This is a genomic window from Nonomuraea glycinis (assembly GCF_014646515.1).
Lineage (GTDB): Bacteria > Actinomycetota > Actinomycetes > Streptosporangiales > Streptosporangiaceae > Nonomuraea > Nonomuraea glycinis.
On record NZ_BMNK01000014.1, the window covers coordinates 57,672 to 113,918 of the forward strand.

The following is a 56,247-nucleotide window of genomic DNA, read 5'->3' on the forward strand; positions in this document are numbered from 1 at the left end:
GGCTCCGGCCGACGGTCGACAAGGCCCTCGCGAAGACGCCCGAGACGCGGCCGTCCATGGACGAGGTGCTCGCGGTGGTCGCCGACGCGTGGCGCGATCACCACGGCGAGCTGGGGCCCACGACGTCGGATCCCGCGACCGACGTCACGGCCCGCCTGAAACGCGTCTGGACCGTCCAAGGAGTCGATGCCGCCGCCCACCAGTGGGACGGTGCCGCACGTCAGGGGGGTGGCGGTGCCCGCGGAGGAGATGGTGGCGCGCGTCAGCAAGGGGGGATCGCTGTCGGGGACCGGCAGGCGGCGCGCGTTCGGTCGCGGAGGGAGCGATTACGGCGGGTCTCGCCTGTTGTCGCGGTGGTGGCGGCCCTCGGGTGCGCGGGAGTGATCCTGCTCAACGTGCGGCCGGACTCGCCCGGTGCGCAGCGTCCTGAATCATCGGCTGCCACAGCGACCGACGCCCGGTCGTCGCCACTGGCGTCCCCCGTGGCGAGCGTCCCGGAGACCGCGGCGGACCTGGCCGCCGCCCTCGACCTGGCGCTCGACGCCACCCCCGCCGCCACCTTCTCCTCCCAGGGCGCCTTCGCGGAGAGCGCCGTCTCGGCGCAGGCGAGCGGCAGCCTGCTGAGCCGCGTTTCGCCGTCCGAGGACGACTTCGAGATGCGGATCACCCCCTCCGACACACCCGCCGCCGATTACGTCGTCGCAGGCGGAGACCTGTACGTGGACAGGCCAGGAGCTCCCGCCAAGAGCTTGACGGACCAGAAGGCCGGGAGCGCGGACTGGTACGCGCTCATGGTCGCCGGTACGGCCGGGCCGTCCGTCATCCACCAGCTGGTCCAGAACTCCGCCGACGTGCGCCGTACCGACCGGACCTATTCCGGCGGCCTGCCCACGACCAGGACGAGTGGCCCGTTGCGGATGCTGCTGGACTCCTGGCGGGGCGGGAACGTGGGCGAGGAGAACGACAACTCGTACCTCAGTTACAAGCTCACCGTCGACGCGGACAACCGTCCGACGAGCTTCGTCCTGACCTGGAAAGTCCCGGTGAGCGGCAGCGGCACCTACGAGTCCGAGTTCGCCACGACCTACAGCGGGTGGCAGAAGACCGGCAAGATCTCCAAGCCGTGACCGGTGTCCTGATGGGGTCGGCCGGAAGGTTCCGTGGCCGCGGAAGGTCGCGGGCGCGTGTCCCCCGTGCGAGCTACCGGCGAATGTCCACCGTGCGGTGACGCCCCCGATGCCGTCCCGTCCATAGCGTTCTCGGTGTGGTCACGGCGCTTCGGCGCCCCCCGCCGCACCGCCGTGTGAATCTCACTGGAGGACATCATGTTCCGCAAGACGAAGGCATCCCTCGTGACCGCGCTGTGCTGCGCTGTGGTCGGTGCGGGAGTCGCCGGCTGTTCCAGCGAGGAGGTGGAGAACTGGGATCCCTTCGCCGCCCCTTCGCAGGCACCCACGGCCGAAGTGATCTCCGGGGTCAAGAAGATCGAGGTCGAGGGCCGGTCGGTGAACGTGTCCTGCTCGGGCACCCCGGCGAAAGGCGAGCCGGTCGTCGTCCTGCTGGCCGGGGCGGGGGATGGGCTGGACAAGCTGGCCGCCTTCCAGAAGACGGTGAGCGAGAAGAGCCGGGTCTGTTCGTACGATCGGCTCGGCGCGGGCGCGAGCGACCAGCCGGAGGGCCCGCAGGACTTCGCCGCCGCAGGGAAGACGCTGACCGGGGTGCTCGACCAGGTCGCGGGCGGCGAGCCGGTGGTTCTGGTGGGGCATTCGCTGGGCGGGCTGATCGCCGCGAGGTACGCCCCCGACCATCAGGACAAGGTCAAGGGGCTGGTCCTGCTGGACGCGACGCCACCCACGATGGCCGGCGACATCAAGAAGGCGATCCCGGAGTCGGCCAAGGGCCCGGCGGCCGAGTTGCGAGCGCAGAACCTCGCGGTGTTCGAGGGACAGAATCCGGAGAAGCTCGTCGTCCCGGACGGCAAGGTCAGCTCGGCCGGGGACATCCCGGTGGAGGTGATCCAGCACGGTAAGCAGTACCTCGCGGCCCTCCCGCAGTACGGGCCGCTCCTGGAGAAGGCGTGGTCCGCAGGGCAGCGTAAGTGGCTCGCGCTGTCCAGCGGCAGCAAGCTGAGCACGGCCGAGAAGAGCGAGCACTACATCTACGTCGACCAGCCCGACGTCGTGGTCCAGGCGATCCAGCGCGTCACCTCGCAGGCCGCAGGCTGAGCGAACGCCGGGCGACCGGCCGATCGTCGGCTCCGCGCCACGAGGCCGCGGTGTGTCGCGGGATCGCCCAGCCGGACTGGACCGGCTGGGCGGTTCACAGTGGGTGCAGGCCGAAGTAGCGGCGGCCCTTGTAGACGAGCGGTTCCTGGGCGGGCAGGGTCGAGGAGTCCTCGACCGCGCCGATGACGATGACGTGGTCGCCGCCGTCGACGGTCTCCGACACGGCGCACTCGATCACGGCGGAGCTGTGCTCGCGCAGCACGGGCAGGCCGCCGCCCCCCGAGGTCCACGCGGTCGACGCGAACCGGTTGACCCCAGGCGTCGCGAACAGGGCCGCGATGCCGGAAGCCTCGCTGTGCAGCACGTTGATCGCGAATCGACCGGCGGTCAGCACGACCGCCAGCATCCCGGCCCGCCGGTCGAGGGAGACCGCCAGCAGGGGAGGCCGCTTGGACAGCGGGATGACGCTGCCCACCGTCACCCCCTGCGGCAGCCCGTCGTCGTCCACCGTGGTCAGGACCGCGACCCCCTGCGGGAGGCGGGACACCGCGGCGCGGAAGTCGGCCAGCGTGGGGAAGTGGGCGTCGTCCGCCCCGGCGGGCTGGGTCATCGGGCAGGGCCTTTCGTGCGAGACGGTCGTCAGCGGCTTTCGTGCGAGGCGGTCGTCAGCGGAGGGCGGGGGAGAGGGTCGCGGCGGCCTGGGCGAGGGCGACGCGGAGACTGTGCAGTTTCTCGTCGGTCATGCGCTGGGTGGGCCCCGCCGCGCTGATCGTGGCGACGACGGCGCCCGAGCGGTTGCGGACGGGGACGGCGACGGCGCGGACGCCCTCGTTGCGTTCCTGCTCGCTGGTGGCGTAGCCGCTCTCGCGGACCCGGGCCAGCTCCGCCTTGAGCCGGTCCGGGTCCACGATGGTGGCGGCGGTGTATCTGGTCAGGCCACCGGCGATGACCGTGTCCAGGAGCCGCTCGTCGCCGAAGGCGAGCAGGACCTTGCCGCCGGCGCTGGCGTGCGGCTGGCTGAGCGGGGACGGCGCGGCGACCAGCCGTACCGCGATGTCCTGAGGTTCGCGCCGGTCGACGTAGAGCAGGCTGTCCTCGACCAGGATGCCGAGATGGACGGTCTCGCCCCAGTCGCGCACCAGCCGGTCGAGCAGCGGGCCGGCCGCGCTGACCAGCGGGCTGCGCTCCCCGGCGAAGGCGCCGAGCGCGATGATCTTCGGGCCGAGTGAGTAGTCCTTGAACGCGTCCTGCTGGACGTAGGCCCGCCGTTCCAGGATGGCCAGGATGCGGTGCACGGTGGATTTGGGCAGGCCGGTGGCCGCCGCGATGGAGGCCAGGCTCCGGTTGCCCCGGCCGGTCTCCAGCGACTCCAGGATGACCAAAGCCTTGTCGATCGCGGTGTCCATCAGGGGTCAGCCGGTGGCCAGCAGGCGGTTCACCCGGTCCAGCAGCGGCCGCCGGTCCAGGGAGAGGTAGCGGTTGGCGCGCAGCCGCACCGGGTCGCCCGCGTAGAAGCGCTCGTAGAGCAGCTGACGCGAGCCGAAACCGTCCCCGGCCAGGTCCCAGGCCAGGCTGAAGACCCCGAGTCGCCGCTCGGCGTCGGCGGACCTGCCCTGGTAGAACCGGCGCACCGCGTCGCCGATCGGCCCGGTCAGGCTGGTCTCCGCCGGAATGTTGATCAGTCCGCTCCCGCTGACCTGCTGGATGATCTCCACCATCCGGGGATAGAAGAACGGGAACAGCCCGCGTACGGCCAGCAGCCCGTCCCGGTCGGGCACGAACACGCCCGGGTCCCACGCGCTCGGCCGGACGGTGGTCTCCGCGCCGGTGATCGCGCTGGTCATGATCTGGCTGAGGTCCACCAGCTCGCCCAGCTTCTCCTGGACGTTCAGGAAGCCGTCCACGCCGATCGTGTCGGCGGCCGTGGTGGCGATGGCCAGCGCCAGCTCCGCCTTGACCGCCGAGCGGACCGTGGTCTGGTGCGCGGCGAAGGTGGTGGTGTCGGTGGCCCGGTGGGCGGTGTTGACCGCCTCCACGTCCCGGTAGAGGAAGACCCGCTCCCACGGCACCAGCACCTCGTCGAAGATCACGAAGGTGTCCATCTCGTCGTACCTGGTGGCGAGCGGGTGCCGGTCACTGCCGGGGTGGGAGAGGGGCTCGCGGCAGATCAGGCGCAGGCCGGGCGTGGCCACCGGGATGGCGAAGGCCAGCGCGTACGCCTCCTCGTCGGGCTTCAAAGGGGGCCCGGGGTGCAGCGACACCATGATCTCGTCGGCGAACGGCGCCAGGGTGGCCAGCAGGCGCGCGCCGGAGACGACCACGCCCGCGTCGGTCTCCTTGACCGCGTGCAGGGCCACCCCGGGGTCGGCCGCCTCGGAGGCCGCGGCGGAGCGGTCCACCTGCGGGTTGAGCAGCGCGTGGGTGAGGCAGAGATTGCCCGAGCCGACCCGCTGGTAGTAGTCCTCGATGTTCTTGCCCCAGGCGGGCTCGCGTTCGGCGAAGAAGCCCGAGGCCACCCGCATCGCGGTGAGCATGGCGTTCATGAAGTCGGGGGAGCGGCCCATCAGGCCGTGGGTCAGGTCGGCGCCGATCCGGAACGCCAGGCCCCTGCGGCGCACGTCCTCGGGGGTGCGTGGAATGAGCAGGGAGGTGGGCCAGATCGAGCCGTCGTCCTGGGTGAAGGTGAGGCTGGGGGCGAGCTGCTCGTCGGCCTGGGCGTCGTAGTTGGCGGCCATCGACCGGATGGCCCCGGCGAAGGCGGGCTCCGTGGTGACGTCCTCGACCCTGCGGTTGCCGAGCCACACCTCGCGCCCGTCCCTGAGGGCCTCGATGTAGTCCTGTCCCGATCGTCCGCGCATGTTCTCTCTCCAACCGACTGCGGGGGACCCCCGTTCCATATGGTGGAACGCATTCCATTCGGGGTTGAAGGATGTCCAGCGCAGGTCAGTGCTGTCAAGGCCGGCGAAGAGAGGGGAAAGTCACACCCGTTCACGCGTATCGTACGATGTACCGTGCGCGCATGAGTATTGGTTTCGGCACCCTGGCGCGGATCGGGCACCTGTATCCCTCCGGGGGCCTGTGCGACTACGAGATACAGCGGATGGCGCCGGACGGCGTCCAGTTCGTCACCACCCGGATGCCCTTCCGCCGGACCGGGCTCGCGGACGACCTCGCTCTGTTCGACGACCTGGAGGCGCACAGCCGCCTCCTGGCCGACGCCGAGGTGGACCTCATCGCGGTGAACTGCACGGCGGCCACCATGCTGGCCGGGCCCGACGCGGTGAACTCACGCGTGCGCGCCGCCACCGGCATCGCCGCCACCACCACGATCGAGGCGGTGCTCGAAGCTCTCGCCGCCGCCGGGATACGCAGGGTGGCGCTGCTCACGCCGTACGAGGAGGAGGTCACGGCGGCGGAGGTCGCGTTCCTGCGCGGTCAGGGGCTGGAAGTGGCCGGTACGGCCATGCTGCCCTGCCGGACGCCGGTCGAGCAGGCCGAGCGGGACCCCGAGGTCTGGCGGCGGCTGGCCCGCGACCCCGCGCTGCAGCAGGCGGACGGGCTGCTGATCAGTTGCGCGGGCATCCGGGTCGCCCCGGTCCTGGCCGACATCGAGCGGGAGTTCGGCCGCCCGGTGATCGCCAGCAACCAGGCCCTGCTCTGGCGCTGCCTGCGCATGACCGGGGTCCAGGACCGACCGGCCGGATACGGCGCTCTTCTGAACGGAGTCTTCGGATGATCCGCAGATCGTATGTGGACACCAGGTTCGGCCAGCTGCACCTGGCCGAGTGCGGCACGGGGCGGCCGGTGCTGTTCCTGCACCAGACGCCGCGCTCCTGGCGCGAGTACGCCGCCGTCCTGCCGATCGCCGGTCGCGAGGTCCGGGCGATCGCCATGGACACGCTCGGCTTCGGCCAGTCGGCGCGGGTGACGCGGCCGTGGTCGATCGAGTTGTCCGCGGACGGGGTGGAGGCGCTGCTGGACGCGCTCGGCCTGGCCGAGGTCTCCCTGGTCGGGCACCACACCGGCGCGGTCGTCGCCGTGGAGGTGGCCGCCAGGTCGCCGGAGCGGGTGCGCGCGCTGGTGCTCTCCGGCATGCCGTACGTGGACGAGGCCAGGCGGCGGCGGGTGCGGGCCGGCTCGCCGATCGACCACGTGCTCCCGCGTCCGGACGGCGGCCACCTGACCGAGCTGTGGGGCCGGCGCCGGGACTTCTACCGGCAGGGCGAGGAGCCGCTGCTGACCAGGTTCGTGGCCGACGCCCTTGAGGTGGTGGACCGGGTGGAGGAGGGGCACGTCCGGGTCAACGAGTACCGGATGGAGGAGCGGCTGCCGCTGGTGCGCTCGCCCGCCCTGGTGGTCTGCGGCGCGCTCGACGGGCACTCGCTGCCCGACGTGCCGGCGCTGACCGAGCGGCTCGGCTGCCGCTCGCTCGTGGTGGAGGGGGCGGGGGTGCCGCTGCCGGAGCAGCGCCCCGAGGAGTTCGCCCGCGCCGTGCTGGACTTCGTCGGCGAAACTCACGGCTAGCCGCCTCGTACTATGTACGGTACTGTGTTCGCACAGGTGAGGGAGGGATTATGGCCGGAGTCGACGCCGAGCTCGTCTTGCTGGTCCGCGCGATGCGCTGGGAGTCGGAAGGCGTGCTTTCCGTGACGCTCGAGGACCCCGGTGGCGAGCTGCCGGCCTGGGAGCCCGGGGCGCACATCGATGTGGAGCTGCCGGGGCTCACCCGCCAGTTCTCGCTCTGCGGCGACCCGGCGGACCGGACCAGTTACCGGATCGCGGTGCTGCACGAGCCGGAGAGCCGGGGCGGCTCGCAGTATGTGCACACCGGGCTGCGCCCGGGTGACCAGGTGACCGTGCGGGGCCCGCGCAACCACTTCGCGCTCGAACCCGCCGAGCGGTACCTGTTCGTCGCCGGGGGCATCGGGATCACGCCGATCCTGCCGATGGTGGCCGGGGCCGAGGCCCAGGGCGCCGAGTGGGCGCTGGCCTACGGCGGCAGGTCCCGCTCCTCGCTCGCCTTCCTCGGCGAACTGGCCGAGTACGGCGACCGGGTGAGCGTGCTGCCGCAGGACGAGTGCGGTCTGCTCGACCTGGACGGCCTGCTCGCCGACCTGCCCGCGGGCACCGCCGTCTACTGCTGTGGCCCCGGCGGCCTGCTCGACGCGGTCGAGGCGCGTTCGGCCGGATGGCCCGAGGGGGCGCTGCACCTGGAGCGGTTCCGGGCCAAGGAGTTCGTGGCCGAAGGCGATGACCAGCCGTTCGAGCTGGTCTGCGAGAGCTCGGGGGTGACCGTCACGGTGCCGCCCGGGGAGAGCGCCGTGGACGTGCTCGAAGAGGCCGGGGTGTTCGTCTCCAGCGCCTGCCGCGAAGGCATCTGCGGGACCTGCGAGGTCAAGGTGCTGGACGGCGTTCCCGACCACCGCGACTGGGTGCTCTCGCCCGCCGATCAGGAGTCCGGGAACACCGTGCTGCTGTGCGTCTCCCGGGCTCGCGGGGACCGCTTGGTGGTCGACGCGTGACCTGGGCGGTTGACCTTCGTGCAGTAGACCGTACTGTGTACCGGACGATGATGGTTCCGGTGCGACCAGAATCCGAGAGGAAGAGCCGTGACTGATCAGCATGCGGAGAGGCGCGCTCCGGCCAAACCGCCGGCGCGGTCCACGACCCGTCCGAGCCCAGGCGAGGACTGGACCCAGTGGCCCACCTACAACGCGGCCACCCTGGGCTTCCGCAACTACTGGTACCCGGTGGTGTGGGAGCGCGACATCGGCGACAAGCCGCAGGCGGTCACCCTGCTCGGCGAGAAGATCATGGTCGCCCGCGAGGGGGACAAGATCTACGCGCTCAAGGACCGCTGCCCGCACCGGGGCGTCCCGCTGTCCCACGGCCGCCGCGAGTTCCCCGGCACGGTGAGCTGCGCCTACCACGGCTGGACCTTCGACCTGGAGAGCGGCAACCTCTCGGCCGTGCTGACCGACGGCCCCGAGTCGCCGATCTGCGGCCGGCTCTCGGTCAAGACCTACCCGGTCGAGCAGCGGCTCGGACTCGTCTGGATCTACGTCGGCGACGGTGAGCCGCACCCGATCGAGCAGGACATCCCCGCCGAGCTGCTGGACAACGACCACGTGATGGGCGGCAAGATCGACCTGCGGGCGGGCAACTGGCGGTTCGCCGCCGAGAACGGCTTCGACGAGGGCCACGCCAAATACCTGCACAACACCGCGCTGTGGCGGCTGTTCAAGGTGATGCCCGCCTGGAACAAGACCCGGGTGGCCGAGGTCGGTCCCTGGCTGATCCGGGTCCAGGACGAGGTCCACTGGGAGGCCGACTACCCCGGGCTGGGCACCTGGAGCAACAAGCGCTGGTGGAAGCGCATGCCGCTGCCCGACGCGCCGGGCAAGGGCAAGAGCGTCAACCCGGTGATCGCCGGGCTGGACATTCCCGGCTTCGTGTCGATCCGGCTGCCCGGCCTGCTCCGCGTCGCCTACCCGCACTTCATTCACTACGAGTGGTACGTCCCGGTCGACGCGGACACGGTGAGATACGTCCAGATGATGGTCAGGTTCGAGAGCGGCGCGAAGGGGTTGCTGTTCAAGTTCAAGTACCTGAGCGCCATCCGGTGGCTCTTCCACGGCCAGTTCACCGCCCAGGACGCCTGGATGGTGGACGTGATGGACGCCCCGCCGGAGAAGCTCTACCGGCCGGACCTGTCCATCACCGGCTGGCGGCGGCTGATCGAGAAGGCCCGTCCCAAGCCGCAGCCCTACGACCCCGCCTCGGGATCCCCGCGTGCCTGAGCCGCGCCGGGTCGCCGCCGCCGGGCTCGACCTCGCCTACCGGGAGCTCGGCGCGGGACGGCCGACCCTGGTCCTGCACGGCGGTGGTCCCGGCTGCGCGGCCTGGACCGACTTCGCCCCCGTGGCGGAGGCGCTGGCCCCAGGACGCCGGTTGATCTTCCTGGATCTGCCGCAGTTCGGCGAGTCACCGGTGCCGGTGATCGGCGAACCGGTGTTCGGCTACCACGCCGGGCAGGTGCTGGCCGTGCTCGACCGCCTCGGCCTGGCCGAGGTGGACCTGGTCTGCCAGTCCTTCGGCGGTTCCGTGGCGCTGCGCCTGGCGGCGCTCGCCCCGAACCGGGTCGGCCGGATCGTCGCCACCGGGAGCGCGCCCACCCCGCCGGACGGCGGCGTCACCGGCCCGGCCATCAGGGACGCCTACTACGGCGGCGACGGCCCGTCCGAGGCGAAGATGGCCGAGCTGATCGGCGCGCACGAGTTTCACGACCGGGCCCGCGTCCCGGCGGAGACCGTACGGGCCAGGTACCGCGCCAGTGTGCGCCCCGAGTATCTGGCGGTGGCCACCGACACCGCCGCCCGGGGAGCACCGGAGGACCTGGCCGGGCTGCTGCCCCGGGTGGACCGGCCGGTGCTGCTGCTGTGGGGGGCGGGCGACCCGTTCGCCGGGCCGTCGTACGCGCTGGGTCTGACCCGGCTGCTGCCCCGCGCCGACCTGCACGTGCTGGCCCGGACCTCGCACCACCCGCAGCAGGAGCGGCCTCGCGCCTACGCGGCGGCCGTGCGGGCCTTTCTTGACCGATGACCCCTGTGAATGGAGATCTCATGCGCCGTGTTCTGGGCGTTACCGCCACCGTGCTGCTCGCGACGACGGCGGCCCTGCTCATCCCGCCGGTCCGCCGCCGCCTGGACGTGCTGCTGATCCGCACCACCGGCACCACCGTGCGCACGCATCGGAAGGGCTGACATGACCGGCACGACCGACCTGGTGGTCAACGGCGAGCGCGTCACCGTGCGGGCGGACGCGCGCACCTCGCTGGCCCGGGTGCTGCGCGAGCAACTGCGCTGCACCTCGGTGAAGCTCGCCTGCGAGCGCGGCGAATGCGGCGCCTGCACGGTGCTGGTCGGCGGCGTGCCCCGGATGGCGTGCGTCACCCCGGCCCGGCTGGTCGGCCGCGAGGTGGTCACCGCGGAAGGGCTGGGCGAGGAGGCACGCGACCTGCAAGAAGCGTTCGCCGACCACGGGGCCTTCCAGTGCGGTTTCTGCACCGCGGGGCAGCTCGTGCACGCGGTCGCCGTCCTGCGCGGCCCGGTCCCCGGCGGCGCGGAGCTGGAGCCCTACGTCCGGCGGCGGCTGAGCGGCAACATCTGCCGCTGCACCGGCTACAACGGCCTGGTGGACGCGGTGTGCGCGGTCGCGGAGGCACGGGCATGAGCATCGGCGAGCGGGCCAGGCCGATCGACTGGTGGCTGCGCAGCCTCGGCCTGGTGGACTACACCGCCGACCTGTCCGAGCCCGCCCACCTGCACGCCGCCGTGCTGCGCTCGCCGCACCCGTACGCGCTGATCGCCTCGATCGACACCGGCCGGGCCGAGCGGATGCCCGGCGTGCGCGCCGTCATCACCCACGCGGACTTCCCGCCCGGCGCGCTCTACCAGCACCGGGGCGGCCCTCTCTCGGACCGGCCGCCGCTGGCCGGGGACGTGGTGCGAAACGTCGGCCAGGAGGTCGCCGCGGTCGCCGCCGACACGCGCGAGCAGGCCGAGGCCGCCTGCCGGGCGATCCGCGTGCGCTACCGGCCCAGGCGGGCTCCCCTGACGATCGCCGAGGCGCGCGCCCCCGGAGCCCGTGAGCTGCACCGGCGCACCACCGGCCTGCGCAACGTCAGCGTCCGCTGGGCCGCCGACTGGGGCGACGTGCCGGCCGGCCAGGCCGCCGCCGCGCACACCGTGACCGGTGCGTTCGTCTACCCCAGCGTCTCGCACGCGGTGATGGAGCCCAACACGACGCTCGCCGCCTGGGACGCCGAGCGCGAACTGCTCGAACTGTGGACCTCGACCCAGGCGCCCTGGTTCATCGTCAAGGAGGTCGCGGGCCTGCTCGGGCTCTCCCGTGACCAGGTGATCTGCCGGGAGGTCGCGGTCGGCGGCGGGTTCGGCGCCAAGTCCAAGATCTCCGAGCACGAGGTGCTCGCCGCCGCGCTGGCCCGCAAGTCCGGCCGGCCCGTGCTGCTCGAACTCAGCCGCGAGGAGGAGTTCGCCGCGAACAAGCCCCGGCACCGGTTCGAGACCCGGCTGCGCACCTCCGCCGACGCCGACGGGCGCATCAGCCTGTTCGAGGCCGACATCGACGTGGACAACGGCGCCTACAACCACATGGGCTCCTCGGTGCTCCGGGTCGGTGTCATCACTCTCGGCTCGATGTACCGGCCCGACGGGGTGCGCTTCGACGCCCGGCTGGTGGACACCGCCACGCAGGCCGGCGGCCAGTTCCGTGGCTACGGCACCCCTCAGGTCTCGCTCGCGGTGGAGAGTCAGGTGGACGAGCTGGCCGAGCGGCTCGGCGTCGACCCGATCGAGCTGCGGCTGCGCAACCTGGGCGCGGAGTGGAGCACGACGCTCTGCGGATACGAGGTGACCACCAACCGGCTGGGACCCTGCCTGGAGGCGGTCCGCGACGGCCTGGACTGGGATGCCCGCAGGCGCGAGCGGCCCGCGGGCCACGGCCTGGGCGCGGCGGTCGGCATGCACGGCAGCGGCGCGTACGCCTACGAGTTCGCCAACCGCAGCGACGCGGCCATCGACCTGTTCGAGGACGGCAGCGCCCGGGTCCGCTTCGGCGGGGCCGACGCGGGGACCGGGCAGCGCACCATCCTCGCCCAGGTGGCCGCGCACGAGCTGGGCGTCCCGCTGGACCGGGTGGAGGTGCTCTCGATGGACGGCGAGCACACGCCGTTCGAGCTGGGCGCCTGGTCCTCCCGGGGGACCCACATGACCGGCTCCTCGGTCGGGCAGGCCGCCAGGGAGCTGGCCGACCGGCTCAGGACCCTCGCCGCCGACAAGCTCGGCGAGGGCCGGATCGAGCTGCGCGACGGCCAGGCCGTCCGCGGCGACAGCTCCGTCCCCCTCGGTGACCTGGTACGGCTCAGCCCCGACAGCGTCGACGGGGTGCTCAGCCACGAGACCAGTTACCTCCTTGAGGGCACCGAGATGCTCACCCCGGACCGGGACACCGCCAACCTGTCGCCCACGTACGCGTTCGCCGCGCACGGGGCGGAGGTGCACGTGGACCGCCGTACCGGCAAGGTCAGCGTGGTCGACTACGTCGCCGCGCACGACGTGGGCCGGGCGATCAACCCGACCATGGTGGAGGGCCAGATCGCGGGCGGCGCCGCGATGGGCCTGGGCGCGGCGCTGGGCGAGGAGCTGGTCAGGGAGGGCGGGCGGGTGGTGAACGCCGCCTACGTCAACTACGCCCTGCCACGGGCCGCCGACCTGCCGCGGATCCGGCCGGTCATCGTCGAAGGGGACGATCCGGCGGGGCCGTACGGGGCCAAGAGCGTCGGGGAGATGTCGATCATTCCGCCGGGTGCGGCGGTCGTGAACGCCATCTACGACGCGGTCGGCGTACGCGTGCGCGAGCTGCCCGCCACCCCGGACAAGATCATTGACGAGCTGGCCAGGCAGGAGGGCCGGGTCCGGAAGTTCCGGATCTGGCGCCGCCCGGACCGCTGGTGGATCGCCCTGGTCCGCTGGGCCTACCCGCGCGGGCTGCACCACGCGCTGCACCGCTGGGGTGTCCGGTTCGGGCCCGGCGTCGGGCCAGGACCCGACGCGGAGCCGCAGCCGGAGGAGCTGGTCGTCGCGGCCGGGGCGAAGGAGGCTTCCGCCGCGCTCACCGGTGACGCCGTCCTGGTCGGCGGCGGCACCGACGTCCTCACCGAGGCCCGGTTGCGCCCCGCCAGACCGGCCCGGCTGGTCTCCGTAGGCGACGCCCCCGAGCTCCGCGTACTGCGCCGCTACGCCGACGCAGACGGCGACGCCAACGCCGGGGCCGACGCCGGGGCCGACGCCGGGGCCGACGCCGGGGCCGAGGCCGACGCCTCCGAGCTCCGCGTGCTGCGCCGCTACGGCGACTCCGACGGCGATGGCGGCGGCTTCGGGCTGGAGATCGGTGCGGCGGTGACGCTGGCCGAGCTGGCCGAGGCGACCGAGCGGCTGGCTCCGGCCATCGCGGCGGCGGTGGCGAGCATCGCCTCCCCGCAGATCCGCAACGCCGCGACGGTGGCGGGGAACCTGGTCCAGGCCAAGCGGTGCTGGTTCTTCCGCAACGGCTTTCCCTGCTACAAGCGCAACGGGGCGTTGAGCCCCTGCTACGCGGTGCTCGGCGACCACCGCTTCCAGCACGCGGCGGCCGGGGCGCACCGGTGCCAGGCGGTCACGCCCTCCGATCTGGCGACCGTGCTGACCGCGTACGACGCCGAGGTGGAGATCGTCGGTCCGGCCGGCCGGACCACGGTGCCGCTGGCGGAGTTCTACACCGGGCCGGGCGAGACCGTGCTCGGCCCGGCGGACGTGGTGGCGCTGATCCGCGTCCCGGCCGCCGCGCTGCGCCGGCAGGGCTCGTTCGAGAAGCTCGCCCTCTACTCCGGTGACTTCGCCACCGCCTCGGCCGCGCTCACCGCGGCCGTCGACGAGCGGGGGGCGTGGTCGGACGTGCGCCTGGTCCTGGGCGCGGTCGCGCCCACCCCGTGGCGGCTCACGGCGGTCGAACGCGCCGTCGAGGGAACGACCCCGGACCTGGCCACGCTGCGCCGCCTGGTGGACGCGGAACTCGACCGGCACGCGGACCCGCTGCCCGGCAACGTCTGGAAACTCGACGCCGCGGCCGGTCTGGTCGAGCACGCGGCCGAACACCTCTCGACCGGCAAGGGAGCAGAACGATGATCATTTCGAAGCAGGAGCAGCAGTGGATCCAGGCCGCCCGCGCCCAGGTGGAGCGGATCGACCTGCGGGACCTGATCGCCTCGATGACGAGCATCCCCAGCCCCACCGGTCAGGAGGGTGAGCTGGCGCGGTGGCTGGCCGAGGAGATGGCCGGGCGCGGGCTGGCCGGGTTCTACCAGCCGATGGACGCCGAGCAGGGCAACGCCGTCGGGCGGCTGCGCGGCGACGGCACCGGTGCTGACCTGCTGCTCTATGCCCCGATCGACACCCTCACCGTCGGCACCGAGGAGGAGGATCTGCCCTGGGCCGGGACGGAGCTGCGCCGGGACATGCGCGCCGAGGGGCTGATCGAGGGCGACTATGTGGTGGGCCTGGGCGCGAGCAACCCCAAGGGCCACGGCGCGGCCCTGATCGCCGCCGCCTCGGCGGTGCGCGCCGCCGGGGTGCCGTTGCGCGGCGACGTGATCGTCGGCCTGGGCGCGGGCGGCATGCCGACCAACCGGCGTCCGGGGGCCGCCAGGCACAACGCGGGCCAGGGCAGCGGGTGCTCGTTCATGCTGGAGCAGGGTGTCTGGGCCGACCACGCGCTGATCGCCAAGCCCGGCTGGGCGGTGCACTGGGAGGAGGTCGGCCTGTGCTGGTTCGAGGTCGTCGTCCGAGGCACCTACAGCTACGTCGGCAGCAGGCACCGCATGGCCTACCGCAACGCCATCGTCGACGCCGGGGTGGTGGCGGCGGGGCTCGACCGGTTCTTCGAGCGCTACGCCGCCGCGCACACCCGGGGGCTGGTCGCGCCGCAGGGCAACATCGGTGCGATCGAGGGCGGCTGGACGCGCACCCCCTCGCTGTCGCCCGCCGAGTGCCGGCTGCTGGTGGACCTGCGGCTCGGTCCTGACCAGGATCCGATGTCGGTGAAGCGGGAGTTCCAGGCGGCCCTGGACGGCATTCTGGCCGAGAACCCCGGGATGACCGCCGAGTCCAGGATGATCCTCGCCATCCCCGGCACCGCCACCCCGCAGGACGACTGGATCGTCCGCGCCGCCGTGGCCGCCTGGGAGGACGTGGAGGGCCGGCCGCACGAGCCGATCACCGCCAACAGCGGGGCCACCGACGCGAACATCCTGCGCGCCCGCGGGCTCTCCACCGCCCGCGTCGGCATGGCCAGGGCGGGCGAGGGCGCACCGCTCCCGGTGGACTTCCCGATGGGGATGAACGTGGTCGACGTCCGGGAGCTGGAGAAGCTCACCAGGACGCTCATCCACACCGTGGTCACCACCTGCACGAGAACCCGACAGGAGCTGGAGAACTCTCGATGAGCACGATCGTCGCCGGAATCGGCGCGTCACACAGCACGCTCATGAACACCCACTGGGACGAGGTCGCCGAGGACCCCGGCGCGCTCCGCTTCCGGGCCGGCCTGGAAGCGGCCAGGGACGTGCTGGCCGAGGCCAGGCCCGACACGGTGATCATCATCGGCTCCAACCACTTCAGGGGCATGTTCCTCGACCTGATGCCGGCCTTCACCGTGGGCGTCGGCGAGGTGATCGGCGCGGGCGAGGCCGACACGCCCAAGGGCCGGCTGCCCGCCGACACCGCGCTGGCCCGGACCCTGGTGGAGACCATCAGCGAGGACTTCGACCCCGCGTTCTCGCTGCGCATGCAGGTGGACCACGGCATCACGCACAGCTATCAGCATCTGGTGCCGGGCCTGGACGTGCCGATCGTGCCGGTGGTGGTGAACATGTTCGCCCCGCCGCTGCCCTCACTGCGCCGCTGTGACGCGCTCGGCGCCGCGATCGGCCGCGCCGTACGACAGGACGGCCAGGACAAGCGGGTCGCGGTGATCGCCTCGGGCGGGCTCTCGCACCGGCTGCCCTGGCCCAAGTGGTACCGGGCGCTCTCCGACGACGACCGGTTCCTGGTCGAGGCGTGGCTGGAGGGCCGGGACTCCTGGCAGGAGTACGAGGTCAGGCGGCGGCAGATCATCCGGGCGGCCGAGTCGGACATCAACCCGGACTTCGACGCCCGCTTCCTGGCCGCGCTGGAGAAGGGCGACCTGAGCGAATTCCTCGGCCTGTCGGCCGACGACGTGGATCGGGTGGCGGGCAACGGGGCGCAGGAGATCCGCGCCTGGGTCGCCATGGCCGCCGCGGTCGGCCCGGCCGAGGGCGTCACGCACGCCTACGCCGCCGTCCCGCAGTGGCTCACCGGCATGGCGGTCGCCTCGATCCGGCCGCTCACCTGACCGGCAAGTCGCCTGAGCGGCCGCTCACCTGACCGGCAAGTCGGCTGAGCGGCCGTTCGTCTGAGCGGTCGCCTCAGGCGGCGGGCCCCGGTGTGGCGCCGGGGCCCAGCCGGTGCAGGAACCCGTCCACCAGGCAGTCCAGCCCGAACATGAACTGGTCGTCGCTCGGCAGCGAGGTCATCTCGTCGGCGAGCGACACCATGGTCGGGAACTCGGCCAGCGGCAGCCCGGAGTAGAAGTGCACCCGCTGCCGCCGCAGCTCCTCCACCTCGGGATGGCTCGGGTCGCCCCACGAGCGCGGCGCCTGGTAGCTGGCGAAGCCCAGCGTGTAGTGCATGACCAGCCCGTACGCCTGCACCGCCGTGACACCGGGCAGGCCGGATCGCTGGAGGTAGACCAGTGCGTTCTCCAGCGCTCCGCGCATCGCCTCCCGGCTCATGGTGACCCGGGTGGTGAACAGCCTGACGATGCTCGGATGCTCGCGCATCATGGCCAGCAGCGCGGTGGCCAGGGCGCGCATCGCCTCCCGTGGCTCGCTCTCCGCCCCGCCGCCCGGCAGGGCCAGCCCGCCCAGCACGTCGTCGGCGATCCCGTCGAGGATCTCCTCCTTGTTGCGGAAGTAGCTGTAGAGCGTCATCGCGCCGATGCCGACCTCGGCGGCCAGCCGCCGGATGGTCAGCGCGTCTATGCTCTCCTCGTCGGCGAGGCGGGTCGCGGCCTCGATGATCTGCTCACGGTTGACCACCCGGCTGCCTTTGGCCGACCGAGACAGGGGTGCGCGCGCAGCCGTCATCGCTCTCTCCTTCAGCTCGTCCGGGTGCTCGTACAAGGGTGGTATACAACCTACCGTACTTAGTGCGACCGCGCTGGATCATGCTCTGGTCCGGCGCAGGCGCACCGGTCCCAGGGTCAGCGTGACGGTGAGCCCGGCCAGCGACATGGCGGTGATCATCGCCGCGAACGGCACGGCCGTGGCGGCGCCGATCCCGGCCAGGGGCGCGATCAACGCGCCGATGGTGAAGTGCAGGGCGCCCATGACCGAGGACGCGGTGCCCGCCGAGCCCGGGAAGCGGGCCAGGGCGAGCGCGGTGGCGTTGGGCATGACCAGCCCGAGTGCCGAGATCACCACGAACAGCGGTAACGCCAGCGCGGCCAGGTGCCGGCCCGGGTCGAGTGCGGCCACGCCGAGCAGGGCCACGCCGGCCGCGCTCTGGGCGCCGATGCCGGTGAGCAGCAGCCGCTCCGGCCGGATCCGGGCGGCCAGCCGGCTGTTCAGCTGGGTCATCGCGGTCAGCCCGGCCGCGTTGACCGCGAAGAGCCCGCCGTAGACCAGGGGGGACGCGCCGTACACCTCCTGGAGCAGGAAGGGGGAGGCGGCGATGTAGGCGAACATCGCGCCGAACGCGAAACCGCAGGACAGCGCGGCGCCGAGGAACGGCGGGTCGCTGAAGACGGCGCGGACCAGGCCGGGGATCCGCCGCAGCCCGCCGGACTGGCGGCGCTCCGGCGGCAGCGTCTCGCCCAGCGTGGTCAGCACGGCGAGCAGCTGGAGAGCTCCCGCCCCGGCCAGCACCAGGAAGATCGCGCGCCAGTTGCCGACCGTCAGCAGGGCGCTGCCGATCACCGGCGCGATCACGGGGGCCACCCCGAACACGGCCATCATCTGCGAGAACACCCGGACCGCGGCCGTCCCGGTGTAGAGATCCCGGACCATGGCCCGGGACAGCACGACGGCCGCCGCCCCGGCGAACCCCTGGCAGAACCGCAGCACGATCAGCAGCTCGATCGAGCCGGCGAACGCGCAGCCGAGCGAGGCCAGCACGTACAGGATGATTCCGGTGAGCAGCGGAGGGCGCCGCCCCCACAGGTCGGAGAGCGGCCCGATGACGAGCTGCCCGGAGGACAGCCCGAGCAGCGAGGCGGTCAGGGTGAGCTGGACCTGGGTGACGGACGCGTTCAGGTCGGTGGCGATCGCGGGGAACGCCGCCAGGTACATGTCACCGGAGAGGGGGCTGATCGCGGCGAGACCGCCGAGGGTGAAGACGATCCCCCGGTTCGCTCTCATCTCCCGCCGAACGTGTCGAACAGGTCCTGGATCCCGGCGCGGCCGGCACCGGCGGCCAAGGCCAGGGCGAGCAGCACCCGGCACTTGTACGGCGAGAGGTCCTGCCCGGCCACGAACCCGTCCGCGCGCAGCCTGGCGCTGGGCCGGACACCGCCCGACGCGCCCCGATAGGACTGGCAGACCACCACGCCCGCCTCAGCCGCGCGCCGCAGCGCCGTAGCCTCGGCCGGGGTCGGGAACCCCGCCCCGGTCCCCGCGCTGACCAGGCCGCGGGCACCGGCGGCCACGGCCGCGTCGATCAGCGCGCCGTCCGCGCCCGGGTAGGAGACGACCACGTCCACCCGGGGGACCGGGGTCGTCTCGGTGACCGGCAGGGTGGGGGCGGAGTGCTCCTCGGCGAAGCGGAAGCGCACCTGGCCGCCGGGGTCCACCTCGCCGAGCGGGCCGAGCCCGCCGAACGCGCCGGTCCCGGCCGTGCCGGTCTTGGCGACCCGGCGGGCCGACCAGATCGCGTCGTCCACCACGACCAGTGCGCCGCGCCCGGCCGCGGCCGGGCAGAGCGCCACCCTGGCCGCGTTGACCAGATTGAGCGGCCCGTCGCCGCTCAGCGCGGACAGCGGGCGCATCGCCGCGGTGAGCACCACCGGCGTGCCCGGCCCGAGCACCAGGTCGAGCAGGAAGGCCAGCTCCTCCAGGGTGTTGGTGCCGTGCGCGACGACCACGCCGCGCACGCCGGGCCGCTCGCGCGCCCGCCGCACCTCGCCCGCGACGCCGAGCAGCCCGGCCAGGTCCAGCGCGTGGCTCGGGCCCGCCTCGGCCGGGATCCGCACCACCTCGGCGACCCGCTCCAGGTCGGGTACGGCGGCCACCAGCTCGGCCAGCGTCAGCCGCTGATCCTCGGCCTCGGTGTATCCGGTGAGGTCCAGCGTGGCCGGCGACCAGGCCGAGATCGTGCCGCCGGTGCCGACCAGGGCGATCCGGCCGAGCGGTCCGCTCACAGGTTCCTCGCCCATTTCAGCCACCGGTCCTCCAGCCGCGCGTACCCGGCGTTGACCAGGTTCCCGAGCACGCCGAGGAGGATCAGGGCGGCGAACATGGCCGGGATGTTGAACACCGACTGGCTGGACAGCAGGTAGAAGCCGACGCCGTTCTGCCCGCCGACCAGTTCGGAGACCACCATCATGATCAGGGCGATCGGCAGCGCCACCCGCAGGCCGGCCGAGATCAGCGGGAACGCCGAGGGCAGGACCACCCGGCGGATGATCGCGAGCCGGGACAGCCCGTACATGCGGGCCACGTCGATCCGCTCCTGGCGGCAGTCTCGGGCGCCCGTGGTGGTGTTGACCAGCACCGGGAACAGCACCCCGAACATGATCACCGAGATCCGCATGCTGTCGCCGAGCCCGAGGGCCAGGACCGCGACCGGGATGATGGCCACGGCGGGCAGCGCGCGCAGGAACTCCAGGGTCGGCCCGATGTACTGGGCCACCCGGCGGGAGGAGCCGATGGCGATGCCGAGCACCACGCCGAGCGCGCTCCCGGCCAGGTAGCCGATGACGAACCGCTGCAGGCTCGGCAGCAGGTCGCTGAGCGTGTGCTCGAACAGCCAGTCCTCGCGCAGCGTGCCCAGCACCGAGCTGAGCGGCGGCAGGTAGACGTTGCCGAGGATGCGCCCGCCGATCTCCCAGCCCACCAGCAGCAGAATCGGCAGGCCGATCGGCAGCAGCGATCGTCCCACCGCGCGCAGGCGTGTCATCGCCCCGCACCTCCGTCCCGTGCGTCGGTCTTCCAGAACACGATCTTCCGCTCCAGCCCGGCCACGGCCGCGTTGATGGCGTAGCCGAGCAGACCCACGGCGAACACGGCGGCGTACATGTCGGCGTTCCTGATCGCGGTCTGCATCTGGACGATGGCGTAGCCGAGCCCGCCGCTGCTGGTGATGATCTCCACGGTGACGGTCAGGACGAGCGCGATGGCCCCGCTGATCCGTACCCCCGCGGCGATGTTGACCGCCGCGCTGGGCAGCAGCACCCGGCGCAGCACGGCCGCGCGGCCGAGCCCGAAGTTGCGCGCCGTGTCCACGGCCACCGGGTCGGCGTCGCGGACGCCGTAGTAGGTGTTGAACAGGATGGGCCAGGACGCCGCGTACACCGTCAGCGCGATCGTGGTGGTGTCGCCCACGCCCAGGATGAGGATGCCGAACGGGATCAGCGCGACCGACGGCAGCGGCCGGAGGAACTCGATGATCAGCTTGACCGAGTTGAACGCGGTCGCCGAGGCGCCGAGCAGCACCCCGACCGGCACCGCCACGACGATGGCGATGAGCAGCCCGGCCCCGAAGGTGGCGAAGGTCTGCCCGGCGTCGGCGAGCAGGTCGCCGCTCACGATCCCGGTGTAGAGCGCCGCCCCGACCTGGCTGGGCCTGGGCACGTACGCGGACTTGACGACCCAGGTGGTCAGGGCCTCCAGCAGGAGCAGGAGCCCGGCGGCGAACATCAGGCCGCGCACGTTGAACAGCGGGCGGGTCCTGCGTCCTCGGCCGGTGCGCCGAGACGCCGCCGCGCCGACCCCTGGCGCTCGGTCCTCCGCCTTGAGGAGCGTCATGCATCTTCCTTCCTGAGAGGCCGCCGTGGCCGGCGGCCCCGCGCGCCTGCGGACAGGTGCCTACTTGCCGTCGGCGGCGATGATGGTCTCGGCCTTGATCGGCTCCTTGAGCGCACCGAAGCGCACCATCACGTCCAGCAGCGGCTGCACCAGGTCCGGGGTCGTCTCGTCGCCGTACAGGGCGAGCTCCAGGGCATTGATCGCGTCATCGGGGAGCTCGGTGTACTTCTGCAGGATCGACTTGCGCTCGGCCTCGTTGGCGGGGTCGTTGGCCCAGGCGTTGGTGGCCTTCATGGCGGCCCGGAACTTCTCCACCACCGCCGCGTTGTCCGCGATGTAGTCCTCCTTGGCGAACCACGTGGTGTTCAGGAAGTCCTTGCCGTTGTTGACCGAGTCGTACGGGCTGACCAGCCGGTGTGCGATCTTGGCCGCTTCCTGCTGGTCGTAGAAGGGGGAGACGACCGCGCCGGCCGGAACCTGGCCGCTCTCCAGAGCCTGGCCGATGGCCGGGAAGTTCAGGGTGACGAAGTTGACCGTCTTGACGTCCACGCCCGCGTCGTCGAGCGCGGCCAGCGTGGACAGGTGCGGCAGGGTGTTGAGCGCGTTGGTGGCGATCGACTTGCCGCCCAGGTCCTTGAGCTCTTTCACGTCGGTGGCCTTGTCACCGATCATCAGCCAGACGCCCGGCTTCTCCTTGGTGTAGAGCAGGCCGCCCGCGACGATGCGGAACGGGATGCCCGAGGCGGAGGCGGAGGCGATGGAAGCCGGTGAGGTCAGCGCGAACTGCGAGCCGCCCGACTGCACGGCGGCGGCGAGCTCGGGCACACCCGCGACGATCTTGACGTCCACGTCCAGGCCCTGGGCGGTGAAGAAGCCCTTCTCCTTGGCCAGGAAGCCCTGGGCGCCGGAGTCCGCGGCCACCGTGGAGATGGTGATCTTGATGGGGCCGCCGGTCGCGGCGGTGGACGCGGAGTCGTCACCGCCACAGGCGGCCAGGCTCCCGACCAGGGTGAACACGGCGGCCATGCCGAGGAGTTTCCGTACTACGTTGGTTGCCGTCATGTGACTCGTACCTTTCGGGGTAGTGCAAAAGCGGGGGATGGGTCACGCGGCGGGTTGGCTGCCGTCACGCTGGGCGGACAGTCCCATGACGTCGTGAATGCGGGCGCGAATCCTCTGGAATTCCGGCATGCCGCGGGTGCTCACCTGGTTCTTCGGGTGGGGCAGGTCCACCATGAGCTCCTCCGCCACGTGGCACGGCGGCTTGCTCAGGACCAGGATGCGGTCGGCGAGGTAGATGGCCTCGTCGATGTCGTGGGTGACCAGCAGCATGGTCATCCCCGAGTCGGCGAACCGCTCGCGCACGGCGAGCAGGGTGTCTTCGAGGCCCTCCTTGGTCAGCGCGTCCACAGAGGCGAACGGTTCGTCGAGCAACAGGATCTGCGGGCGGAAGGCCAGCGCCCGGGCGATGGCGACGCGCTGCTGCATGCCGCCGGAGAGCTCTCCCGGGTGGTAGTCCTCGAACCCGGCGAGCCCGACCGTCTTGATCGCCTCGGCGACCCGCTCGGCCTTCTCCGCCTTGGTGATGTCGCCGCGCTCGGCCAGCGGGAACTTCACATTGCGCTCGACGGTCAGCCAGGGGAACAGCGAGCGGGTGTAGTCCTGGAAGACCAGGGCCATCTCGGGCGGCGGCGCGTCGATCCGCTGCCCGCGCAGGCTCACCTCGCCCGAGGTCGGCGGCAGCAGCCCGCAGATCATCCGGAGCAAGGTCGACTTGCCGCACCCCGACGGGCCGATGATCGCGACGAAGTCGCCCTGGTTCACCGAGAACGAGAGGCGATCGCAGACCAGCGGGCCGTCGGCCTGATAGCGCTTACGCAGCTCGGTCACGTTGAGGATCGGCGGCACGACGGCTCCTGGTTCGGCGAGATCGGTCAGACGCGGGAAATCGGTGGCCATGCGAGGCATCCCTTCGGTAGGCGACGGGTCGCCGGAGGCGGGAACGGATCCGGGGTGACCGTCCGTAACCCTCTGTCCGGGGCGTTCGCTCGTGGATGCCGCTGGGCGGTGGGACGGGTGCCGTGGCCGCCGCTCAGATGCGTACAGGTGATTATTGCCTTGTATCGTACGAAGTACGAATGAGGTGTCAAGGGGTTCTCCGAAACGGACTGCCTAACGGTGCGGACTGTTATATAGTGCGAACTTTCAAATTCGGCTCACCACAAGCGGTTGAGCTTGCGGGAAAGGCCCAGCGCCGCCGTCCGTACGGCAGGCCCCAGCCGGGCCGGCTGGAACTGCGCGACCGGCACCGAAACCGACAGGGCCGCGATCGCCACCCCGCTCACGAGCACCGGCGCGGCCACACAGCAACCGCCGACCGCCGCTTCCTCCCGGTCGTAGGCCACGCCCGCCGTCTGGACCCGGCTGACCTCGTCCTTCAGTAAATCCAGGTCGGTGATCGAGTGCGGGGTGAGCCGCCGCAACGGCTGCCCGAGCACCTCGTCCAGCACCTCGGGCAGCGCGAAGGCCAGCAGCGCCTTGCCGATGCCGGTGCAGGTCAGCGGGAGCCGCCCGCCGATACGGGACGGAAGGTCGACACCGCCGTGACCGTGGATCTTCTCCGCGTACACCACGTCGTAGCCGTCCCTGACGCCGAGATGCACCGTCTGGTGCGTCGCCGCGAACAGGTCCTGCATGAACGGCAGCGCCGCCTGGCGGAGCTGGGACTTGACCGGCACCAGCTCGCCCAGCTCGAACAGGACCAGCCCGAGCGCGAACCCGCCGTCCACCCGCTGGAGCAGATTGAGGTCGAGCAACGGCTGGATCAGTCGGTGCACGGTGGACTTCGGAAGGTGCGTGGAGCGGGCGATGTCCGCCAGTCGCTGCGGCCCGCCGGCGGTCCGGAACGTCTGGAGGATCAACATCACCTTCTCCAGCATCGAGGTGTCGTCGTTCCGTCTCACGGAACCTTCCTTGTTGTTTCGGGATGTATGAGGCTGAATATGGTCTATTCACCTGCGGAAATTCAACCCCACCGTCCAAGAAAAAACGTTCCGGGAAGCTGACCACATGCTGGTTCCACCTGATGGCCGCGAGGCCGCCGCCGCTCGATTGCGGTCGGCCGTAACCTCTCACCGGTCGTGCGCACCGGTCCGTGATCTGCTCGGTACGGCCGACATCGAGGCCGCCTACGCGGTCGCCTCGGCGAACATCGCCGAGCGGATCACGGCCGGCCGGCGCAGGATCGGACGCAAGATCGGGCTCACCTCGCCGGTCGTGCAACGTCAGCTCGGGGTGGACCGGCCCGACTTCGGCACACTGCTCGACGACATGCTCGTCCCGGCCGGGACCCCGGCCGAGCACAGCGGCCTGTTCCGGCCGCGCGCCGAGGCCGAGGTGGCCTTCGTCCTGGGCCGCGACCTCGACGACGAGAGCGTCGACCCGCGCCAGGCCGTCGCGTACGCGCTGGCCGCGATCGAGATCGTGGACAGCCGGATCACCGACTGGGACATCACGATCGTGGACACCATCGCCGACAACGCCTCCAGCGCGCTGTTCGCACTCGGCTCGGAACGCGTCCCGCTCGACGGGCTCGACCTGCCCGGCGTCCAGATGGAGCTGGAGCTCAACGGTGTGACGGCCTCCACCGGCACGGGCGAGGCCTGCCTGGGCGACCCGCTCAACGCGCTGGCCTGGCTGGCCGCGACCGCGCGGGACATCGGCGAGCCGCTGCGCGCCGGGGAGATCGTGCTCAGCGGCGCGCTCGGCCCGATGGTGGACGTCGGCCCGGGTGACCGGCTCACCGCTCGGCTGACCGGCCTGGGCGTGGTGGACGTTCAGTTCACCGGAATCAACGGAGGGACGCTCGGTGACGACTGACGTGCAGGCCAAGACCAAGGTGGCGGTCATCGGGTCGGGGAACATCGGCACCGATCTCATGATCAAGGTGATCCGGCTGTCCCGCACCCTGGAGATGGCCGCCATGGTAGGCATCGACCCCGACTCCGACGGCCTGGCCAGGGCCCGCAGGATGGGCGTGACCACCACCTCGGACGGGGTGCGGGGCCTGCTGGCACTGGACGTCGCCGACGAGATCGGCGTCGTCTTCGACGCCACCTCGGCCAGGGCCCACGTCGCCAACGCCGCCGCCCTGGCGGCGACCGGGGCCAGGCTCATCGACCTCACACCCGCGGCCATCGGCCCGTACGTGGTGCCCGTCGTCAACCTGGACGCCCACCTGGACGCCCGCAACCTCAACATGGTGACCTGCGGCGGCCAGGCCACCATCCCCGTGGTGGCCGCGGCGGCCAGGATCGCCCCGGTCAGGTACGCCGAGATCGTGGCCTCCATCTCCTCCCGCTCGGCCGGCCCCGGCACCCGCGCCAACATCGACGAGTTCACCGAGACGACCTCCCGGGCGATCGAGCGGGTCGGCGGCGCCGACCGGGGCAAGGCGATCATCGTGCTGAACCCGGCGGATCCGCCCATGATCATGCGGGACACCGTGTTCTGCCTGCTCGACGACTGTGACACCGACGCGGTGGCGGCCTCGGTGGCGGCGATGGTGGCCGAGGTGGCCGAGTACGTCCCCGGTTACCGGCTCAAGCAGCGCGTCCAGTTCCGGCGGATCGGCCGCGACGATGCGGAGAACTCCCTCATCCCCGACGCCCCGCCCGGCGACCGGTGGATGATGACCGTCTTCCTGGAAGTCGCGGGCGCCGCCCACTACCTGCCGGAATACGCCGGGAACCTGGACATCATGACCTCGGCCGCGCTGCGGGTCGGCGAGCGCGTCGCCGCGCACGCCGGGACGGCGGTGGCCCGATGACCGAGCCGCTCTACATCCAGGACGTCACCCTGCGGGACGGCATGCACGCCATCAGGCACCGCTACACCCTCGGCCAGGTGCGCGACATCGCCGCCGCCCTGGACGCCGCCGGGGTCGCCGCCATCGAGGTGGCGCACGGCGACGGGCTGGGCGGCAGCAGCCTCAACTACGGTCCCGGCGCGCACACCGACTGGGACTGGCTCGCCGCCGCCGGCGAGGTGATCAAGAATGCCCGGCTGACCACCCTGCTGCTGCCCGGCATCGGCACCGTGGACGACCTGCGCCGCGCCCGCGACCTCGGCGTCGTCTCGGTCCGGGTGGCCACCCACTGCACCGAGGCGGACATCTCCGCCCAGCACATCGCCGCCGCTCGCGACCTCGGCATGGACGTGGCCGGGTTCCTGATGATGTCCCACATGGCCGAGCCCGCCGACCTGGCCGCGCAGGCCAAACTGATGGAGTCGTACGGCGCGCACTGCGTGTACGTCACCGACTCCGGCGGCCGGCTCACCATGAGCGGGGTGCGCGACCGCGTGCACGCCTACCGCGAGGTCCTCGACCCGGGCACCGAGATCGGCATCCACGCCCACCACAACCTGGGGCTGGGCGTGGCCAACTCGGTCGTCGCCGTCGAGGCGGGCGTGATCCGGGTGGACGCCTCGCTGGCCGGGCAGGGCGCCGGCGCGGGCAACTGCCCGATCGAGGCGTTCATCGCGGTCGCCGAGCTCACCGGGTGGCGTCACGGTTGCGACGTGTTCGCCCTGATGGACGCCGCCGACGACCTCGTACGCCCGCTCCAGGACCGTCCGGTCCGGGTGGACCGGGAGACCCTGTCGCTCGGCTACGCCGGCGTCTACTCCAGCTTCCTCCGGCACGCCGAGCGCGCCGCCGCCGAGCATCGCCTGGACACCAGGGACATCCTCGTGGAGGTCGGCCGGCGGCGGCTGGTCGGTGGCCAGGAGGACCTCATCGTGGACGTCGCCCTGGACCTGGCCGCCGCCGAGAACGCCACCGACGCGAACGCCACCCCCGAGAACCCTGCCAACGAGAACGCCACCGCCGAGACCACCGTCAACGAGAACGCCGTCAACGAGAGCATGGAGATCGCGAAATGACTGTCTGGACCGACCTAGCCGACCTGGAGTTCACGGTTCGCTTCGTGGACGCCGCGGGTGTCCGGACCAGGGCGCTCCAGGCGGGGGCGGGCGAGCCGGTGGTGTTCCTGCACGGCACCAGCGGCCACCTGGAGGCGTTCGTCCGGAACCTCCCCGCGCACGCCGAGCACTTCGCCTGCCACGCCATCGACATGCTGGGCCACGGCTACACCGACGGCGTGGACGAGCCGTACCGTATCCCCCGGTATGTCGATCACGTGCTGGCCTACCTGGACGCGATCGGCGCGGAGCGGGCGCACTTCGTCGGCGAGTCGCTGGGCGGCTGGGTCGCCGCCCGGCTGGCCGCCGACCACCCCGACCGGGTGAGCCGCCTCACCCTGGTCGCCCCCGGCGGCAGCGTCGCCAACCCGGCCGTGATGGAGCGGATCAAGACCAGCACCCGCCAGGCCGTCACCACCGACGACATCGACCTGACCCGCAAGCGGCTGCACCTGCTCATGCACGACCCCGCCAAGGACGTCTCCGAAGAGCTCGTTCAGGTACGGCATGCGATCTACCACCGCCCCGAGTTCGTCAAGCGGCTGGACAACCTGCTGTGCCTCCAGGAGCTCGCCAACCGGGAGGAGGACCTGCTCACCGCCGAGCAGATGGGCCGCATCACGGCGCCGACGCTGATCGTGTGGGGCGCCCAGAACCCGTTCGGCGACGTGCCCGAGGCGCATCGGATGAACGAGCTCATCCCCGGCTCCCGCCTGGAGATCTTCGGCGAGTGCGGCCACTGGCCCCAGCACGAGCACGCCGCCAAGTTCGACGCGCTCAACCTCGCCTTCCTGCGGGAGGGACAGTGACCACCGGCGCCGGGCGGCTGCGGATCGGCGTCAGGGTCCCGCCGTGCGACCGGGCCGACCGGCTGGTCACGGTGGTCCGGCGGGCCGAGGAGCTCGGCTTCGACGATGTCTGGATGCCCGACTCCCAGTTGCTCTGGCGCGAGGCGTTCAGCGTGCTCACCGCGGTCGCGCTCGGCACCGAGCGGATCGGGCTCGGCACCGCCGTGACGAACCTGACCACCCGGCACCCCTCGGTGGTCGCCTCCGCCGCCCGCACCGTGGCCGAGCTCGCCCCCGGCAGGCTGACGCTCGGGGTCGGCGTCGGCAACAGCTCGGTCGCGCCGATCGGGCTGAAGGCGGCCACCCGGGTCGAGCTGGCCGAGCGTCTGGCTCAGCTCCGCGCCCTGCTCGACGGCCGCGAGTGGGACTACGGTCAGGTACGGTCCCGGCTGCGCGACCCCGTACCCGTTCCGCTGCACCTGGCCGCGAGCGGGCCGCGTAACCTGCGGCTGGCCGGGGAGATCGCGGACGGGGTGATCCTGCTCAGCGGGATGTCGCTGGAGACCCTCACCAGCGCCATCGCACGGGTGCGGGAGGGCGTCGAGGCGGCCGGTCGCCCGATGGACAGGTTCCCGCTGACCGTCTCGGCGTTCTGCCACGTCACCGACGACATCGAGGCCGACGCCCGGATGCTCAAACCGGTCTGCGCCGCGATGGCGGCCAACGGCGGCGGTCCCTTCCTCGCGCTGGCCGGCATCACCCTGGACGTTCCCGACCGGTTCGAGGGGGTCTACCCCGATCTGCTGCACGCCGAAGACTGGGACCTGGCCGTCGAGGTCGCGAGCCGCTGGGTCAGCGACGAGGACGCCCTCCGCTTCGCCCAGGCGTTCTGCCTGTTCGGCACCGCGAAGGAGATCGCCGAACGGCTCAAGGTCGCGTACGAGGCCGGGGCGACCAGCGTCTTCCTCCAGCATGTGGGGTCCTACCGGCCGCCGCACGAGCTGATCGAGGTCGTCGGCGAGGAGGTCCTCCCCGAAGTGGCGTCGTGGTCGAGATGAGTACGGTCCTCCCCGAAGTGGCGTCGTGGTCGAGATGAGTACGGTCCTGACCGAAGTGGCGTCGTGGTCGCGATGAGTACGGTCCTGACCGAGCTGTCCGACCGAGCCCGCCTGGCCACCGCGACGGCCACGCCCCGGGCCCGCGAGCTCGCCGTCCTGCACGTCCTGGACACCATGGGCTGCGTGGCGGCGGGCGCGGACCACCCGGTGGCCGCCACGCTGGCCACGTTTCTCGGCGAACCGTTCCCACCGGCGGCCGGCGGCGAGCGCTTCCTTGGCAAACCGGCGGGCGGCGGCGAGCGGTTCCTTGGCGGACCGTTCTCGTCGGCGGCCGGTGGCGAGCGGTCGTTGCGCACTGCTGTGCTGGTGGAAGCCACGCTGGCGCACGTGGACGAGTTCGACGGCTTCCACCCGCAGGCCGCGGTGGTGCCCGCCGCCGTCGTGGTCCCCGCCGCGCTGCTGACCGCCGCCCGCGAGGGCCGCGACGGGGCCGCCGTGGTGGACGCGGTGCTGGCCGGGTACGAGGCGGTCGTCGAGGCCGGGCTGCGATTCGGCGGCTCGGCGCTGTACGCCGCCTGGTGGCCCACCGCCCTGTTCGGCGCGCTCGGCTCGGCGGCGGCCGCAGCCAGCGTCCTCGGCCTGGACGAGGAGCGCACCCGGACCGCGCTCGCGCTGGCCGCCGCCGGACTGGGCGGCCTGCTCACCGCCGACGAGTTCGGCGAGGGCCACTACCTGCTGGCCGGGCGCGCCGCCGCTGACGGCGTCGATGCCGCCTACCTGGCCAGGGCCGGGGCGCGGGCCAGCCTGACCCTGCTGGACGGGCCCGCCACCGCCGCGCTCGGCCGCGCCGCCGGGCCGGAGAGCGCGCGTGAGGGCGTCCACCTGGAACGCTGCGCCTTCAAGGCGTACCCCTGCGCCCGGCCGCTGCACGCGGTCGTGGCCGCGGTCACCCAACTGGCCGCGGCGGGCGTGCCGCTCAGGGACGCGGTGGCCGTGCGGGTGCGGCTGCCCGCCGTACTGCTGCGTTTCGTCAACGCCTCGACCCAGCCTCCCGGCCCGGCGGAGGCCGCCGCCAGCGCCGCCTTCGCCGTGACCGCCGCCATCCGGGGCCGCGCCGACGACGTACGGTTCTACCGCGCCGCCGACCTGGGCGCGGGCCCCCACCCCGAGATCACCATGGAGGCCGACCCCGCCCTGGACCGCCACCTCCCCGACCACTGGGCCGCCGGCATCACCATGACCCTCCAGGACGGCCGCCAGTTCCACCACGACGTCCACGACCTGACCGACGACCATGGAACGACCGCCAAGTCCGCCGACCTGACCAGCGACCATGGAACGACCGCCAAGTCCGACGACCATGGGACGATCGCCAAGTTCGCCAAGCTGACCGGTGGAGCGGACCCCGGGCCCTGGTTGAGGCTGGACACTCACCCCGCTCCGGGTGACCTCCACGATGCCCTTCTTGGCCAGGGGCCCTGAGTCGTCAGCCCTCGAAGCCGCCGCCGGTGACGATCACCTGCCCGCTGACGTAGTCCGCCTCCGGGTAGGTGAGCATCACGACAGAGCCGGCGGCCTCCTCCGGCGTGCCGGCGCGGCCCAGCGGGATGGCCCGGTTGAGGGCCTCCAGCAGTTGCGGGTTGACGCCGACCTTGATCTGCCGCCCTTCGACGTCGATGTACGCGTCGCCGTCCGCCGCCGCCTCGGTGAGCCGGGTCTGGATGAAACCGAACGCGACGCAGTTGACGTTGACGTTGTAGCGGCCCCACTCCTTGGCGAGGGTCTTGGTCAGGCCCACGATCCCGGCCTTGGCCGCCGAGTAGTTGGCCTGCCCGGCGTTGCCGAACAGCCCCGCGACCGAGGAGATGTTGACGACCTTGCGGTGCACGGTGAGCCCGTCCGCCCGTTCCTTGCGTACCGCGGCGCTGATCACCGGCTGGGCGGCGCGCAGGATGTCGAACGGCGCCTTCAGGTGCAGATCGACGATGGCGTGCCACTGCTCGTCGGTCATCTTCTGCACCACGTTGTCCCAGGTGTAGCCGGCGTTGTTGATGATGATGTCGACGCCGCCGAAGGTGTCCACCGCGGTGCCGACGAACGCCGGCGCGAAGCCGTCACCGGTGACGCTGCCGGGGAACGGCACCGCCGTGCCGCCGTTCTTGCGGATCTCCTCGACCACCTCGCGGGCGGGGGCCTCGTCGAGGTCGTTCACCACGACCCCGGCGCCTTCGCTCGCGAGTTTCAGCGCGATGCTCCGGCCGATGCCCCGCCCGGCGCCCGTGACGAGGGCGGACTTGCCGTCCAGCTTTCCCATGATTGCCGTCCTTCAGGTTGGGGGTGAGGGTCAGTCGAGCGCGACCGAGGCTTCACCGGTGAGGGTCACCGTGCCGTCGGCGAGGGTCACCGTGAGGTCGAGGGTGGCGACCCGCTCGCCGTCGACGTCGGTGATGCCGTTGACCACGGCCTGGCAGCTGGGCCGGCCGTGAACCGGGGTGATGGCGGCGAACCGCACTCGGTACGACCGCAGCTTGTCCGGCGGGAAGTTGTTCGTCAGGAGCCTCGCGAGGTAGGCCATGGACAGCATGCCGTGGGCGAAGACGTCGTCCAGCCCGGCCGACTTGGCCACGTCGAGGTCGACGTGGATCGGGTTGTGGTCACCGGAGGCGCCCGCGAAGAGCGCGAGGGTGTGGCGCGAGATCGGCGGGACGGTCAGCTCGTCGAGCCGGCTGCCCGGCTTCAGGTCCGGGGCCATTCAGGAGCTCGCTTCCGGCAGGGCGCGGACCACGAGCGTGTTCCGCATCGTCACGACGACCGTTCCGTCCTGGTCGGTGACCGGCAGCTCGGTCACCAGGAAACGCAGGGCGCCGCCCTTCTTCTCGTACACGTCGACGACCTTGGAGGACGAGCTGAGCTCGTCACCGGCGTAGGCGAGCCGGTGGTAGGCGAACTCCTGCTCGCCGTGGAGCACCGCGCGCAGGTCGACGCCGTACGCGGTGAGGTGGTCGAACGGGTCCGGCGTTTCGAGGTCGACGCCGAAGAAGAACGTCGGAGGCACGGGCAGGTCGCGGTGCCCGGCCTGCTGGGCGGCGTCCAGGTCGACGAAGATCGGGTCGGTCTGTCCTGTCGCCTTCGCGAACAGCCGCAGCCGGCTGCGGGTGACGAGCAGTGTGCCGCCCGCCCTCTCCTCGCCGATGAGCGACCGGTCCAGCCCCATCAGCCGTCCACCTTCTTGTACAGCGTGACGACGCAGGCGCCGCCCAGCCCCAGGTTGTGCTGCAGCGCGACGTCGACGCCGGCCACCTGCCGGTCCTCCGCCTGGCCACGCAGCTGCCACACGAGCTCGGCCGCCTGGGCGAGTCCGGTCGCGCCGAGCGGATGCCCCTTGGAGATCAGCCCGCCGGACGGGTTGGTGACGACCTTGCCGCCATAGGTGTTGGCTCCGTCGAGCACGAACTTCTCGGCGGTGCCCTCCGGGGTGAGGCCGAGGGCCTCGTAGGTGAGCAACTCGTTGGTCGTGAAGCAGTCGTGCAGCTCCACCACCCCGATGTCCTCGGGGCCGATGCCGGACTTCTCGTAGACCTGGCGCGAGGCGGCGACCGTCATGTCGTAGCCGACCAGTTTGCGCGGGTCACCCTCGAACGTGGTCGGCTGGTCGGTGACCAGCGACTGCGCCTCGATCACGACGTCCGCGCGCAGCGCGTGCCTTCTGGCGTACTCCGGTGAGACCAGCACCGCCGCCGCTGCCCCGCAGGTCGGTGGGCAGCATTGGAAGCGGGTGAGCGGCCCGTAGATGTGCGGGGAGCCCAGCACTTCCTCGACCGTGAGCGGGGCGCGGAACACGGCGTACGGATTGGCCGCCGCGTGCCTGCGGGACTTCACGGTGATGTGCGCGAACGTCGCCGGGTCGATCCCGTACTCGTCGACGTAGGCCTGACCCGCCGCGCCGAAATAGGTGGCCGCGGGCGGCGCGCCCGGATCGGGAACCCCTGCCACCTCGTCCCGGACCTGCGCGAAGGCTCCCAGCACGTCCGGCCGGTCACTCCACACCGAGCCGAGCGCGCCCGGGTTCATCTGCTCGAAGCCGAGCGCCAGCGCCACCTCGGCCTGGCCGCTCGCCACCGCCTGATGGGCGAGCCAGAGAGCCGACGACCCGGTCGAGCAGTTGTTGTTGACGTTGATGACCGGTGCGCCGCTCTGGCCCAGGCGGTAGAGCGCCTTCTGCCCCGAGGTGGAGTCACCGTAGACGAAGCCGACATAGGACTGCTGTACGGCCGGGTACGCCACGCCCGCGTCGGCGAGCGCGCGGCGGGCCGCCTCGGCGCCCATGACGTCGTAGGGATCGCTCTTACCGGGCTTGCTGAAGGGGATCATCCCGACGCCCGCGACGACTACTTTGCTGGTCAAAGCTCGCTCCTCAGGTCTGTGGTGTGCTGCCAGGACGCCTCGGTCACCCGCCGGGCCGCGACCGGCTCGCCCGCCGGGGTCCTGGAGAACCGTGGCGCGGGCCGAGGCTGGTCGACGCCGTCGATCGAGGTGAAGACCTCGCGCTCCACCAGGTGGGGGTTCTCCAGCGCCTCCTCGAAGGTCAGGACCGGGGTGACACACGCGTCGGTGCCGGCGAACACCTCGGCCCACTCCGCCATGGTCCGCTTGCTGAACGCGCCGGCGAGGGCGTCGCGCAGCTCGTCGGCGCGCGACTCGTCGTACTGCTCGGGGAGCGCGGCGGTGTCCAGCTCCAGGATCCGCACCATCTCCGCGAAGAACTGCGGCTCGATGCAGCCGACCGCCACACTGCGGCCGTCCGCGCAGATATAGGTGTCGTAGTACGGGCGGCTCCCGTCGAGCAGGTTCGTCCCGCGTTCACTCGACCAGCGGCCCTCGCCCCGCAGGGACCACATCATGTGCGCCAGCACGCTGGCGCCGTCGCACATCGCCGCGTCCACGACCTGTCCCAGCCCGGAGCGTTCCCGCTCCCACAGGGCGGCGAGGACACCGGCGACGAGGAACATCGAGCCGCCGCCGAAGTCGCCGACCAGGTTCAGCGGCGGGACCGGTCGCGCGCCGGCGCGGCCGATGCTCTCCAGGACGCCGGTCAGCGAGATGTAGTTGATGTCGTGCCCGGCGGTCCGGGACAGGACGCCGTCCTGGCCCCAGCCGGTCATCCGGCCGTAGATCAGGCGGGGGTTGCGCCTCCTGCACACGTCGGGGCCGAAGCCCATCCGTTCGGCTACGCCGGGCCGGTATCCCTCGACGAACACGTCCGCCTCGTCGGCCAGTTCCCGTACCCGGGCGATGTCCGCCGGGTTCTTCAGGTCAGCCACGACGACCTGCCTGCCGCGCAGCATGTGGTCCGTTTCGCCCACCGTCCTGGTGGGGCGCTCGATGCGGATCACGTCGGCGCCCAGGTCGGCGAAGATCATGCACGCGTGGGGGCCCGGGCCGATGCCGCCGAGTTCCAGCACCCGCAGGCCCGCGAGCGGCCCGTCAGCCATGGGCCGGCCAGTACTGCTCGCGGAGGCGCCGCTTGAACAGCTTGCCGGAGTCCTCGCGGGGCAGCCGTGCCTCGAACACGACCACCTTGGGCACCTTGTACTTGGCCAGGTTCCGCTCGACGTGCTCCCGTACCTGGTCCTCGGTCACCGTCGCGTCCGGCAGCAGCTCCACGTGCGCCGCCAGCGCCTCGCCGAAGTCGGCGTCCGGGATGCCGAACACGGCCACGTCCGCGACGCCCGCCAGTCCGAGCACGGTGTTCTCGATCTCGACGGGGTAGATGTTCACCCCGCCGGAGATCACCATGTCGTTGAGCCGGTCGCTGAGGTAGAGGTAGCCGTCCTTGTCGACGTGGCCGACGTCGCCGAGGGTGTAGAAGCCGTCACCGGCGTCGATGGCCCGTCGCTTGGCGTCGTCGCCGAGATAGGTGAAGTCCGGCCAGGCCGACGGAGGCCGGCCGTAGACGACGCCTGTCTCGCCGGCCGGGACCTCGGTCCTGTCGGGACCGAGGATCCTGATCGCCGCGTCCCCGACCGGCGCGCCGACCGTGCCGGGGTGGGCCAGCCACTGCTCGCTCGTGCAGACGGTCCAGGCGCCGCCCTCGGATCCGCCGTAGTACTCGCTGATGGTCGGGCCGAACCAGTCGATCATCGCCCGTTTGATGTCCGGCGGGCAGGGCGCGGCGGAGTGCGAGACGTTCTCCAGCGAGGAGAGGTCGTACTTCTCCCGGATGTCCTGCGGCAGCCGCAGGAGCCGCACGAACATGGTCGGCACCATCTGCGCGGCGGTTGCCCGGTGCTCCGCGACGACCCGGAGGAACTGCTCGGCGTCGAACTTCGGCATGATCACCAGGCTCATCCCCATGGCCAGGGCGTAGGTCGCGGCCACGTTGGGAGCGGTGTGGTAGAGCGGCGCGGGGATCACGGCCGTGCCGCCGGCCCGGAAGCCCACCACCTGGCGCAGGAGACCGGCGATGTCGCCGGCCTTCTCGGGGGCGATCGGGTCGCGCAGCACCCCTTTGGCGAGCCCGGTCGTGCCCGAGGTGTAGATCACCGACATGGGCGGGGTGAGCACCGACTCCGCGGGCGGGTCGTTGTCCTCGATGAGCTGCTCGGCCATCGGGTAACGGCCGGTCGGCGCCACCGTGCCCAGCGCGAACTCCTCGGCCACCTCCGGCGGGACCGCGACCTCGACGATCCGCAACCGCTCCGGTTTCTGGGCTTCCACGATCGGCACGAGATCGGAGTGGACCACCACCACCTTGGCCTGGCTGTCGCTCAGCAGATGCCGCAGGTCGGCTCCGGTCCAGTGCCAGTTGACCGGTACGGGGACCGCCCCGATGAGCGACGCGGCGAACGTGGCCTCGAGCATGCCCGTCTCGTTGCGCATCATGATGGCGTACCTGTCGCCGGGGCCGACGCCCAGTTGCCGCAGGCCCGACGCGAGGCGAGCCGCGCGCTCCTTCATCTCGGCCACCGGTAAGACGCGACGGCCGGAGATGACCACTGGTCCTGTCATGTCCTTCTGCCTTTCGTTGTGGTTCACAGGGATCGTGCGATGAGGTCCTTCATGACCTCGTTGGCTCCGCCGTAGATCTTCTGCACCCGGGCGTCCTGGTACATGCGGGCGATGGCGTATTCCCGCATATAGCCGTAGCCGCCGTGCAGTTGCACGCATTCGTCGATCAATGTCACCTGCTGCTCGGTGAGCCACCACTTCGCCATCGCGGCCGTGGCCGCGTCGAGCCGGCCTTCGAGGTGCAGGTCGATGCAACTGTCGAGGAAGACGCGGGCGACCCGCGTCGTCGTCGCGCCCTCGGCGAGGGTGAACTTCGTGTTCTGGAAGTCCCAGATGGACTGTCCGAACGCCCGCCGCTGCTTGACGTAGTCGACGGTCTGCTCCATCGCGGCCTCCATCCCGGCGACCGCGAGGACCGAGATGAGCAGCCGCTCCTGCGGCAGCTGGTTCATCAACTGCGCGAAGCCCTGCCCTTCCACCCCGCCGAGCAGGTTGTCCGCGGGCACCCGCGTCCGCTCGAAGGAGAACTCGGCGGTGTCGGCGCCGTGCTGACCGACCTTCTCGAGGATCCGTCCACGGACGAACCCCGGGCAGTCGGCCGTCTCCACGACGACCAGCGAGATGCCCTTCGCGCCCTTGGCGGCGTCGGTCCTGGCCACCACCACGATGAGGTCGGCCAGGTGGCCGTTGGAGATGAAGGTCTTGGCGCCGTCGATGACGTACGACTCGCCGTCGCGCACGGCCTTGGTCCGGATGCCCTGGAGGTCGGACCCGGTGCCCGGCTCGGTCATCGCGATGGCGCCGATCATCTCGCCGGAGGCGAGCCGGGGCAGCCACCGCCGCTTCTGGTCCTCGGTGCCGTAGGCCAGCAGGTAGTGCGCGACGATCCCGCTGTGCACCATGTTGCCCCAGCTGGTCTCGCCGGCTCGGGCCTGCGCCTCGCAGATCGCGAGGTCGTGCGCGATGGTGCCTCCGCCGCCGCCGTATTCCTCGGGGATGGAGCAGCAGAGCAGGCCGAGCTCGCCCGCCTTGAGCCAGACGTCGCGGTCGACGTGGTGCTGCGCCTCCCACTTGTCCCGGTGGGGCAGCAGCTCGGCCGACACGAAGGACGAGGCGAGGTCGTACACCGCCCGCACGCTGTCGTCGGCCTTCCAGGACTCGGGCATTCGCGCCCACCTCAATCCACTTCTTGAATGAACGTAGCGCCGCTTATCTCTCTCGTACCAGGTAATCTCAACCGGTCGACTCATTTAGGAGCTTACTCAACATTCACTTAAAAGCAACGGTGAGTATGCGGCCATGTGACGGCGGAGCGGCCCGGTGCGCCTACGCTGAGTCCCATGTCGACAGCCACCGTGCGACCCGACGAGCCTCGACGCCGTCCACGCGATCGCAAGCAACAGATCCTCGTGGCCGCGCGGGACCTCTTCGTCGAGCACGGCTACCCCAACGTGTCCATGTCCACGATCGCCGCGAAGGTGGGCATCCGGGCGGGCGCGCTGTATCGGCACTTCGACACCAAGGCGACGCTGCTCGAATCGGTCATCGCCGACAACTTTGGCTGGATCGACGAGCCGGTGAACACCGCCGGCTTCGCGGAGGTCGTCGACGACGTCCTGGCCAGGGTGACCGACCGGCCCTATCTGTCGGACCTGTGGATCCACGAGGTCCGCTATCTGCCCGCCGAGCAGGCCCGGACGCTGCGACGCCGGATGCGGCAGTGGACCGGGAACCTGGTCCCCCCGTTGCGGCGGGCCCGGCCCGGACTCGACGCCGGGCAGGAAGAGCTGCTCATCTGGGCCATCCAGTCACTGACGTCCTGCGTCGGCCGGCGCGCGATCCACGCCCCCCAGTCCGTACGGCTGCCCGTGGTGCGGGCCGGCATCCACGCCCTGACCCGAGCCGAGCTGCCCCCGACGGGAGCGGAGACGGTGGCACCCGAAGCGGAGCTGCTGCCGGTGTCGCGCCGGGAACGGCTGCTGCTCGCCGCCATCGAGCAGTTCTCCCGCAACGGATACCACGAGACGTCGATGACGAGCATCGGCGCCGCCGCCGACGTCACCGGGCCGAACCTCTACGGCTACTTCGCGAGCAAGGCGGATCTCCTCCAGGCGGTGTACGAGCGGGGCACCCACGCGATGTGGCTGAGCCTCGACGAAGCGCTCGCCAAGACCGCCCTGACCAGCGGCGACTCGCCCAGGCAAGCGCTCACGGCCGTGGTGCGCTCGTACGTGCGGATCGCGCGGACCTGGTCGGCGATCCTGGACGACCCCACCGCCGAACCGGGAGTCGTGGCCACGACGCTCACCGCGCAGCGTGAGTACGTGGGCGAATGGAGCGCTCTGGTGTCCCGCGTCCTGCCGCATCTCGATCCGCGGGTGGCCCGGCTGCGCGTGCAACTCGGCCTGTTCCTCGCCGCCGACCTCTACCGCAACCCGCGAGTCTCCCGCCACGACTCTTTCCCCGACAGCGTGACGGCCCTGGTCCTGGCCGTGCTGTGCGACGACTCGGACGCACCGAAGAACTCCGACCCGGGCCCCTCGTAGCCCGGGACCATGACCGTCCAGCCGCGCCGCACCACGGCCGCGACCTCCTCGACGCCCTCACTTCCGCGCTGAAAGCGAGAGACCACCTGAGCAGAGGGGTCAGTGAGGCTGCGCCGTCGCCTCCTTCGCCAGGGTGACGAGCAGGTCTTTGACCTCCGTCGCGGCATAGGCGTCGCCGTCGAAGGGGCCCAGCAGCACCGGGCCGTCGGCGGGGTCGTCGGGCAGGCGGCCGTGGCTGCCGCGTACCGGGGCCGGGTTCAGCGGGACCACGTTCATCAGGTAGCGGAAGCCGAGCGTCTTGCGGGCCAGGGCCAGCCCGGCGCGGACCTTCACCAGCGGGTCGGCGGGGTCCATGAACAGCTCGGCCGGGTCGTAGCCGGGCTTGCGGTGGATGTCCACCAGCCGCGCGAAGTCGGGCGCGCGGTCGTCGGTGAGCCAGTAGTAATAGGTGAACCAGGCGTCGGGCTCGGCCACCGCGACCAGTTCGCCCGCCCGCTCGTGGTCCAGGCCGTAGCGCGCCTTCCCGCCGCCGTCGAGCACCTCGTCCACCCCGGGCAGCTCCCGTACGACGTCACGGGCGCGGTCCACGTCGGCCGGGTCGCGCACGTACACGTGGGCGATCTGGTGGTCGGCCACGGCGAACGCGCGGGAGGCCCACGGGTCGAGATACTCCATCCCGGCCTGGGTGTGCACCTCCAGCAGCCCGGCCCGGCGCAGGGCCCGGTTGACGTCGACCGGTCTCGTGGCGGCGGTGATGCCGTACTCGGAGAGGATCACGAAGGTGGCGTCCTCGGCGAGCAGCGGCGCGAGCGCGGCGTCCACTTCCTTGGCCGCCGCGATGGCCTCGGGTCCGTCGGGGCCGTAGCGCTGGAGGTCGTAGTCCAGGTGCGGCACGTACACCATGAGGAGTCCCGGGCGTTCCTCGCGCAGGATGTGGCGGGCGGCCGAGACGATCCACCGGGAGGAGGCGATGCCCGCGGTCGGTCCCCAGTAGTTGAACAGCGGGAACGTCCCGAAGCGCGCCTCCAGGTCGTCGTGCAGCGACGGGGGGCGGGTGTAACAGTCGGGCGACTTGCGGCCGTCGGCGTGGTAGATCGGGCGCGGCGTGACGAGCAGGTCGCTGGCCGCGCCCATGGCGTACCACCAGCAGACGTTGGCGGTCTTCAGCCCCGGCACGGCGTCCCAGAGCTGGCCGCCCTGGACCAGGGCGTTGTGCTGGCGCCACAGCAGCACCTCGCCGAGGTCGCGGAAGTACCAGCCGTTGCCGACGATCCCGTGCTCGCGCGGCATCGCGCCGGTGAGCAGGGTGGCCTGCATCGAGCAGGTGACGGCGGGCAGCACCGGCCGCAGCGTGGCCGCGGCTCCGACGGCGGAGACGTTGGGCATGTGCGCGAGAAGACGCGGCGTCAGGCCGACCACATCGATGACGACGACGGGGGTCATCGCGGCTCCTTCGGACCGAGGGCGAGCAGGGTTCCTCGCGTGGTCATCACAGCTCCTTCAGGCCGAGGGCGAGCAGTTCGCGCCGGGTCCAGTCGAGTTCGGCGGCCATGCCCTCGGCGAGGCCGCCGGTGGTGACGCCGCCCGCCGAGGGCAGCACCGACCACGTGTAGGTCTCGACCTCCACGTGCCGGGTGCGCGGCGCGGTGCCGCCGACCAGGGTCCCGAGTAGGTCGCGCAGGTAGGAGGACGTGGTGGTGAGCGGTGGCGGGGGCGCGGCGTGCAGCGGCATGTGGAAGTGCACCCGCCAGGTCTCCCCGGCCGGCAGGCCACCCGCCAGCGCCTCGGCCAGGTCGTCGGTGAAGCCGGAGGCGGAGCGGGACTGGTGCAGGAAGCGCGGCTCGTCGAACGACGCCAGCGCGGCGTGCGCCTCCGGCGGCGCCTCGATCGCGCACGACGCCTGGAGTTTCACGATCGGCAGGTCCAGCCCGATCGACGGGTCCTCGAAGCCGACGGCGAGATGACAGGCGTCCAGGCAGACGCCGAGGAAGTCGCGGTCCACGTCCCGCAGGTGACGCGCGGCCTGGGCGGTGGTCTCCACGATGCAGCCCGGCTCCGGCTCGAACCCCACCCTGATCACCTTGCCCGCCCGCCCGGACAGCTCGCGCAGGCCGCGCGCCAGCTCCGCCAGCATGCGCGCCGTCGCGTCCGCCTTGGCGCCCGTCCAGCCGGTACGCCAGGCGAGGGGGAGTGTGGAGATCGTGCCCTCGGCGACGTCGTCCGGGAGCAGGGCGGCGAGGATCTCGGCCAGGGCGAGGGTGTAACCGAGCCGGTCGGCGCACCCCCAGTCGGGGGAGTAGACCCGATATTTCACGACTTCTTGGTGGAAGCCGCGATACGGGAAGCCGTTAAGCGTGACCACCTCCAGCCCGAGCTCGGTGAGCAGGCCGCGCAGCCGTACCAGCTCGGCACGGTCGGCGAGCAGCGCGTGCGCCGCGTCGTACGGCAGCCACAACCCCACCCCCAGCCGCTGGACGCCGAGCAGGTCGCGCACCCGCGCCGCGAAGCCGGTGAGCTGGGCGCGGATGCCGGGCAGGTCCTCGGCGGGATGGACGTTCGTGCAGTAGGCGAGATGGACGACCGAGCCGTCCGGATGCAGCAGGCGCATCGCCGTCAGCCTCGCTTGATCGTGTTGCCCGCGTACTCCGCGGGGGCCTCGGCCTCATGATCGTCGAGAGCCAGCTTGCCGCTCTGGCCGTAGAAGGCGACCGGGTTGTGCCACAGCACCCGAGCCACGTCGTCGGCGGTGAACCCGGCGGCCAGCATCGCGTCGGCGACCTGCCTGGTCTTCAGCGGATCGCTGCGGCCCCAGTCGGCGGCCGAGTTCACCAGCATCCGCGCGGTGCCGTACTCCTGGAGGATCGCCACCATGCGATCCGGGTCCATCTTCGTGTCGGGGTAGATGGAGAAACCCATCCAGCAGCCCGAATCCGCGACCATGCCGACCGTCAGCTCGTTGAGATGATCGACCAGGACGCGCCCGGCCGGCAGGCCCGAGGCCGCCACGACGTCGAGCGTGCGGCGGGTGCCCGCAGTCTTGTCCCGGTGCGGCGTGTGCACCAGCACCGGCAGGTCCGCCTCGGCCGCCATGGTGAGCTGCGCCTCGAAGATCTCCTCCTCGCGCGCGGTCATGGAGTCGTAGCCGACCTCGCCGACCGCGACCACCGAGTCCTTCAGCAGGTAACGCGGCAGCTCCGCCAGCACGCCCGCGCACCGGAGGTCACCGGCCTCCTTAGGGTTGAGCGCCAGCGCGCAGCGGTGCTGGATGCCGTACTGCGCCGCGCGGTACGGCTCCCAGCCCAGCAGCGTGTCGAAGTAGTCCAGGAAGCTGCCCACGTTGGTGCGCGGCTGGCCCTGCCAGAAGGCGGGTTCGACCACGGCCCGCACGCCCGCGGCGCGCATGCGCTCGTAGTCGTCGGTGATCCGTGACGTCATATGGATATGGGGGTCGAAGATTCTCATCTGAGCCTCTCCAGCACGTCCTCGGGGACTGTACGGCCCGCCGCCCGGCGTTCGGCGGCGTGATCGGCGAGCATCCGGGTGAGTTCGGCGTCGTGACGCCGGTCCAGGCCGTCCACCTCGGCGAGGGGGATCGACATGAACACGCACTTGAGCACGCCCTGGCGGAACGCGTGATCGTCCAGCCAGCGGGAGCCGTACGGGCCCAGCGCGGCGGCGATCAGCCGGGTGTCGTTGGTCCGCAGCGCGTCCTCGACGATCGGCAGCGCGGCCGGGCCGAGATCGAGGTCCGGCAGCGCGCGCAGGATCGACAGGCGCTCGCCCGCGTCGCCGTTCCGGTAGAGCGCCTCGATCGTCCCGGCGTCCAGCAGGGCCAGCAGCGCCGGGCGCGCCCGCGGCCCGCCCTTCCGCTCGGCCTGGGGGAACAGGCGGTGCGCCGACTCAGGGTCTGCCCGCGTCTGCCGCACGGCCTGGGTGGTCCATTCGTTCACGCGCCCTCCTCAGGAAGTCGATCGATCGCCGGGCCACCTCGGGCGCCGCGTGGCCGTGCCGGCCCAGCTCGACCGCCACCTGCCCCCGGTAGCCGTCGAGGGCGGCGAGCGCCGGCGGGAAGTCGATCTCGCCCGCGCCGAACTCCAGGTGCTCGTGCACGCCCCGGCGCATGTCGTCGATCTGCACATGCACCAGGTACGGCAGCGCGCGGCGCACACACTCCGGCACGTCGTACGGCTCCACGCAGCGGCAGTGCCCGATGTCGAGCGTCAGCCCGAGCTGCTCCGGGCCGCCGAGCAGCTCGCGCAGCCGTTCGTAGCCCGCGAGGTCGGCCACGAGCATGCCCGGCTCGGGCTCGAACCCGAGCACCACGCCGCCGCGCTCGGCCGCACGGAGCAGGTGCTCGCAGCCCCGGGCCAGCCGCGCCCACGCCTCGTCCGGGTGCAGGCCCGCCGGGATCGCGCCGCTCCACAGGTGCACCACCGGGGCGCCCAGCTCGGCGGCCACCCGGATCGCCCTGGTCAGGTAGTCGATCCGGCGGTCGGCTGCGTCGTCCAGCAGCGTGGGGTAGTGCTTGCGCCGGGGGTCGAGCGTGTAGCGGCCCCCGGTCTCGACGACGGCGTTCATGCCCAGCTCACCGAGCAGCTTGCCGATCGCCGCGACCTCCCCGGCCAGGCCGGGGGCGTACGGGTCGAGGTGCCCGTGGTCCAGGGTGATCGCCGCCCCGGTGTACCCGAGCTCGGCGAGCACCCCCAACGCCTCCGGCAACCGATGCCCGGAGAACCCGTTCGTACAGTAAGCCCAGTTCACAGCCTCGGCGTCCGGGGTGGGTGCGTGGCGATCGGGCCGGGCGTTCATGAGGTCGCCATGCGGGCGGAGAGGGCGCGGCCGGCCGGGAGGGCGGCGAGCAGGGCGGTCGCCTGGGTGAGCCGGCCCTGCCGGGCGATCACCGCCGCCTGTAACGGGATCAGCGCGAGGATCGCCGTCCGCACCGCCTCCCGCACCCGCTCGGGGCTCGGATCGGCGCGCAGCCCCGCCTGCGTGCGCGCGGCGGCCCCCGCGTACCCCACCAGCAACACCCCCGCGAGCACCGTCCCGACAGCCTCCGCCGTCCCCCCGGAACCGCCGGTCGCGCCCGCCTGGCGAGGGCCTGGGCGGGTCGTCCCCCCGGGCCGGTCGGCCGGGTCGCGGGCCGGGCGGTGGGAGGGCAGGCAGGCGAAGGCGGTGAGGGTGGCGGCGGTGGCGGTGGCGATGAGGGCGGCGTCGGCGGTGCCGCGCCCGGCGCCCTTCACCTCGGCCCGGCCGAGCACACTGATCCCGTACGTGTGCGCGCCGATCGCCAGAGCCATCGGCGCGGCCCTCCGGGTGCGCTCCCCGGCGCCGAGCAGCACGTCGAGCGTACGGCAGGCGGCCATCGCGGCCGGGGCGGCGGCCGTCCCCTTGAGCAGCAGGTCGTAGGACCAGACGCAGCCGGCGAGCAGGCCCGCGAGGGTCAGGCTCCGGCGCCCGCCGGCGAGCGCGGCGGCGGCCAGGCCCCCGGCCGTCAGCCCCACCGCCACGCCCAGCGCGGCGCCGGGCGTGACCCGCTGCGACGGGATGGGCCGCTCGGGCCGCTCGACGGCGTCGACCTCCCGGTCGGACCAGTCGTTGAGCGCCATCCCGGCCCAGTACAGCAGCGTGGAGGCGAGCGCCAGCCCGTACACGGCGGGGCGCCGCGCGCCGGCCGCCCCCGCCAGGGTGTCCCCGGGCACCGACACCGCCGCCGGCGCCCGTACCAGCTCCAGCAACGCCCGTACCTGGCCCCTCATGCCAGCTCTCCGGCGAACGCGCGGAGCCGGTCGTACTGCGTGGACAGGCCGTGTTCGCCGGACCCGAGGGGGTCCTTGAAGAAGTAGCCCAGGTCGGGGAGCACGCCGACTCGGCCCTTCTCGTGCGCCCGGGCCACGAGGCGGGCCAGGTCGAGGACGAGGGGGGCGGCGAGCGCGGAGTCGCAGCCCTGCCAGGTGAACTGCAGGGACATCCGGGTGCCGAGGAAGCCGTCGAAGGTCACATGATCCCAGGCGGTCTTCCACTCGCCGAGGTCGGCGACGTAGTCGATGTGCGTCCGTCCCTCGACCTCCTCACCGAGTACGGCGGGGACGGCGCGGTCCTTGGAGATCTCCTTGCTCGCGCGGGCGGCCGGGTCGGCCAGGGTCGCCCCGTCCCCGCCGCCGAGCAGGTTCAGGCCGGACCAGGATCGCACCCGCAGCGCGCGGCCGGCGAACATCGGCGCGAGCGCGCTCTTGACCAGCGTCTCGCCGGTCTTGCCGTCCCGTCCGGCGTACGGCACGGACTCGCGTGCGGCGAGTTCCATGAGCGCGGGAAGCGTCGGTCCTGGGGAGGGGGTGAACTCCACGTAGCCGCAGCCCGCGCGGAAGGCGGCGTAGGCGTAGCGGCTGCTCGACGGGAGGATGTCCGCCCCGGCGGCTTCCAGCAGGGCCAGGTCCCCGAACTCCGGGCGGGGGACGGCGGGCGGCTCCGTCGAGGAGACGTTGATGACGACGATCCGGGAGAGGCCGTGCCGCTCGCGGAACTCGACGAGGTCTTCGATGAGCCGGGCCACCGGGACGCCGCCCGGCCTGATCTCCGCGTCGGCGGCGTCGAGATCCCGGCCGAGCTGGGCGGGCAGGGTGGCCGGGACGACGCCGGACTCGCTGAGCCGCTCGGCCCGTTTGCGCAGGGAGATGTCGGTGATGTCGTGGCCGCCGAAGACCAGGTCGGCGATCCGGGGAAGAGTGCCGGGGAAGCCGGGTAACTCGGTCACGCAGCCTTGGGCAGGGACTAACGCCGACCTGATGGCGGCGGCTCCGATCGCGACGGTCGTCGCGACGGAACCGCGCGCGCCGACCAGCCAGACACCAACGGTCACGGGCACCTCCGGACATATGTTGATATTCGGTGTATAAACCCGCAATTACCGGAAGTAAAGACCGAATTTCGTCGGCTGCCGTACGGACATGCGTCGATTTTCGCCAGAAGTCGACCACAAAGGCCCTGTCGCAGGTGTCCTCAATCGGCGAGCGGAGGCGTGCGGCGGTTCACGCCGGGGTCAGCACGGTGGCAGCACGGGGTCAGCACGGGGTCAGCACGGAGTCAGCACGGTGGCAGCACGGTGTCGATCCCGCGCGCGTCGAGATAGGCGGTGTCACCCGCCCGGGCGGCGGTGACGATGGCCAGCGGGCCGGTCCGGCGCCGCCGCACCCACGCGGTGTGGAAGGCGCTGCCCGGCGCGACCTCGCCCCGGCGCTCCGGCTCGGCCCGCAGATCCACCTCGCACACCAGGGCGGGCCTGCGCCCGGTGGGCCGGCGGTGCTCGCGGATGACCGCCGCCAGTTCCCTGGCCACGGGCTTGGCCACGTGATCCACGGTGAACAGGCCGAGGTCGTACTCGCGCTCGGGGAAGTCGGCGAGGGAGCGGTCGAGATCGTGGGAGCACCACCAGGTGACGCCCCACAGAGCCGGGTTGGCGATGACGTCGCCGAGCATGCGGCGCACGAACTCCGGGGCGTCGTGCTCGGGGATGTCGGGCCGGGGCGCGCCCACCTCCTGGAGCCACACCGGCCGGGTGGGGTCGGCCGAGGTGGCCGCGGCGAGCTCCACCAGGTAGTCGGCGTGGGTGACGGTGGCGGGGCCGAGCGGGCCGTCCAGCGCGGAGACGCCGTTGAACACCCAGGAGTGGACCGTCGTCAGATCGCCGAGCTCGACGTTGTCGGCGGGATGGAAGGGGTGGCCGGGCTCGTACCACGTGGCGTCGTAGAGCGAGTGCAGGGTGAGCAGGCGCGGCGCGGCGGCGCGGGCGGCGTCGATCAGCTCGGCGGCCCAGGCGGTGGACGCCTCGGGCGTCGTCGGGTTGGCGGGGTAGAGGTTGTTCACCTCGTTGCCGAGCGTGACCGCGAACACGTTGGCGCGGGTGGCGACCTCCCGGGCGAGCCGGTCCACATAGGCGACCAGGCCCGCGCGTACCTCCGGGTCGGTGAAGAGGCTGCGCCGGTGCCAGGTGAGCACCCAGGACGGCAGGAAGTCGAAGCTGGACAGATGCCCCTGGATCAGGTCCACCGAGACGGACAGCTCGAACTCGGCGGCCAGGTCGATCAGGCCGAGCAGGTCGTCGATCGGCGCCTGCCTGATCAGCGAGCGGTTGGGCTGGATCCACGGCCAGATCGGGAACACCCTGACATGGTCGAGCCCGATCCCGGCGAGGTCCTCGAAGTCGCGCCGGACGGCGTCGGCGGCGGCGCGGTCGAGCGCGCCGTAGAACCAGCCGGACGACGGCACGTAGTTGGCGCCGAAACGAAGCGGGGGCGAGCTGGGCAAGGGCAGGGGCACGCGTCCTCCGGGGGTCGAGTCGATCTCCCTGGAATCTAAACCGCTTTAGTCATTCCGCCAAGAGTGAGCGACGCGCCGTTCCCAAGGGCGCCGGCCTTCCTTCAGCCCGCCGTGCCAGGCGCGGGCGGCGCGGTGCTCTCCCTGACCACCAGCCGGGGCGTGGCGGTCTTGACGTCGCGGCGCAGGGCCGGGTCGGCGATCACCTGGAGCAGCACCTCGGCCACCTGCCCGCCGAGCGCGATGGTGTCGCGCGACAGCGAGGTGATGCCCGGGTGCGTGACCCGGGTGAGCACCGAGTCGTCGAAGGACACGATCGACACCTCGCCGGGCACCCGTACGCCCATCTCGCCCGCCACCCCCAGCCCGGCCAGCGCCATCACGTCGCTGTCGTAGACGATCGCGGTCGGCCGCCCCGGGCGGGACAGCAGCGTCCTGGTGGCCGCCGCGCCCTCGGCGTCGCTGAAGTCGGTCGGCAGCGACACCGTGTCGACCAGCCCGAGCCGGCGGACCGAGTCGCGCAGCGCCCGGATGCGGCGCTGGGTGTGCCGGAGGCCGGGCAGCCCCGCGACGTGCGCGACGCGCCGGTGACCGAGCGCCGCGAGATAGTCGACGACCGACAGCATCGCCTCCCTGTCGTCGGCCCACACGCTGGACAGCGCGCCGAACCGCCCCGGACCGCCGAGCACCACGGCGGGCGCGCCGAGCGCCTCCAGCGCCTCGAAGCGCGGGTCGCGGACGGTCGGATCGACCAGGACGAAGCCGTCCACGCGGTGCGCCGAGGTCCATTCCCGGTAGGTCTCGATCTCGGCCGCGGAGTCCTCGACGACCAGGAGATTCATGGCCATCGACTCCGCCGACAGCCTGGCCTGCAGACCGGACAGCAGCTGGGCGAAGAACGGCTCGACGCCCAGGGTGCTGGCGGGCCGGGCGAGCACCAGCCCCACCGCGCCGGCCCGCGCGCCGCCCAGCGCCCTGGCGGCGCTGTGCGGACGCCAGTTCATCTCGTCGGCCACCTGGAGGATCCGGGCCCGGGTCGCCTCGCTGACGCCGGGGCGCCCGTTGAGCGCGAACGACACCGCGCCCTTGGACACCCCCACCCGGCGGGCGATGTCGGCGATGGTCGGTCGGGCCACTACGTGCTCCTTCTGCGCGGAACCTCGCCGCACGCGTTTGTCCACAGCTATTGACACCGGAGTCTAGCCCGGTGGATAGTCCGGCAACTAGAGCGGTTTAGTACCTCGGTGGAAGTGTAAGGAGAGCTGTCATGCGAAGGCACTGGGCAGGACTGGCCGCAGTGGCCACAGCGCTGGTCGTGGGGGCGACCGGAGGGTGCGGGCTCGGCACGCCCGAGCAGGCGGCGGCGCCCACCGCGTCCGTCGCCGGCGAGGTGACGGGCAAGGTCAGCTTCCAGACGTGGGCGCTCAAGCCGAAGTTCACCGACTACGTCCAGGGCGTCATCGACGGCTTCGAGAAGAAGTACCCCGGCGTCGAGGTCGAGTGGCTGGACCAGCCCGGCGAGGACTACTCCGAGAAGGTGCTGAGCCAGGCGGCGGGCGGCAACCTCCCCGACGTCACGAACCTGCCCCCCGAGTTCGGGCTCCCGCTGGCCAAGCAGGGCTTACTCCTCGACGTCGCCAAGGCGGACCCGAAGGTCACCCAGGAATACGTCGCCGGCGGCCTCGACGCTTACAGATATCCGGGCATCGAGGGCGTCTACAGCTACCCGTGGTACCTCAACACCGACGTGAACTACTGGAACACCGAGCTGCTCACCAAGAACGGCCTCGACCCGGCGAAGCTGCCCACCACCCTGGACGAGCTCATCGAGCAGGCCAGGACGTTCAAGGAGAAGGCCGGCAAGAAGGTCTTCCTGATGAGCCGCAGGCCGGAGCTGCTCGACCTCACCAACGCGGGCGTGCAGGTCATGTCCCCCGACGGCACGCGCTTCACCTTCAACACCCCCGAGGCCGTCGCCCTGCTCGACAAGTATCGTGCCGCCTACAAGGAGGGCCTGCTGCCCCGCGACATCCTGACCGACACCTACGCCGGCAACTCCAAGCTGTTCACCCAGGAGACCGTGGCCTGGACCACCGGCGGCGGCAACCTGATCACGAGCCTAGCCGGCGACAATCCCGGCCTCGCGCCCAAGATCGTGCCGTCGGCCGCGATCGGCACCCCGCCGCTCTATGTGCAGGGCCTGGCGGTCTCCGCCAGGACGAAGAACGTCCCCGCCGCGGTCGCGCTGGCCCGCTGGGTGACCAACGCGGAGAACCAGGCCGCCTTCGCCCACCTGGTGAACATCTTCCCCAGCACCACGGCCTCGGCCAACGACCCGTTCTTCAGCAAGAGCGACGGCACCAACTCCGGCGACGCCAAGGTCCTCGCCTTCAACTCGCTGGCCAAGGCGAAGCTGCTCACGCCGGTCCAGGTCAGCGACGCGATGAAGACGATCGTCGCGCAGCAGTTCTCCTCGGCGATCAGCGGTGACGTGACGTCCAAGGAAGCGCTCGACGAAGCGGTGGCCCAGTGCGACCGGCTCCTCAAAGGCTGATGACCCGGCAGCGCTGGTTCACGCCGTGGCTGCTGGTGGCCCCCGCCGCGGTCTGGCTGATGGTGTTCTCCGTGTGGCCGTCGATCAACACGGTCATCCTCTCCTTCACCAACGCCAAACCGCTCGGGGGCGGCTGGTTCACCGGGCTGGACAACTACGACCGCCTCCTGAACGACTCCCAGCTCGTCGACGCGCTGATCAACAGCATCGTCTACATGATGATCTGCCTGCCGCTGCTCACCCTGCTGCCCCTGCTGATGGCGATCCTGGTGGAGAAGAAGCTGCCGGGCATCACGTTCTTCCGCACCGCCTTCTACACCCCCGTGGTCGCCTCTGCCGTGGTGGTCGCGCTGATCTGGGGCTGGCTGCTCGACGACCGAGGCATGATCAACGGCTTCGCGCAGTGGCTCGGCGTGATCGGTGAGCCGCTGCCGTTCCTCACCGACCGGTGGTTGCTGCTGCTCAGCGCGATCAGCCTGACCGTCTGGAAGGGCCTCGGATATTATATGATCATCTACCTTTCGGCACTGGGCAACGTCCGGCGCGAGCTGCATGAGGCCGCCGCCGTGGACGGCGCGGGCCCGGTGCGCCGGTTCTGGAGCATCACGGTGCCGGGGGTGCGCAACACGATGCTGCTGATCTCCGTGCTGGTCTCGGTCTCGGCCCTGCGCGTTTTCTCCGAGCTGTACGTCCTGTCGAACGGCACCGGCGGGCCCGGCGGCCGCGACATGTCGGTGGTGATGCTCATCCAGCTCTACAGCCGGGGACTCACCGGCCACCTCGGCTACGCCTCCGCGCTCAGCATCGTCCTGCTGGTCATCACGATCGGCCCGATGCTCCTGCTGCTGCGGCTCAACCGGAGGGGAGCCTGACATGCGAGCACGCCGGGGCGGCTTCAACACCATCAGCACGCGCGAGAAGGCGGTGCGCTACGCCCTGCTGCTCGTGGTGCTGGCGCTCACCATCTCCCCGTTCCTGTGGCAGCTGTCCACCTCGCTCAAGAGCCTCGACGAGAACATCTACACCGCCACGCCGAGCTTCCTGCCCGAGCACCCGACGCTGGACAACTACGCCGGGGTCGCCGACACCATCCCCGTCTGGTCCTACGCGCTCAACTCGCTGACCGTGGCGGCGATCGTGGTGGCGGGGAACCTGATCGGCGCCACCCTGGCCGGGTTCGCGCTGGCCAAGCTCCGCTTCCGCGGCGCGAAGCTGCTGTTCGGGCTGTTCCTGGCGACGCTCGTGCTGCCCGGCGAGGTCACGATCATCTCGCAGTACGTCACCGTACGCGGGCTCGGCCTGGCCGACACACTCCTCGGCGTGGCGCTGCCGGGCGCGATAGCGATGCTCAACGTGCTGCTGATGTACACCGCGTTCCAGGCGATCCCCAAGGAGATGGACGAGGCCGCGGTCATCGACGGGGCGACGGTGTGGCAGCGGCTGCGCCACATCGGCCTGCCCAACGTGCGCGGCATGCTGAGCGTCGTCACGATCTTCTCCTTCATCGGCGCCTGGGACGACTTCCTGTGGCCGCTCATCGTCCTGAACGACCCCGACAACTACACCCTCACCGTCGGCCTGCAGTATCTCAACGGCACGTTCGCCAACAATCCTCGCCTGATCGCGGCCGGCACGATGATCTCCTTCCTGCCGATCGTGATCCTGTTCGCGACGCTCCAGCGGTTCTTCTTCCGGGGCGTCGCGGAAGGCGCCATCAAGGGCTGACCGCCCCCTCCACGAGGAGCCGCTCGATGCACGATGACCGCACGCTGGTCGAAGCCCGTCTCAAGCGCGTGCTGCAGGAGCGCGTACGCCCGGCCGTCCATCCGGAGTCCGTACCGCTGGAAGTGGCGGTGTGGCACGCGCCCGGGGAGCCGGTCGCGGTCGCCGAGGGGCTGGCGGCGGCGTCCGCGCCGATCGCGGTGGGCGACAGGTGGGGCGCACCGTGGGGGACGAGCTGGTTCACCGTCACCGGCACCGTGCCGGAGCGGTGGGCGGGGCGGACGGTCGAGGCGATTCTGGACCTCGGTTTCGACGAGAACATGCCCGGCTTCCAGTGCGAGGGCCTGGTCTACCGCCCCGACGGCACCCCGGTGAAGGGTCTCAACCCGCGTAACCAGTGGGTGCGCGTCGGCGCTCCCGTCGAGGGCGGGGAGGAGGTGCGGCTGCACATCGAGGCCGCCTCCAACCCGGTCATCCTCGACTATCACCCGTTCCTGCCGACGCGGCTCGGCGACAAGGAGACGGCCGGGACCGCCCCGCAGTACCGGCTCGCCCGGATGGACCTGGTCGTCTTCGACGAGGCCGTCTGGCAGCTCGTCATCGACCTCGAAGTGCTGGGCGAGCTCATGGCGGAGCTGCCCGTCGAGTCCGCCCGGCGCTACGAGCTGCTGCGCGCCATCGGGCGGGCGCTGGACGTCATCGACCTCCAGGACGTCGGCGGCACCGCCGAGGCCGCCCGCGCCGAGCTGGCCGGCGTGCTGTCGGCGCCCGCCGTGCCCTCCGCGCACCGGATCAGCGCCGTCGGCCACGCGCACATCGACTCGGCCTGGCTGTGGCCGCTGCGCGAGACCGTACGGAAGGTGGCCCGGACCGCCGCCAACATGACCGAGCTGCTGCGTGACGAGCCGGACTTCGTCTTCGTCATGTCACAGGCGCAGCAGTGGGCGTGGATCAAGGAGCACCGGCCCGAGGTGTGGGCCGAGGTGACCAAGGCGGTGGCCGCCGGGCGGTTCGTCCCGACGGGCGGCATGTGGGTGGAGTCCGACACCAACATGCCGGGCTCGGAGGCGATGGCCCGGCAGTTCGTGCACGGCAAGCGGTTCTTCATCGACGAGTTCGGCGTCGACAACGACGAGGTGTGGCTGCCCGACACGTTCGGGTTCGCGGCCGGGCTGCCGCAGATCATCAAGGCGGCGGGCTCCAGGCGGCTGCTCACCCAGAAGATCTCATGGAGCCGGACCAACACGTTCCCGCACCACACGTTCCTGTGGGAGGGCATCGACGGCACCCGGATCTTCACCCACTTCCCGCCCGTGGACACCTACAACTGCTCCATGAGCGGCCGGGAGATCGCGCACGCCGCGACCAACTTCAAGGACAAGGGCGTCGCCAGGCACTCGCTCGCCCCGACCGGCTGGGGCGACGGCGGCGGCGGCACCACCCGCGAGATGGTCGCCAAGGCGGCCAGGCTGCGCGACCTGGAAGGCTCGGCCACCGTCACCTGGGAGACCCCCGCCGCCTTCTTCGACAAGGCGGAGGCCGAGTACGCGCACCCGCCCGTCTGGACCGGCGAGCTCTACCTCGAACTGCACCGGGCCACCCTCACCAGCCAGGCCAAGACCAAGCGCGGCAACCGGCGCAGCGAGTCGCTGCTGCGCGAGGCCGAACTGTGGGCGGCCACCGCCGCCGTGCGCGCCGGCTTCGCCTACCCGTACGCGCAGCTCGACCGGATCTGGAAGACGGTGCTTCTGCACCAGTTCCACGACATCCTGCCCGGGTCGTCGATCGCGTGGGTGCACCGCGAGGCGGAGCGCACGTACGCGGCGGTGGCCGGGGAGCTGGAGGAGATCATCGGCGCCGCCCAGCGAGCCCTGGCCGGCGACCCCGCCGGCGGCACGGTCGTCTTCAACGCCGCGCCGCACACCCGCGCCGCCGTCCCGGCCGGCGGAGCCGCGCGGGCGGCCGCGAACGATGCCGGTGAGCACAGTGCCAGCGGGAACGACGCCGGAGGGGACGGGGCCCGCGAGGACGGGGCCGGTGTCGGCGGACCGACGGCGCGCGAGGGCGGCGGCTACCTGCTGGACAACGGCCTGCTGCGGGTGGAGATCGACGAGCGGGGACTGGTGGTCTCCGCGTACGACCTCGCGGCCGACCGCGAGACCGTCGCGCCCGGCCAGGCGGCCAACCTGCTCCAGATCCACCCGGACTTCCCCAACATGTGGGACGCCTGGGACGTGGACGAGTTCTACCGCAACACCGTCACCGACCTGACCGAGGCCGAGGAGGTGACTCCGGGCGACGAGCCGGGCTCGGTCCGCGTCGTCCGCGCGTTCGGCGCCTCCACGGTGACCCAGGTGCTCACCCTCCCGGTCGGCGCCAAGCGGCTCGACATCCGTACCGAGGTCGACTGGCACGAGACGGAGAAGTTCCTCAAGCTGGCCTTCCCGCTGGACGTGCACGCGGAGCGGTACGCCGCGGAGAGCCAGTACGGCCACGTGTACCGCCCCACCCACACCAACACGAGCTGGGAGGCGGCCAAGTTCGAGGCGTGCAACCACCGCTTCGTGCACGTGGGCGAGCCCGACTGGGGCGTCGCGCTGGTCAACGACTCCACCTACGGCCACGACGTGACCCGGACGGTCCGGCTGGCCGACTCGGGCACGACCACCACCGTGCGGATCTCCCTGCTGCGCGCCCCCCGGTTCCCCGACCCGGAGACCGACCAGGGCCTGCACCACTTCCACCACGCGCTGGTGCCGGGCGCGACGATCGGGGACGCGGTGCGCGAGGGCCACTTCGTCAACCTGCCCGAGCGCCGCGTGCCCGGTGCCGCCGAGGTGGCGCCCCTGGTCACGCTGGACGACGACGCGGTGGTGGTCACCGCCGTCAAGCTGGCCGACGACGAGAGCGGCGACGTGATCGTACGCTTCCACGAGTCGCGCGGCGCCCGCGCCAGGGCCACCCTGACGCCGAACTTCCCGATCTCCGCCGCCATCCCGGCCGACCTGCTGGAGCGCCCCCTGGCCGACCCGTACCCCGGAGGCGAGCCGGTGTCCCTGCGGCTGCGGCCCTTCGAGCTCGTCACCCTGAGGCTGGTCCGCGGGCGATGACCTCGGCCGCGTCCGGCGCCTTCCCCTGCGGGAAGCCCGGCGGTCGGCCGGTTGCCTAACGCGTGGCCTGCGCGGCGACGCGCTGGATGGCCTTGACGGCGATCTCGGGCTGGTCGACGTAGATGTAGTGCTCGCTCTTCTTGGCCGTGCTCAGCTTGGCGCGGCTGGACAGGGCGAGCCACTTGCGCTGGCCTGCGGACCACGCCTTCTCCAGGCGCGGACCGTACTGGGGGAGGGCGGCGAGATACTGCTTGCCGTGCTGGATCACCTGCACCGGGATCCTCCCGGCGGAACGGACCCGCCCGTCGGGGACGACGAGCTTCTCCGGGTTCTGCCCCGTAAACACCGCGAGGTTCTGCGCGCGCAACTCGGCCGCCGGGCCCTTGGCGGACTTCGGGATCGCCCTCTTGATGTCGCCGGCCATCGTGGGTGACGTGGCGTCCATCAGGACCAGTCCCTTGACCCGGTCCCGATGGTCGGGGGCGTACCTGGCGGCGATCAGCCCGCCCAGCGAGTGCCCGGCCAGCACGACCGGACGCTTACCGGCGACCCGGTCGAGCACCCCGGTCAGGATCTTCCCGGTGCTGGCGAAGCTCTGCGGGCCGCCCGGCTGGTCGCTCGCGCCCGCGCCCAGCCGGTCGTACGAGCAGACCTGGTTCTTCTTGCTCAGGGTCTTCTGGAGGGCGGCCAGCTTGTCCAGCCCGTCACCCGCCCCGGCCAGCAGCACGATGACCGGCTTGCCCCGCGCCGGGACGCCCGAGCACGACACGTTCACCGACTTGCCCGCGATCTTGATCTTCTTGGTGCCGGAGATCGGGTCCTTAGGGTCCGAGGGGGCGAAGGGGTCCCAGTCCGACGCGGCGGTGGCGGCGAACGGGTCCCACTCCTCCGCCGAGGCGGTCCCGGTGCCGGCGAGCCCCACGCCGACCACGGTGCAGCACAGCGCGGCCACAGCGGATGCCTTGATCTTGCGGAGCATGATGTCCTCCAGTGAGAGCTGATTCGCAGGGGGGCAGAGCGACCGAAGCGCCGCAACCACGGAAGGAACGCTACGGAATCGACCATGCCCTTAACGTCACCATGTGGTGGACATCTGCCGGTAGCTCGCACGGGGGACAACCGGCGCCCAGGACGATCGTGAGCTGCGGCGTCACAAGCCCGCCCCGGGTGGCCATCTCTTCATCGACCCTGCGACTTCCCTTACAGCCCGGGCGTGAGGATGTGGCGAACGTCCGGGGCGCCGTTCCAGGCATCGGCCACGGCCCGCAGCGGCAGGCTCGTGAACGGCACGTCGAACTCCGCCGTGGCAGCGGCCGTGAGCAGCTCGCCGGCACCGGCCAGAAGCTCTTCGACGGCCACGCTGCCGATGCCGCTGCCGATCAGCTCCAAGCCCGTGCTGCGCAGCATGTCGCCACGTACAGGGATCTCATCGCCCGCCATGGTGCCGAGTTGCACATAGCGCAGGCGCGGCTCGCCGGATCGGGAGCCACGGCCTTGGGTAGCGGCTCTCAGGACGCGACTGGCGGGCTCGCCCCAGACGAAGTCGAGCACGACGTCGACTCCTTGATCGAACTCGGCGCGCAGCGCCTTGCCCGCGTCGTCGTCAAGGGCGATCCGCACATCCGCGTCCAGACGCTTGAGCCGCGTCTCGTCACGACCGACCGCGATGACCCTGCTCGCGCCGAAATGCCGGGCGTTCTGCACCGCCATGCCGCCCGCGGCGCCGGTCGCGCCGATGACCAGCACCGTTTCACCGGCCCGGAGCTTGGCCCGGCGGGACAGCGCGACCCACGAGGCGAGCCCGGCCGCACCGATGGCCGCCGCGCTCTCGCTGGACAGATTCTGGGGTACCGGCACCATCATGTGGCTCGCGACGAGCGACTTCTCCGCCATGGATCCGAAGGGAGCCTTCGGAAAGAGGAAGTAGACGCGGCGGTCCATGTCGTCGACACCGACGCCGTCGACCCCCGGTACGAATCCAGCGGACGCGGCGCTCGTATAGTGCCTGCCCGCGGCCAGGCTCCGCACGATCGGGGTGAGCGGGGCGGCGTGCACCGTGACCACGGTTTCGCCGTCGCCGGCCTCCGGCTCACGAAAATCCTGGAACGACGGCGCGACGCCGAACGCATTCACGATCGCAGCTTTCAAGCTGTTTCACTCCTCGGCAGGGGATGTCCGGGGTCCTCTTTCCGGGACCCTGCTCTGAAAGATAGGCGGGACGATTCGTACGAGCTATGCTTGAAGCTCGCTGTTTTGTTCGCGATCGTCCGAGGAGCGCGTGGA

At 71.7% G+C, this 56,247-nt stretch carries 53 protein-coding genes (2 of these 53 running past the window's edge); 24 read left to right on the top strand and 29 right to left on the bottom strand.

The annotated features are described in order from the left end of the window. Together IEY87_RS31840 and IEY87_RS31845 are read left to right on the top strand one after the other, a co-directional pair. Positions 1-1,127 carry the 3' portion of a serine/threonine protein kinase gene (locus IEY87_RS31840; protein ID WP_189142540.1) on the top strand. The gene continues 877 nt to the left of window position 1, outside the view, so the window shows 1,127 of its 2,004 coding nt (coding positions 878-2,004); the start codon falls outside the window, past its left edge; it ends in the stop codon at positions 1,125-1,127. Positions 1,128-1,325: 198 nt separating this feature from the next. Beyond that, on the top strand, positions 1,326-2,225 hold the full coding sequence (locus tag IEY87_RS31845; RefSeq protein ID WP_189142541.1) for an alpha/beta fold hydrolase: 900 nt from the start codon (positions 1,326-1,328) through the stop codon (positions 2,223-2,225). 94 nt (positions 2,226-2,319) lie between these two features. On the opposite strand, the gene IEY87_RS31850 is transcribed toward IEY87_RS31845, so the two are convergent. Genes IEY87_RS31850 through IEY87_RS31860 form a run of 3 tightly spaced genes read right to left on the bottom strand, consistent with a single transcriptional unit; the run spans position 2,320 to position 5,083 of the window. Beyond that, positions 2,320-2,835, bottom strand: coding sequence for a flavin reductase family protein (locus IEY87_RS31850; protein WP_189142542.1), 516 nt, complete (start codon positions 2,833-2,835; stop codon positions 2,320-2,322). 55 nt (positions 2,836-2,890) lie between these two features. Beyond that, positions 2,891-3,631 (bottom strand): IclR family transcriptional regulator, encoded by a 741-nt coding sequence (locus IEY87_RS31855; protein WP_189142543.1) that lies wholly within the window; start codon positions 3,629-3,631, stop codon positions 2,891-2,893. 6 nt (positions 3,632-3,637) lie between these two features. Then, positions 3,638-5,083, bottom strand: a complete 1,446-nt coding sequence (locus IEY87_RS31860) for a 4-hydroxyphenylacetate 3-hydroxylase family protein (protein ID WP_189142544.1) — start codon at positions 5,081-5,083, stop codon at positions 3,638-3,640. A gap of 161 nt (positions 5,084-5,244) precedes the next feature. On the opposite strand from IEY87_RS31860, the gene IEY87_RS31865 reads away from it, so the two are divergent. From IEY87_RS31865 to IEY87_RS31910, 10 genes are all read left to right on the top strand, one after another. Continuing rightward, entirely contained in the window at positions 5,245-5,961 is a 717-nt protein-coding gene (locus IEY87_RS31865) for a maleate cis-trans isomerase family protein (RefSeq protein WP_189142545.1), read from the top strand. After that, positions 5,958-6,749: an alpha/beta fold hydrolase gene (locus tag IEY87_RS31870; protein WP_189142546.1), complete on the top strand. Its 792-nt coding sequence runs from the start codon at positions 5,958-5,960 to the stop codon at positions 6,747-6,749. The genes IEY87_RS31865 and IEY87_RS31870 overlap by 4 nt, the downstream gene beginning before the upstream one ends. 50 nt (positions 6,750-6,799) lie before the next feature. After that, on the top strand, positions 6,800-7,747 hold the full coding sequence (locus tag IEY87_RS31875; RefSeq protein ID WP_189142547.1) for a PDR/VanB family oxidoreductase: 948 nt from the start codon (positions 6,800-6,802) through the stop codon (positions 7,745-7,747). 87 nt (positions 7,748-7,834) lie between these two features. Continuing rightward, positions 7,835-9,025, top strand: a complete 1,191-nt coding sequence (locus IEY87_RS31880; RefSeq protein WP_189142548.1) for a Rieske 2Fe-2S domain-containing protein — start codon at positions 7,835-7,837, stop codon at positions 9,023-9,025. After that, entirely contained in the window at positions 9,018-9,827 is an 810-nt protein-coding gene (locus IEY87_RS31885; protein ID WP_189142549.1) for an alpha/beta fold hydrolase, read from the top strand. Before IEY87_RS31880 ends, IEY87_RS31885 begins: the two co-directional genes overlap by 8 nt. Before the next feature lie 20 nt (positions 9,828-9,847). After that, positions 9,848-9,988 (top strand): hypothetical protein, encoded by a 141-nt coding sequence (locus IEY87_RS31890; protein ID WP_189142550.1) that lies wholly within the window; start codon positions 9,848-9,850, stop codon positions 9,986-9,988. Between the two features lies 1 nt (position 9,989). Next, the gene (locus IEY87_RS31895; protein WP_189142551.1) at positions 9,990-10,457 is read left to right on the top strand and encodes a (2Fe-2S)-binding protein; all 468 of its coding nucleotides are present in this window, start codon (positions 9,990-9,992) and stop codon (positions 10,455-10,457) included. Next, entirely contained in the window at positions 10,454-13,969 is a 3,516-nt protein-coding gene (locus tag IEY87_RS31900; protein WP_189142552.1) for a molybdopterin cofactor-binding domain-containing protein, read from the top strand. Before IEY87_RS31895 ends, IEY87_RS31900 begins: the two co-directional genes overlap by 4 nt. Continuing rightward, on the top strand, positions 13,966-15,285 hold the full coding sequence (locus tag IEY87_RS31905; RefSeq protein WP_189142553.1) for a peptidase dimerization domain-containing protein: 1,320 nt from the start codon (positions 13,966-13,968) through the stop codon (positions 15,283-15,285). Before IEY87_RS31900 ends, IEY87_RS31905 begins: the two co-directional genes overlap by 4 nt. Continuing rightward, on the top strand, positions 15,282-16,214 hold the full coding sequence (locus IEY87_RS31910; protein WP_189142554.1) for a DODA-type extradiol aromatic ring-opening family dioxygenase: 933 nt from the start codon (positions 15,282-15,284) through the stop codon (positions 16,212-16,214). The genes IEY87_RS31905 and IEY87_RS31910 overlap by 4 nt, the downstream gene beginning before the upstream one ends. A 73-nt stretch (positions 16,215-16,287) precedes the next feature. Here the strand turns inward: IEY87_RS31910 and IEY87_RS31915 are convergent, their stop codons facing one another. The 8 genes from IEY87_RS31915 to IEY87_RS31950 form a co-directional block, all read right to left on the bottom strand. Continuing rightward, positions 16,288-17,007 (bottom strand): TetR/AcrR family transcriptional regulator, encoded by a 720-nt coding sequence (locus IEY87_RS31915; RefSeq protein ID WP_189142555.1) that lies wholly within the window; start codon positions 17,005-17,007, stop codon positions 16,288-16,290. Positions 17,008-17,085: 78 nt separating this feature from the next. Next, positions 17,086-18,279: a multidrug effflux MFS transporter gene (locus tag IEY87_RS31920; RefSeq protein ID WP_189142556.1), complete on the bottom strand. Its 1,194-nt coding sequence runs from the start codon at positions 18,277-18,279 to the stop codon at positions 17,086-17,088. Beyond that, complete coding sequence (locus tag IEY87_RS31925; protein WP_189142557.1) at positions 18,276-19,292, bottom strand: asparaginase; 1,017 nt, start codon at positions 19,290-19,292, stop codon at positions 18,276-18,278. Before IEY87_RS31925 ends, IEY87_RS31920 begins: the two co-directional genes overlap by 4 nt. After that, positions 19,274-20,035, bottom strand: a complete 762-nt coding sequence (locus IEY87_RS31930) for an ABC transporter permease (protein WP_189142558.1) — start codon at positions 20,033-20,035, stop codon at positions 19,274-19,276. The genes IEY87_RS31925 and IEY87_RS31930 overlap by 19 nt, the downstream gene beginning before the upstream one ends. After that, positions 20,032-20,883, bottom strand: coding sequence for an ABC transporter permease (locus IEY87_RS31935; RefSeq protein WP_189142559.1), 852 nt, complete (start codon positions 20,881-20,883; stop codon positions 20,032-20,034). The genes IEY87_RS31930 and IEY87_RS31935 overlap by 4 nt, the downstream gene beginning before the upstream one ends. A 60-nt stretch (positions 20,884-20,943) precedes the next feature. Next, complete coding sequence (locus IEY87_RS31940) at positions 20,944-21,945, bottom strand: ABC transporter substrate-binding protein (protein WP_189142560.1); 1,002 nt, start codon at positions 21,943-21,945, stop codon at positions 20,944-20,946. A gap of 42 nt (positions 21,946-21,987) precedes the next feature. After that, complete coding sequence (locus IEY87_RS31945) at positions 21,988-22,842, bottom strand: ABC transporter ATP-binding protein (RefSeq protein WP_189142561.1); 855 nt, start codon at positions 22,840-22,842, stop codon at positions 21,988-21,990. A gap of 257 nt (positions 22,843-23,099) precedes the next feature. Then, complete coding sequence (locus tag IEY87_RS31950) at positions 23,100-23,846, bottom strand: IclR family transcriptional regulator (RefSeq protein WP_225277867.1); 747 nt, start codon at positions 23,844-23,846, stop codon at positions 23,100-23,102. A 106-nt stretch (positions 23,847-23,952) separates the two neighbouring features. On the opposite strand from IEY87_RS31950, the gene IEY87_RS31955 reads away from it, so the two are divergent. From IEY87_RS31955 to IEY87_RS31980, 6 genes are all read left to right on the top strand, one after another. After that, positions 23,953-24,762 (top strand): 2-keto-4-pentenoate hydratase, encoded by an 810-nt coding sequence (locus IEY87_RS31955; RefSeq protein ID WP_189142562.1) that lies wholly within the window; start codon positions 23,953-23,955, stop codon positions 24,760-24,762. Further along, entirely contained in the window at positions 24,752-25,711 is a 960-nt protein-coding gene (locus tag IEY87_RS31960) for an acetaldehyde dehydrogenase (acetylating) (RefSeq protein WP_225277866.1), read from the top strand. The genes IEY87_RS31955 and IEY87_RS31960 overlap by 11 nt, the downstream gene beginning before the upstream one ends. Further along, positions 25,708-26,826 carry a 4-hydroxy-2-oxovalerate aldolase gene (gene dmpG, locus IEY87_RS31965; protein WP_189142563.1) on the top strand — a complete coding sequence of 373 codons (1,119 nt, stop codon included), beginning with the start codon at positions 25,708-25,710 and terminating at the stop codon, positions 26,824-26,826. The genes IEY87_RS31960 and dmpG overlap by 4 nt, the downstream gene beginning before the upstream one ends. Further along, positions 26,823-27,674, top strand: a complete 852-nt coding sequence (locus IEY87_RS31970) for an alpha/beta fold hydrolase (protein WP_189142564.1) — start codon at positions 26,823-26,825, stop codon at positions 27,672-27,674. Before dmpG ends, IEY87_RS31970 begins: the two co-directional genes overlap by 4 nt. Further along, positions 27,671-28,711, top strand: coding sequence for an LLM class flavin-dependent oxidoreductase (locus IEY87_RS31975; RefSeq protein ID WP_225277865.1), 1,041 nt, complete (start codon positions 27,671-27,673; stop codon positions 28,709-28,711). The genes IEY87_RS31970 and IEY87_RS31975 overlap by 4 nt, the downstream gene beginning before the upstream one ends. A gap of 72 nt (positions 28,712-28,783) precedes the next feature. Further along, positions 28,784-30,193, top strand: a complete 1,410-nt coding sequence (locus IEY87_RS31980) for an MmgE/PrpD family protein (protein WP_189142565.1) — start codon at positions 28,784-28,786, stop codon at positions 30,191-30,193. A 4-nt stretch (positions 30,194-30,197) separates the two neighbouring features. Here the strand turns inward: IEY87_RS31980 and IEY87_RS31985 are convergent, their stop codons facing one another. Genes IEY87_RS31985 through IEY87_RS32015 form a run of 7 tightly spaced genes read right to left on the bottom strand, consistent with a single transcriptional unit; the run spans position 30,198 to position 36,885 of the window. Continuing rightward, positions 30,198-31,025, bottom strand: coding sequence for an SDR family NAD(P)-dependent oxidoreductase (locus IEY87_RS31985; protein WP_189142566.1), 828 nt, complete (start codon positions 31,023-31,025; stop codon positions 30,198-30,200). Between the two features lie 30 nt (positions 31,026-31,055). Beyond that, on the bottom strand, positions 31,056-31,463 hold the full coding sequence (locus IEY87_RS31990; protein WP_189142567.1) for a MaoC/PaaZ C-terminal domain-containing protein: 408 nt from the start codon (positions 31,461-31,463) through the stop codon (positions 31,056-31,058). Beyond that, entirely contained in the window at positions 31,464-31,925 is a 462-nt protein-coding gene (locus IEY87_RS31995; RefSeq protein WP_189142568.1) for a MaoC family dehydratase N-terminal domain-containing protein, read from the bottom strand. Continuing rightward, positions 31,925-33,115 (bottom strand): lipid-transfer protein, encoded by a 1,191-nt coding sequence (locus tag IEY87_RS32000; protein WP_189142569.1) that lies wholly within the window; start codon positions 33,113-33,115, stop codon positions 31,925-31,927. The genes IEY87_RS31995 and IEY87_RS32000 overlap by 1 nt, the downstream gene beginning before the upstream one ends. Further along, entirely contained in the window at positions 33,112-34,203 is a 1,092-nt protein-coding gene (locus IEY87_RS32005; protein WP_189142570.1) for a CaiB/BaiF CoA transferase family protein, read from the bottom strand. The genes IEY87_RS32000 and IEY87_RS32005 overlap by 4 nt, the downstream gene beginning before the upstream one ends. Beyond that, positions 34,196-35,719 (bottom strand): AMP-binding protein, encoded by a 1,524-nt coding sequence (locus IEY87_RS32010; RefSeq protein ID WP_189142571.1) that lies wholly within the window; start codon positions 35,717-35,719, stop codon positions 34,196-34,198. The genes IEY87_RS32005 and IEY87_RS32010 overlap by 8 nt, the downstream gene beginning before the upstream one ends. 23 nt (positions 35,720-35,742) lie before the next feature. Beyond that, positions 35,743-36,885, bottom strand: a complete 1,143-nt coding sequence (locus IEY87_RS32015; protein WP_189142572.1) for an acyl-CoA dehydrogenase family protein — start codon at positions 36,883-36,885, stop codon at positions 35,743-35,745. 174 nt (positions 36,886-37,059) lie between these two features. On the opposite strand from IEY87_RS32015, the gene IEY87_RS32020 reads away from it, so the two are divergent. Continuing rightward, entirely contained in the window at positions 37,060-38,265 is a 1,206-nt protein-coding gene (locus tag IEY87_RS32020; protein ID WP_189142573.1) for a TetR/AcrR family transcriptional regulator, read from the top strand. Positions 38,266-38,364: 99 nt separating this feature from the next. Here IEY87_RS32020 and IEY87_RS32025 read toward each other — a convergent pair whose 3' ends face one another. The 9 genes from IEY87_RS32025 to IEY87_RS32065 form a co-directional block, all read right to left on the bottom strand. Next, on the bottom strand, positions 38,365-39,708 hold the full coding sequence (locus tag IEY87_RS32025; RefSeq protein WP_189142574.1) for an alkaline phosphatase family protein: 1,344 nt from the start codon (positions 39,706-39,708) through the stop codon (positions 38,365-38,367). A gap of 46 nt (positions 39,709-39,754) precedes the next feature. Beyond that, entirely contained in the window at positions 39,755-40,873 is a 1,119-nt protein-coding gene (gene eboE, locus IEY87_RS32030) for a metabolite traffic protein EboE (RefSeq protein WP_189142575.1), read from the bottom strand. A gap of 5 nt (positions 40,874-40,878) precedes the next feature. Further along, positions 40,879-41,727 carry a TatD family hydrolase gene (locus IEY87_RS32035; RefSeq protein ID WP_189142576.1) on the bottom strand — a complete coding sequence of 283 codons (849 nt, stop codon included), beginning with the start codon at positions 41,725-41,727 and terminating at the stop codon, positions 40,879-40,881. After that, the gene (locus tag IEY87_RS32040; RefSeq protein WP_189142577.1) at positions 41,724-42,215 is read right to left on the bottom strand and encodes an EboA domain-containing protein; all 492 of its coding nucleotides are present in this window, start codon (positions 42,213-42,215) and stop codon (positions 41,724-41,726) included. Before IEY87_RS32040 ends, IEY87_RS32035 begins: the two co-directional genes overlap by 4 nt. Further along, positions 42,166-43,074, bottom strand: a complete 909-nt coding sequence (locus tag IEY87_RS32045) for a sugar phosphate isomerase/epimerase family protein (RefSeq protein WP_189142578.1) — start codon at positions 43,072-43,074, stop codon at positions 42,166-42,168. Before IEY87_RS32045 ends, IEY87_RS32040 begins: the two co-directional genes overlap by 50 nt. Further along, complete coding sequence (locus IEY87_RS32050) at positions 43,071-44,024, bottom strand: SCO3242 family prenyltransferase (RefSeq protein WP_189142579.1); 954 nt, start codon at positions 44,022-44,024, stop codon at positions 43,071-43,073. Before IEY87_RS32050 ends, IEY87_RS32045 begins: the two co-directional genes overlap by 4 nt. Further along, positions 44,021-45,124, bottom strand: coding sequence for an inositol-3-phosphate synthase (locus tag IEY87_RS32055; protein WP_189142580.1), 1,104 nt, complete (start codon positions 45,122-45,124; stop codon positions 44,021-44,023). Before IEY87_RS32055 ends, IEY87_RS32050 begins: the two co-directional genes overlap by 4 nt. A gap of 224 nt (positions 45,125-45,348) precedes the next feature. Next, positions 45,349-46,581: a glycoside hydrolase 5 family protein gene (locus tag IEY87_RS32060; RefSeq protein WP_225277864.1), complete on the bottom strand. Its 1,233-nt coding sequence runs from the start codon at positions 46,579-46,581 to the stop codon at positions 45,349-45,351. A 101-nt stretch (positions 46,582-46,682) separates the two neighbouring features. After that, positions 46,683-47,714, bottom strand: a complete 1,032-nt coding sequence (locus IEY87_RS32065) for a LacI family DNA-binding transcriptional regulator (RefSeq protein WP_189142581.1) — start codon at positions 47,712-47,714, stop codon at positions 46,683-46,685. A 131-nt stretch (positions 47,715-47,845) separates the two neighbouring features. Here IEY87_RS32065 and IEY87_RS32070 point away from each other — a divergent pair, with 131 nt between their 5' ends. The 4 genes from IEY87_RS32070 to IEY87_RS32085 are packed head-to-tail and all read left to right on the top strand — an operon-like array spanning position 47,846 to position 53,964. Then, a complete protein-coding gene (locus IEY87_RS32070; RefSeq protein WP_189142582.1) occupies positions 47,846-49,132 on the top strand; it encodes an ABC transporter substrate-binding protein in 1,287 nt (428 codons plus the stop codon). Continuing rightward, positions 49,132-50,004 carry a carbohydrate ABC transporter permease gene (locus IEY87_RS32075; protein WP_189142583.1) on the top strand — a complete coding sequence of 291 codons (873 nt, stop codon included), beginning with the start codon at positions 49,132-49,134 and terminating at the stop codon, positions 50,002-50,004. Before IEY87_RS32070 ends, IEY87_RS32075 begins: the two co-directional genes overlap by 1 nt. 1 nt (position 50,005) lies before the next feature. After that, the gene (locus IEY87_RS32080) at positions 50,006-50,857 is read left to right on the top strand and encodes a carbohydrate ABC transporter permease (protein WP_189142584.1); all 852 of its coding nucleotides are present in this window, start codon (positions 50,006-50,008) and stop codon (positions 50,855-50,857) included. A 26-nt stretch (positions 50,858-50,883) separates the two neighbouring features. Continuing rightward, the gene (locus tag IEY87_RS32085) at positions 50,884-53,964 is read left to right on the top strand and encodes an alpha-mannosidase (protein WP_189142585.1); all 3,081 of its coding nucleotides are present in this window, start codon (positions 50,884-50,886) and stop codon (positions 53,962-53,964) included. Between the two features lie 55 nt (positions 53,965-54,019). On the opposite strand, the gene IEY87_RS32090 is transcribed toward IEY87_RS32085, so the two are convergent. Both IEY87_RS32090 and IEY87_RS32095 read right to left on the bottom strand, forming a co-directional pair. After that, on the bottom strand, positions 54,020-54,943 hold the full coding sequence (locus tag IEY87_RS32090) for an alpha/beta fold hydrolase (RefSeq protein ID WP_189142586.1): 924 nt from the start codon (positions 54,941-54,943) through the stop codon (positions 54,020-54,022). Between the two features lie 221 nt (positions 54,944-55,164). Next, a complete protein-coding gene (locus IEY87_RS32095) occupies positions 55,165-56,112 on the bottom strand; it encodes a quinone oxidoreductase family protein (protein WP_189142587.1) in 948 nt (315 codons plus the stop codon). A gap of 130 nt (positions 56,113-56,242) precedes the next feature. Between IEY87_RS32095 and IEY87_RS32100 the strand changes: the two genes are divergently transcribed. Continuing rightward, on the top strand, positions 56,243-56,247 hold the beginning of the coding sequence (locus IEY87_RS32100) for an AraC family transcriptional regulator (protein ID WP_189142588.1). It continues 1,036 nt past the right edge of the window; the window shows 5 of its 1,041 coding nt (coding positions 1-5); its start codon is at positions 56,243-56,245; the stop codon falls past the right edge of the window.

Coding starts and splice junctions, on each gene's coding strand:
- IEY87_RS31895 (WP_189142551.1), top strand. CDS start 9,990: ATGACCGGCACGACCGACCTGGTGGTCAACGGCGAGCGCGTCACCGTG.
- IEY87_RS32070 (WP_189142582.1), top strand. CDS start 47,846: ATGCGAAGGCACTGGGCAGGACTGGCCGCAGTGGCCACAGCGCTGGTC.
- IEY87_RS32045 (WP_189142578.1), bottom strand. CDS start 43,074: ATGAACGCCCGGCCCGATCGCCACGCACCCACCCCGGACGCCGAGGCT.
- IEY87_RS32020 (WP_189142573.1), top strand. CDS start 37,060: ATGTCGACAGCCACCGTGCGACCCGACGAGCCTCGACGCCGTCCACGC.
- IEY87_RS31890 (WP_189142550.1), top strand. CDS start 9,848: ATGCGCCGTGTTCTGGGCGTTACCGCCACCGTGCTGCTCGCGACGACG.
- IEY87_RS31920 (WP_189142556.1), bottom strand. CDS start 18,279: ATGAGAGCGAACCGGGGGATCGTCTTCACCCTCGGCGGTCTCGCCGCG.
- IEY87_RS31865 (WP_189142545.1), top strand. CDS start 5,245: ATGAGTATTGGTTTCGGCACCCTGGCGCGGATCGGGCACCTGTATCCC.
- IEY87_RS31970 (WP_189142564.1), top strand. CDS start 26,823: ATGACTGTCTGGACCGACCTAGCCGACCTGGAGTTCACGGTTCGCTTC.
- IEY87_RS31905 (WP_189142553.1), top strand. CDS start 13,966: ATGATCATTTCGAAGCAGGAGCAGCAGTGGATCCAGGCCGCCCGCGCC.
- IEY87_RS31925 (WP_189142557.1), bottom strand. CDS start 19,292: ATGGGCGAGGAACCTGTGAGCGGACCGCTCGGCCGGATCGCCCTGGTC.
- dmpG (WP_189142563.1), top strand. CDS start 25,708: ATGACCGAGCCGCTCTACATCCAGGACGTCACCCTGCGGGACGGCATG.
- IEY87_RS31990 (WP_189142567.1), bottom strand. CDS start 31,463: ATGGCCCCGGACCTGAAGCCGGGCAGCCGGCTCGACGAGCTGACCGTC.
- IEY87_RS31995 (WP_189142568.1), bottom strand. CDS start 31,925: ATGGGGCTGGACCGGTCGCTCATCGGCGAGGAGAGGGCGGGCGGCACA.
- IEY87_RS32085 (WP_189142585.1), top strand. CDS start 50,884: ATGCACGATGACCGCACGCTGGTCGAAGCCCGTCTCAAGCGCGTGCTG.
- IEY87_RS31875 (WP_189142547.1), top strand. CDS start 6,800: ATGGCCGGAGTCGACGCCGAGCTCGTCTTGCTGGTCCGCGCGATGCGC.
- IEY87_RS32015 (WP_189142572.1), bottom strand. CDS start 36,885: ATGCCCGAGTCCTGGAAGGCCGACGACAGCGTGCGGGCGGTGTACGAC.
- IEY87_RS31935 (WP_189142559.1), bottom strand. CDS start 20,883: ATGACGCTCCTCAAGGCGGAGGACCGAGCGCCAGGGGTCGGCGCGGCG.
- IEY87_RS31930 (WP_189142558.1), bottom strand. CDS start 20,035: ATGACACGCCTGCGCGCGGTGGGACGATCGCTGCTGCCGATCGGCCTG.
- IEY87_RS31855 (WP_189142543.1), bottom strand. CDS start 3,631: ATGGACACCGCGATCGACAAGGCTTTGGTCATCCTGGAGTCGCTGGAG.
- eboE (WP_189142575.1), bottom strand. CDS start 40,873: ATGCGCCTGCTGCATCCGGACGGCTCGGTCGTCCATCTCGCCTACTGC.
- IEY87_RS32005 (WP_189142570.1), bottom strand. CDS start 34,203: ATGGCTGACGGGCCGCTCGCGGGCCTGCGGGTGCTGGAACTCGGCGGC.
- IEY87_RS31900 (WP_189142552.1), top strand. CDS start 10,454: ATGAGCATCGGCGAGCGGGCCAGGCCGATCGACTGGTGGCTGCGCAGC.
- IEY87_RS32090 (WP_189142586.1), bottom strand. CDS start 54,943: ATGCTCCGCAAGATCAAGGCATCCGCTGTGGCCGCGCTGTGCTGCACC.
- IEY87_RS32010 (WP_189142571.1), bottom strand. CDS start 35,719: ATGACAGGACCAGTGGTCATCTCCGGCCGTCGCGTCTTACCGGTGGCC.
- IEY87_RS31845 (WP_189142541.1), top strand. CDS start 1,326: ATGTTCCGCAAGACGAAGGCATCCCTCGTGACCGCGCTGTGCTGCGCT.
- IEY87_RS31945 (WP_189142561.1), bottom strand. CDS start 22,842: ATGGCCACCGATTTCCCGCGTCTGACCGATCTCGCCGAACCAGGAGCC.
- IEY87_RS32080 (WP_189142584.1), top strand. CDS start 50,006: ATGCGAGCACGCCGGGGCGGCTTCAACACCATCAGCACGCGCGAGAAG.
- IEY87_RS31985 (WP_189142566.1), bottom strand. CDS start 31,025: ATGGGAAAGCTGGACGGCAAGTCCGCCCTCGTCACGGGCGCCGGGCGG.
- IEY87_RS31910 (WP_189142554.1), top strand. CDS start 15,282: ATGAGCACGATCGTCGCCGGAATCGGCGCGTCACACAGCACGCTCATG.
- IEY87_RS32025 (WP_189142574.1), bottom strand. CDS start 39,708: ATGACCCCCGTCGTCGTCATCGATGTGGTCGGCCTGACGCCGCGTCTT.
- IEY87_RS31915 (WP_189142555.1), bottom strand. CDS start 17,007: ATGACGGCTGCGCGCGCACCCCTGTCTCGGTCGGCCAAAGGCAGCCGG.
- IEY87_RS32075 (WP_189142583.1), top strand. CDS start 49,132: ATGACCCGGCAGCGCTGGTTCACGCCGTGGCTGCTGGTGGCCCCCGCC.
- IEY87_RS32035 (WP_189142576.1), bottom strand. CDS start 41,727: ATGAGAATCTTCGACCCCCATATCCATATGACGTCACGGATCACCGAC.
- IEY87_RS32050 (WP_189142579.1), bottom strand. CDS start 44,024: ATGAGGGGCCAGGTACGGGCGTTGCTGGAGCTGGTACGGGCGCCGGCG.
- IEY87_RS31860 (WP_189142544.1), bottom strand. CDS start 5,083: ATGCGCGGACGATCGGGACAGGACTACATCGAGGCCCTCAGGGACGGG.
- IEY87_RS31870 (WP_189142546.1), top strand. CDS start 5,958: ATGATCCGCAGATCGTATGTGGACACCAGGTTCGGCCAGCTGCACCTG.
- IEY87_RS31850 (WP_189142542.1), bottom strand. CDS start 2,835: ATGACCCAGCCCGCCGGGGCGGACGACGCCCACTTCCCCACGCTGGCC.
- IEY87_RS31980 (WP_189142565.1), top strand. CDS start 28,784: ATGAGTACGGTCCTGACCGAGCTGTCCGACCGAGCCCGCCTGGCCACC.
- IEY87_RS31940 (WP_189142560.1), bottom strand. CDS start 21,945: ATGACGGCAACCAACGTAGTACGGAAACTCCTCGGCATGGCCGCCGTG.
- IEY87_RS31955 (WP_189142562.1), top strand. CDS start 23,953: ATGCTGGTTCCACCTGATGGCCGCGAGGCCGCCGCCGCTCGATTGCGG.